The sequence below is a fragment of the Reyranella sp. genome (assembly GCF_965229815.1).
Lineage (GTDB): Bacteria > Pseudomonadota > Alphaproteobacteria > Reyranellales > Reyranellaceae > Reyranella.
The window spans coordinates 610,061-666,078 of record NZ_CBDDJN010000002.1; the positions used below are offsets into that span (position 1 = coordinate 610,061).

Below are 56,018 nucleotides of genomic sequence, written 5' to 3' on the forward strand. Positions count from 1 at the left end.
ATCATGCTGATCGTGCTGTTCTCGGTGAAGCTCGGCTGGCTGCCGGTCGGCGGCATGGCGACGATCGGGGGCGCGGGCGGCGGCGTGGCCAGCGTGCTCGACATCCTGCACCACCTGATCCTGCCGACCCTGGCGCTCGGCCTGTTCTATGCCGCGATCTACACCCGCGTCATGCGCTCCTCGATGCTCGAGGTCGCCCAGCTCGACTTCGTGCGCACGGCCCGCGCCAAGGGCCTGTCGCGCAACCGGGTCACGGTGAGCCACGTGCTGCGCAACGCGCTGCTGCCGGTGGTCACCATCCTCGGCGTCCAGATGGGCACGGTGCTGGCCGGCAGCGTGGTGATCGAGAGCGTGTTCAGCTGGCCGGGCATCGGCTCGCTGCTGTTCGACAGCGTGAGCTCGCGCAACTACCCCGTCGTGCTGGGCATCATGGTGCTGGGCTCGCTGGTCGTGATCCTGGCCAATATCGCCGTCGACCTCATCTACATGTGGCTCGATCCGCGCATCGAGATCCGCTGATGGCCGGCCGCACCCTGCCCCGCTTCGAGTTCTTCGGCCGCTTCGCCCGCAACCGCGGCGCCCTGGTCGGCGCCGGGCTGATCCTGATCGTGGCCCTGGCCGCGCTGCTGGCGCCGGTCCTGTTCCCGACCGATCCGCTGCGCATCGTCGGCGCGCCCGAAATGTGGCCGGGCGAGGATCCCGACTTCCTGCTGGGCACCGATTCGCTCGGCCGCGACATCCTGGCCATGATCGTGCACGGCGCCCGCGCCACCCTGCTGATCGGCCTGTTCGCCTCGGCCGTCGCCACCCTGATCGGCGTCACCGTCGGCGCCATCGCCGGCTATTTCGGCGGCTGGATGGACGAGGCCATCATGCGGGCCGTCGAGCTGTTCCAGACCATTCCCAACCTGATCTTCGTGCTCACCATCGTGGTCATCCTGGGCTCGACGCTCGAGAACATCGTGATCGCCATCGGCGTCGTGAGCTGGACGCCGATCGCGCGCATGACGCGCGCCGAGTTCCTGGCCCTGCGCGACCGCGAATTCGTCCAGGCCTGCCGCTCGATGGGCATGGGCAACGGGCGCATCATCGCGACGGAGATCCTGCCCAACGCCCTGCCGCCGGTCATCGTGCTCTCCTCGCTGGTCGTGGCCGGCGCCATCCTGTTCGAATCGGCGGTGTCCTTTCTCGGCCTCGGCGATCCCAACCTCGCGAGCTGGGGTCGGCTGGTCGGTGACGGCCGGCTGCTGATCCGCACCTCCTGGTACATCTGCGCCATTCCGGGCGTCGCCATCATGGTGACCGTCCTCTGCCTCAACCTGATCGGCGACGGGCTGAACGACGCCCTCAACCCCAAGCTCCGGGACCGCTGAGCGATGGCGCACCCGCTCGAAGTCACGGGGCTGAGCACGACCCTGTTCACCCGCCGCGGCGAGATGAAGGCGGTCGACGGCCTGTCGCTCGCCATCGGCGCCGGCGAGACGGTGGCGCTGGTCGGCGAATCGGGCTGCGGCAAGTCGCTGTCGGCGCTCAGCATCATGCGCCTGCTGCCCGACCCGCCGGCGCGCATCGTCGGCGGCTCGATCGCGCTCAACGGCCGCGACATCGTTTCGGTCTCCGAGGAAGCGATGCTCGACATAAGGGGCAAGGAGATCGGCATGATCTTCCAGGACCCGATGAGCGCGCTCAACCCGGTGGCGACGATCGAGAAGCAGATCGCCGAGGTGCTGGTCACCCACACCGAGCTCGGCCGCGGCCAGGCGCGCGCCCGCGCCCACGAGCTCCTGGAGCTGGTCGGCATGCCCGATGCCGGCCGCCGCCTCGACGCCTATCCGCACCAGCTCTCCGGCGGCATGTGCCAGCGCGTGGTCATCGCCATGGCCATCGCCTGCAGCCCCTCGGTGCTGATCGCCGACGAACCGACCACCGCGCTCGACGTCACGGTGCAGGCGCAGGTGCTCTCGCTGCTCAAGCGCCTGCAGTCGAGCGCCGGCATGGCCATGCTGTTCATCACCCACGATCTCGGCGTGGTCGCCGAGACCGCCGACCGGGTGGTCGTGATGTATGCCGGCCGCAAGGTCGAGGAGGCGCCGGTCGACGAGCTGTTCGAGGCGCCGCTGCATCCCTACACGGTGGGCCTGATCGGCGCGACGCCGGTGCCGGGAGCGGAACGGGCCGAGCGCCTGGCCGACATTCCCGGCATGGTGCCGCCGCTCAATGCGCTGCCGCAGGGCTGCGCCTTCGCGCCGCGCTGCAAGCGGGTGATGGACCGCTGCCTGCAGGAGCGCCCGGCACTCACCGAACCAGCGCCGGGCCGGCTGGTCGCCTGCTTCGCCGCCGAGGCCGGCTGACCATGTCGCTGCTGGCCCTGCGCGACGTCCACGTCCACTTCAACACCGCCGCCGGCCTCGTGCGGGCGGTGAACGGCGTCAGCCTCGACCTCGCCGTCGGCGAGACGCTGGGTCTGGTGGGCGAATCGGGCTGCGGCAAGTCCACGCTCGGCAAGGCGATCATGCGCCTGGTGCCGACGGTCTCCGGCCAGATCCTGGTCGAGGATGTCGACATCGCGCCGCTCGAGCGCGGCGAGCTCAACGCCATGCGCCGCAAGGTGCAGATGATCTTCCAGGACCCGTACGGCTCGCTCAACCCGCGATCCACGGTCGGGCGCTCGGTCGCCCAGCCGATGGTGATCGCCGGCTGGAAGGCGGACGCCATCGCCGCGCGCGTCGACGAGCTCCTGTCCTGGGTCGGGCTGCCCGCCGAGGCCAAGCAGCGCTACCCCCACGAATTCTCCGGCGGCCAGCGCCAGCGCATCGGCATCGCCCGCGCGCTGGCGCTGAGCCCCCGGCTGATCATCTGCGACGAGCCGGTGTCGGCGCTCGACGTCTCGGTGCGCGCCCAGGTGATCAACCTGCTGGAGGACCTGAAGAGCCGGTTCGGCGTGTCCTACCTGTTCATCAGCCACGACCTGTCGGTGGTCGAGCACATCGCCGACCGGGTCGCCGTCATGTACCTCGGCATGCTGGTCGAGCTGGGCGGCCGCGACCAGATCTGGCGCAATCCCCAGCATCCCTACACCAAGGCGCTGCTCGCAGCGGCGCCGATCGCCAACCCGAGGGTTGCCCGCACCCGGCAGCGCACCGTGCTCCAGGGAGAGCTGCCGAGCCCGCTCGATCCGCCGGCCGGCTGCCCCTTCCATTCGCGCTGCCCGATCGCCCAGGAGCGCTGCCGGACCGACAAGCCGGCGCTGCGGCCCGTCGCCGGCGGCGCGCTGGCGGCCTGCCATTTCGTCTGACCCGCCACCGGCGGACTGGGCTATGATTGCGGCATGAGCCCGCGTCTCGCGGCGGTCCTGACCGCCGCCCTGCTTCCGATCGCCGCCCTGCCCAGTGCCCCGGCGGTCGCCCAGACCATGGACTTCGCCTGCCCGGAACCGGGCACCACCTTCACCTACGACAGCGGCACCAAGGTCACGGCAAAAGGCCGCGACGGCATGGACTGCCTGATGCAGATCGTCGGCGGCCAGCCCTACCGGCTGCGGGCGCTCCTGTTCGACAACCCGTCGCCCGACGGCAGCGACATGACGGCCTTCATCTCGGCGCTCAAGCCCGAGCGCCTGTGGCCGCTCGAGGTCGGCAAGAAGATCGAGGCCCGCTACAGCGCCGGCGGCCGCACCTGGCACTACACCCTGACCGTCGCGAAGTTCGAGAACCGCCGCGGTCCGGCCGACGCCATGATCGACACGTTCCTGATCGAGATGCAGGAGCAGGGCGACCGCGGCCAGCGCGCCGTGTCGCGCTGGTGGATCTCGCCGGCCGACAAGTTCGCCATCCGCTACGATTTCAGCGACGCCTCCGGCAAGGCCAACCGCGCCGTCGTGACCGAAGTCGCACGCTGAGGATCAGGCGACCGACCCGGGATCGGTGTTGGCGCCGCAGATCAGGGTCGCGACGCGCTCGCCCGGCGCCGGCCGGTAGGCGCCGGCCATAAGGGCCGCGAGCCCGGTCGCGCCGGCCGGCTCGGCGACCAGCCGCAGCTCCTCCCACAGCGCCCGCTGGGCGGCACGCACCGCCTCGTCGCTGACGAGGACGGACTCCTTCACAAGTTGCCGGGCGATCTCGAAGTTGGGCGTGCCGATCCGGCTCGCCCCCAGCGCGTCGGCGGCGATGCCGGAGACCGCGACGTCGACCGGCCGGCCCGCCGCGAGCGCGGCGTGCAGCGTCGGCGTGCCCTCGGTCTCGACGGCGACGATCCTGCGCGTGGCGCCGATCGCTGCCGCGCAGCCGGCGATCAGGCCGCCGCCGCCCACCGCGATCAGCAAGGTGTCGAAGGACGCCTGCTCGGCGAACTCAAGGGCGACGCTGCCGGCGCCGGCGAACACGCCGGGATCGTCGTAGGCCGCGACCATCAGTGCGCCGGTCTCGACGGCCCGCGCCTCGGAGGCCGCCCGCGCGTCGGCATAGACGGCACCGACCTGGTGGACGACGGCGCCGTAGCTCCGGAGGCGCGCCACCTTGGCGGGCGCGGCAATCGTCGGCACGAAGATCTCGGCCTTGTGGCCGAGCGCCCGGGCCGCATAGGCCGCGGCCGCGCCATGGTTGCCGCCCGAGGCGGCGATGATGCCGGCCGCCGGCACCGTCGAGGCGAGCAGCTTGTGGAAGGCGCCGCGGCCCTTGAACGTACCGCTGACCTGCAGCGATTCGATCTTGAGCGCCAGCGGCACGGCGAGGCCCAGCGTCCCCGCGGCCAGCTCGACGACCGGCGTGCGGCGGACATGCGGCTGGATGAGGCGCCACGCGGCCTCGATCTCCCGGGGTCCGATCATGGGTTCAGGCGCGGCGGCAGGCCGCGACGTGGCGGAGATAATGGTCGAAGTCCGGCGTCGTCGCGCGCGGATCCTTGGCGGCCTCGTCGTAGCGGCGCAGCCGCACCGCCTCGGCATGGTGGGGATTGGCGCGGAAGGAAGCGACCTCGTCGGCCGACATCAGGCCGCCCTGCAGTTCGAGGCTGCGCACCGAATCCGGCGACAGCTTGCCGAAATAGTCGGATTCGGTCGTGCAGAGATACCGCTTGGCCGCCACGTGCAGGCGGACGGGCTCGCTCACCTCGGGACCGAAGCGTTCGGCCAGCCACCTTGCGCCCAGCTCCTCGTGCACGTCGTCGACGCCGCGCGCCGCCGGATCCTCGCCGAGGTCGTGGATCATGTGGCCGACATCGTGCAGCAGGCAGGCCAGCACGGTCGGCGGCGGCGCCGCATCGGCCTCGGCCAGGGCCGCCGCCTGCAGTGCATGCTGGAGCTGGTTGATGGCGCTCAGGCCATAGCGGCGCGTGGCGCGGCCGGCAAAGATCTCCAGGAGTTCCTGGCGCAGGGGATCGCTCATGGCCCCTTGATATCACGTCCCCCCGCCTAGGCGGGAATCATCGAAAGCGCATGCCTGAGGGGATCGGTTCGCCAGGCCCGTGTAACAAAATCGCCATGCATGTCGCGGTTGCCGCAGGCCGCGAAGGCCACGGTACCGGAGTCGAGCGACGGCGGCAGGCTGTGCCTGACCGACACGCGGCGCTTGGCCAGCAGCGTCTGGAGAGTGCCGTTCTCCTCGCGCGTCGACTCGGTGTAGGCGCTCAGCAGGAAGGTCTGTCGGCGCCGGCGCGCCACCCAGGCGGCGAACTTGTCTTCGTCGCCATAGAGCGCGTCGAGCAGGATCACGCCCTTGACGCGATGCGTGGCGCCGCCCCGGTCGAGCGCATAGGCAGCCGGCAGGTAGCCGCCGCTATAGGCCACGATCACGACCGGCGCGAGGTTGAAGGTGCGGCCGACGGCGCGGTCGCCGTAGAGCCGCATCAGGCGCTCGGCCGCCTCGTCGACGAAGGCGGCGAAGTGACCGGGCTTCCAGAAGTTGCCGGCACTGGAATCGGCGGCATCGTAGGCGAGCTGCGGCGCCACCAGCACGGCGTTGCGGCCCGACTCGGCGACCTGCCTCGGCACCGCCTGGCGCATCACGACGTCGCGCTCCAGCGTGGCCCCCTGCCCGTGGAAATAGACCACGATCATGGCGGGGCGCCGCGGATCGAAGCCGGGCGGCAGGAAGAGCAGCGAGCGACGGTCGCTGTAGGTCTGGTCCTCCCAGTACACGGTGCCCCGCAGGCTCGTATGCCCGCGCCGCCGCCCACTGCGCGCGTCGAGGAACGGCTTGCGCGTGTCGGGCAGGTAGCCGCGATAGGGGAACGCCGAGGTGTTGAAGGCGACGAACTCGGTCCTGGCGGCCGCGACGGGCGCCGGGCCGGCGGGCTTCGCGGCCGGCTTGGGAGTAGGCTTGGCGGATCTCGCCGGCGCCGGCTTGGCGGCGGCGGACCGCGCCGACGGCTTCGACGGCTTGGACGACTGGCGGGAGCCGCGGGCGGGTCGCTTGCTCTGGGCGTGCGCGGAAAACGGCATGAACAACGCCCCCAGCAGCAGCGCCCGGCGGATCACGCGACCGACGGCCGCGCCGCCGAGAGCGGCATCAGCACCGAGAAGAAGGCCGGCAGCGCCACGAGATAGGCGAGCGCGCCGACCAGCACCACGGCCGGCAGGCCGAAGCTGGTCGCCACGATCGGCACCAGGGCGGCGCCGATCACCGAGAAGCAGCCGTTGATGCCCCAGGCCCACAGGAACATGTGGTCCTTGCCCAGCCGGCCGAGCGTCGTCATGGCGGTCGGCATGGGGAAGCCCATCAGGAAGGCCGGCGGCAGCAGCAGCAGCAGGCACAGCACGATGCGCAGCGCGTAGGGCAGCGTGCCGATCCAGTCGAGCGCATAGTCGATGGTGAAGGCATAGAGCGCCAGGATCACGAAGATCGCCAGGAACACCTTCGGCATGACGCTGCGCGCCCGGTCGAGGTAGCGCTCGCTGAAGAAGCTGCCGATGCCGGAGAAGACCAGCATGCCGGTGATCATCACCGACGCCGAGACCGTGGCGTTGCTGAGCGCCAGGATGAAGTGGGAGATCATGCCCACCTCGACGATGATGTAGCCCAGCCCCAGACACAGGAAGTAGATCATGGTGCCGAACTTGCCGGGATAGCGGCTGAAGATCGTGCGCCAGCCGAACACCACCGGGAACAGGACCAGGGTCAGGGCGAAGATCGAGGCGATGCCCAGCGTCGCCCACAGCAGCAGGTAGCCCCACTCGTCCTGGACCAGCTCCAGCCGGTCGGTGAACTTCAGCAGGTCCTTCACCTTGATGTAGGCGGCGAAGTAGGGCTGGTGGTTGGTGAGGACGCGGGTGTCGAAGACGTACTCGTCCGCCACCTTCTGCCAGCCGCCGTCGATCAGGTAGTGCCAGGCGAGCCGGCCGAGCACCGTCGCCGGCACGCGCGGGACGGGCGGCCCGGCGTCCTTGGCCTCCTCGGTCGTGCTGCCGGCGGTCGCCACCCCCGGCGGGGGCTTGTCGTGCGGCTCGCTCTCCTTCGGCGCGGTCGGATCGGCCGGCGCGCCGCTGAAGAAGAACTGGTCGTGATAGTCCTGCAGGATCTGCGGCAGCTCGCCTTCGTCGACCTTGAGGCCGGGATAGTAGATCACGTCGAAGGACATTGCCTTCGAATGGGCGTTGAGCGCCTCGATCTCCTCGGCCGTGAAGCCGCCGCGCTTGTACAGGACGGTCGCGGTCGAGAGGTAGGACGACACCGTGTAGAAATCGCGGGCGACGTCCGGCCCGCTGACGTCGCGCGCCGCCGCAACCATGGTCGCATAGAGCTTCAGCACCGACTTGGGCGGCTCTTCCTTGTTCCACAGCGTGACCGCGAGCACGCCGCCCGGCTTCAGCGCCCGCATGTAGGAGCTCATCGCCTCGCGAGTGTAGGCGTACTTCTCCACGATCGAGAAGCCACCGGGGCTGGACAGGCCCGCGGAATCGGCCAGCGACAGGTCGATGATGTCGTAGCGGTTCAGCGTGTGCGCCAGGTAGAGGCGTCCGTCATAGTCGATGACGCTGACCTTCGGGTTGTTGAGGATGTCGCCGGTGAAGTCGCGCAGCCCCTTGTCGGCGCGGAACGCCGTCAGGAGCGCGGGATTGCCCTCGGCGACCGTGACGTGGCTCGAGCCCGACTTCAGCGCCACCGCCGTCGACAGGCCGCCGCCGAACTGCACGACGAAGGTGTTCGGGTCCTTCTTCAGCAGGTAGGGGTAGTACATCGGCAGGTACTTGAAGTACGCCGTCTCGTCGGCCGGCAGGTCCTTGATGACGCCCGCCGGGCCTTCCGAATCGATGTAGAGGCCGAGATAGGCGTTGCTCGGCATCTTGGGCAGGTTGAAGGCGGCGTTGTCCGACAGGCCCGGCGCGAAATGCAGGTAGGAACTCGAATAGACCTCGAGATAGCCGAACGGGGTCGTGCGCTCGTAGGTGCGCTTGTTGTCGGGGAACTTGCGGGCGTAGGCCACGCCCTTGTAGTCCGACACGGCGAGCTTCGGGATGCCGAGCGCGCCCGGCGCCACGTAGTGCACCGCGGCCGACAGGACGGCGACCGCGACGATCGCCAGCATGCCGCCACGGTCGCCCAGCGCCACGAACCATAGAAGGCCGCCGGCCAGCCACAGCAGCAGCGGCGCCATGATCAGGTCGTCGGGGCGGTAGAAGTACATCGCCAGCAGCACCGACAGGCCGCACAGGCCCGAGCCCACAAGGTCGGCGAAGTAGACGCGGTTGAAGGTCTTCTGCGCCTTCAGGAAGACCGTGCCGAGATAGAGCGCACCGGCGAGGAAGGGCAGGAAGTAGAGCACGAAGTTGGCGAGCAGCCGCCATTTCTGCATCGGGTCCGAGATCAGGAAGATGGCGTTGAACGGCACCTGCTGGGCCAGCAGGTTGCAGACCACCATCAAGGGGCCGAACGCGAAAAGGGAGCCCTTGATGGCCCCCTGCCAGTGCCTTTCGAACCAGCCCTTCCCGACGCACATCACGGCGCTGGTCAGGCCGAAGCCGAACATCGCCAGGCTCACCACCAGCGAGCCGAAATGCGCCCAGCTCCCGACGGAGAAGATGCGCATGATGCCGATCTGCAGCGCGATGATGCTGCCGGCGACCAGGCCGACGGACAGGTAGAAGGAAACGGGCGGGCGATGGTCGAGATCGACCGTAACGGTCAAGGGGGGACTCCGTTGTTGGGCCGTCGTTGCGGCCGGGAAGCGCTGCGCTTGGCGCGCAGCGCTTCAGGCACAACCGGTCAGCGGTTGTGCGTGCCGACGACCTTTTCGCCTTCGAGCTTGGTGAACGGCACGAACGGCACGATCTTGCCGCCGTAGATGTCTTCGCGGGTCGTGGTGATCGAGCCGTCGGCGCCCTGGAGCTTGGCGACCTTCAGCACGCGCTGAGCGCCCGGCGGTCCGACCGGGATCACCATGAGACCGCCCGCCTTGAGCTGCTGCAGCAGCGGCGGCGGCACGTGGTCGATGCCGCAGGTCACGATGATCTTGTCGAACGGGCCGTTCTCTTCCCAGCCGTAGTAGCCGTCGGCCTGCTTGGTCTTGATGTGCTTGTACTCGGTGTAGCCCTTGTCGATCAGCTTGTCGTACAGGCCGCGGGTACGGGCGGCGAGCGGCGCGATGATCTCGATCGTGTAGGCGTTCTCGGTCAGGTTGGCGATGTAGGCCGACTGCACGCCCGAGCCGGTGCCGATCTCGAGCACCTTCTCGCCGCGCTTGACGTCGATGACATTGGTCATGCGCGCCTGCAGGTGCGGGCCCGACATGGTCACGCCGTAGCCGATGTCGAGGAAGGCGTGCTCGTAGGCCCGCTTGTGGATCGCCGGGTTGATCGAGGCGAACTCCTCGCGGGGCGTCAGCAGGAAGGCGCGGATCGTGGCGGCTCCCCAGATGTCCTTGTTGCGCACCAGGGCCTGGAAGCGGTCCCAGCGCTGGCCGAGGAACACGGGGTCCTCGCCGCGCGACTTGCCCCAGGCGATGAAATTGTCGCGCGTGTCGGTCGGCGGATTGAGATCCCAGCTGTAGGGCTTGATGCTCGCGGCCGAGGCCGCCGTCGAGGCAAGACCGGCGGCAGCCAGCGCCGCGCTGCCGGAGACGAAAGTGCGTCTCTTCAAGATAATCCTCCTTGGCACGGGCCCCATTTGGATGAGGGGATCGAGGGCGACCGCACGAGGACTTGATACGGGAATTGTGGCGGATTTGCCAGCGCGCGCCCCGCCGTCGCCGTTATCGATTGCGTGATCCGCGCGGCGCGGCGACAGGGCAATGCCTCTGCCGCGTGGGGCGGTCGGCCAGACCATGACGCCGGCACCGCCGGCGGGAGTTTTTTCGCACCGTATGGATGGCCGAAGCCAGGCTCTTGCCGGCCCGGCGGTCCACCAGTCGTCCTTCAGGCGACGGTCGGTGATGTCTATATATGGTGGTGTATAAATGGTTCTTATCTATATATAGTATCAAAAATCGGCCCCGAGCGTCAGGTAGAAGGTCCGTGGCGAGCCGCGATAGAGGACGCCGCCGGTGTAGGCCGAGGCCCAGGAACTCTCGTTGAACAGGTTCTCGATGTTGGCGCGGATCGACAGGGCCTTGCGGTCGACCTCGAAACGATAGCGCGCGCCGACACCGACAAGCGTGTAGGCCGGAATGCTCTGGGTGTTCGCCTCGTTGACGTACTGGCTGCTGAAGTAGTTCACGCGCGCCGCCAGCGTCAGCCCTTTCGCGAAGGGCGTATCCCATTCGCCGCCGAGCTTCAGCGTGAAGTTGGGCGTGCCCGGCGCCATCCTCCCATCGAAGGTGCCGTTGGCCGTCCTGGCGAGCCGCGGATCGAGCAGCATCATGCCGCCCAGAATCCTGAAGCCGTCGAGCGGCTGGCCGAACACGTTGAGCTCGAGTCCCTGGTTCACCTGCTGGCCGTCCACGGAGAAGGTGTTCGTGGCGGTATTGGTGATGCCGGCGGGCTGGGTGATCTGGAACAGGCCGAGCGTCGCCGACCACTGGCCGAGGTCGACCTTGGCGCCGGCCTCGATCTGCCAGGACCGGGTCGGCGCGAAGATCTGCCCGGCATTCACCGCCGTCGACGGCGCCACCGGCCCCTGCTGCAGGGCCTCGATGTAGTTGCCGTACAGCGAGACGTTCTTCAGCGGCTTGGCGACCAGCCCGACGGAGGGCGTCACGGCACTGGCGAAGTAGCTGCTCGTCTGGGCGCCGGTCGCCGCGTAGTTGCTGTTCTGGATCGACTGCTGGCGGGCGCCGAGCAGCAGCTGGACCCGGTCGTCGAAGGCCGACAGCGTGTCGGACAGGGCGAAGGAGAGCAGGGTCGTGGCCGCCGACTTGGGCGGATTGGGATTGGCCGCCGCGAAGGACGGCGCGTTCAGGAAGACCGGATTGTAGAGATTGTTCGCCAGGGTGAAGGGCAAGGCGCCGAAGCCGCTGCCCACGAGCTCCCAGTAGCCCGTGGCGACCATCGCCAGGGAGTGCTGGATCGGGCCGGTGACCATCTTTCCGCGCACGCCGGCCTCGCCGGTCTGCTTGGCGTAGGTTCGCGAATATTCCTGGCCCGACGACGTGAAGCCGCCGAACTGGTTGAGGCCGGTGCCCAGGGTCCGCTGCCAGATCTCGCTGAAGAACGACTGGCCGTAGGCGGCGTAGGCCGTCCAGTCGGTCGCGAGGTCGACCTCGCCGCGACCCATGCCGTAGTAGAACTGGGTGTTCATCGTCTCCCACGGCTGCTGGACGGCGGAGAACGCGTTGGGCGCCGCCGGCACGGGCACGTTCGGCGTCATGATGAAGAGCTGGTTGCCGGCCAGGCTGTCCTGCTTGGTGTAGCCGAAATGCGCGGCCAGCCGGACGTTCTCGCCGGCATAGTCCAGCGAGAGCGCGGCGTTGCCGGTCCGCTCCTTGTTGTTGGCGAGCGGCGTGTAGCCGTCGCGGTACAGGCCGCTGAAGCGGGCGCCGACCTGCCGGTCGCTGCCGAACCGGCGGCCGACATCGGCCCGGGCGCCGAACTGCGCATTGGTCCCGTAGAGGGCGGCCAGCGACGTGACGTCGGTGCCGGTGGCGCGCTTGGGCACCATGTTGATCGTCCCGCCGACGGCGCCGACGAAGCCGTTGAGGAAGGCGCTCGGACCGCGGAACACCTCGACCCGCTCGAAGGCCTCCACGGGCACGCGATCCTCGGGCACCAGCCCGTAGAGACCGTCGAAGGAGATCGCGCCGCCGCCCAGGATGAAGCCGCGCATGCGGAACGTGTCGTACATCGAGAGGCCGTACTTGGTGGCCGACGGGTCGTTGGCCACAACGTCGGCGATGGTGCGGGCCTGCTGGTTCTCCATCAGCGTCGAGGTGTAGGCGCTGCCGCTGTACGGCGTGTCCATGTAGTCGCGGTTGCCGAGGAAACCCTCGCGGCCGCCGATCGCGACCTGGCCGCCCGGCGCGGCCGGCGGCAGGGTGCCGATGGTGGCGGTCGGCGGCGGCACCCGCCCCTGGACATGCAGGGGATCGAGCTGCAGGGCGCCGCCCTCGTTGCCCTGCAGGCGCTGGAGCAGCGCCGTGTTGCCGCCGGTCATCCGGTAGGTGATCCCTGTGCCCGCCAGCAGGCGGCCGAGCGCCTGCTCGGGCGTCATCGTGCCGCTGACACCCGGCGAGGAGACGCCCCGGGCCAGCCCGCCGTCGATCGAAACCTGCATGCCGGACTGCCGGCCGAACGACGCCAGAGCGTCGCCGAGCGGCTGCGCCGGGATGTCGAAGGTCACCTGCTGCTGGGCAAGCTCAGGTGCGCCCTGCTGGGCGACCGCGGTCCCTCCCTGCCCCACCGCCATCGCGGCCAGCACACTCCACAACACGCCGCGCACGCTTGCCGCGCCCATCGCCCACTCCCCCAACAGTCAACGCAGGGACCGGATGCGACGTCATGCAAATGCGTCTCGGCATCGAGCCTCGAGCAGGGAACGACGGCGGCAGAGCTTTTTTCGCCTGCCTCGGCGATTATTCCCGACCGCCGAACGCCACGAGCAGCCACGGCGAGAGGCGGTGCACCGTCCCGCCGTGCGCGCCGACGATGGCGCGCAGCGCCATCTCGGGATCGGCGAGATTGTAGACGCCGGTGACGCGGCGCCCGCGGAACGCGTCGCCGGCGATGACGATGGTGCCGGCATAGGAGCGTCGCAACTCGTCCACGACGTCGCCCAGCGGCCGATCGCGGGCGACGAGCTGGCCGTGCAGCCAGGGCGCCACCTCGTCCGGCGGGATCGTTCCGCGGCGGGCGCCGGCGCCGACCGCGAGCTGGCCCCAGTCGCCCGCCTGAAGCTGCAGCGCGACCGGCGGCGTGCCGGCGGTCGTCTCGACCCGCACGACGCCGGAGCGAACGGCCACCTCGGTACCGTCCCCGGCCAGCCGGACATTGAACGAGGTGCCGAGCACGGTCGTCTTCACGCCGTTGGCCAGCACCGTGAAGGGACGCCGGGGATCCGGCGTCACCTCGAAGAAGGCCTCGCCCTTCAGCAGCCGGACGCTCCGGGAGCCATCGCCGTGGCCGAGCGCGATGGCGCTGTCGGGGGCCAGCAGGACAGTGCTGCCGTCGTCGAGGCCCACCGGTCGCACCTCGGCGGTGCCGGTGACCTGGTCGGCCTGGAAGCGCAGGACGATCCCCGGCGCGGCCAGGAGGAAGAGGAAGAGGCAGGCCGCGAGCGCAGCCGTCACGGCAAGCACCGCCCGGCGTCCCGCCGGCCAGTGCGTCCGGGTGGCGGGCGTGCGCCCTCGCCCGTCGGAGCGCGGCGCGGTCTCGGCCATGAGGCCCCAGACATGGGCAGTATCGGCCCAGGCCGCCTCGTTGGCCGGGTCCGCCGCCCGCCACGCCGCGATGCGATCGCGCAACGCCCCGTCGCCGGGATCGTCCTCGATCGCGACCAGCCAGCGGGCGGCCTCCATCGACGCGCGATCGTCGTTGCCGGGCGGCCTGTCCATCCTGAGCATGTCCCTCCTGCCCATTCGACGGCCGAGGGCGGGCAAATTTCGTCCGTACACCAGATCGTTACTCATGGGGCGGCCGGACCCGCCGGCGGCAGTGGGCCAGCCCGGCTGCCACCAGCTCATGGGCCACCGTCACCGAGACGCCGAGCCGGGCCGCAATCTCCCGCAACTTGAAGCCGCCGAACCGGTGCATCTCGAGGGCGATCCGCGTGCGCTCGGGCAGCTCTGCCATCGCGGCCTGCAGCAGGCGCAGCTCCTCGCGCCCTTCGGCCTCGCTCTCCGGCGTCGGATGCCCCGCGACCGCGAGACCGCCGTCCGCGGCGATGCCGGGATCGACCACCCGCGCCTCCCGCGTCAGGCGCCGCCTGCCATCGATCGCGAGATTGCGGACCACGCGGTAGAGGTAGCCGAGCGGCTCCTCCGGAGCGCGCCGCTCGGCCGCCGCGCCGAACCGCAGCCAGGCCTCCTGGACGACGTCCTCGGCCCGCGCGCGGTCGCCCACGATGCCGCTGGCATAGTTCACCAGCTCGCCGCGATGGGCGATATAGAGTGCCAATAGGCTCTGCTCGTAAGACACGCTCCGCCCGTCGTCCCAAGTTACAAATGCGACTCGTTCGCAATTTATAGATGGGAGCGTGCCGCTGACAAGGTCGCGACGCGGACACGCATCGCAGAATCGGATTATTCGCCTCGGCGGAGCTTCATTTGGACGGAGCGGCCTCGGCCAGCGCTGCCTTGCATTCCACTGTCAGGTCGGACTGATGACTGCGGATGCATTGCAGCAAACGCCCGCCACCCGGCCTGGTGCCGGCGCACAGCCGCTGCACGTCGGAACCGCACGCCTCACGGAGCTTCTCCACGTTCGGCGATGGCGCCCGCTGCTGGGACTGCACGGTGCTCCAGGGCGAACCGGCCATAACGACCACGATCGCCAGCGTCAACATCGGGACGTGCTGCTTCATCGATGCTTCCTTCGAGAGAGTTGGATAGCCGAACCCACCGCCCGGTGCCCGACAGGCTCGCACCGCCATGTCGCTGGGATTTGTACGGTCCGTCTGGGTTTGTAGAAATTTGTAGCGGCCCGTTGCGCACGCCGGCCAACCATCTCGTCAGCCATGCGGCCACGGCCAGCCGACGGCAGCGTAGTAGCCCTTGAGCTGATCGACGATCGCTGTCGCAGTCGGGCCGATCGTTCCGCCGAAATCATTCGCCGGCGCGGCGGCCGAACGGATCGCGCGCACCGTCGCCCCGAGGGCCAGCGGCACGATGCTGGCCGCGGCGACCGCGCCGCCGCCAGCCATGACGAGGCCGGGCATGCGGCCGCTGTCGCTGGCGGTGCTGAAGCTCATGATTGGCCGGGTCTCGGCATCTTCCACGCGCTCGAGGCTCGCCTTGGCCTGCAACGTCGCGCGGCCGAATCCGAAGCCAAGGAGAAACCGCCCGGTGCTGCTGCCCTCCTTCGCCTCCACGATAGAGATGCGCAGCAGGATGACATCGGCCGGAACGGCGCCCGGAAGAGCGTATGCCTCGGCGACAATTCCCGCCGCAGCGAGCTGTTCAACCAGTTCCGATCGAAGTGCGGACGCCGCCTCGTCGGCAGTCCGCTCGTCATCGGCCGCTCCTGACGTCGTCGGCGACGCACTGGCCTCGACGAGGACCCTGGACGGCGCGGGTGACGTGACCTTCGTCTGCGCGACATTCATCACTTCAGCCGCCGCGCAGGCAGCGAGCGCCACCAGAAGAAAGCCCAGACCGGCGACGCGAAGCAGGGCGGCGATCCATCCTCGCTTGTCCTCCCCTTCGACGACAGATGTGGCGGCGCGTGTGTTCATAATAGCCCTCCTGCAGTCGACAGCCGCAACGGAGGCCGGACCGCACAGGCGTTCTGCAGGAGCAATGTCAGCGCCGTTCGATTGGCCCGCATCATCCATTCGCAATTGTTGGCTGCCGCGTAACAGTTTGTTCCGCTAGCCCGGACGCCGCCTGCACCGGACAACAGTGACGATCAGGACGCGTTGAAGACCGGCAGGCGCACGACGAGACGGGCGCCACCGGCAGGCGCATCGCCTATCACGACGGTGCCGCCATGGGCCTCGACAAGACTGCGCGTGATGGCGAGGCCGAGGCCTGCGCCGCCCGTGCGCCGGTTGCGCGAACCTTCCAGCCGCACGAAAGGTTCGAGCAGGATGTCACGCATATGGGACGGAATGCCCGGGCCCCGGTCGTCGACCGCCAGGACGAGCCTTCCCGCTTCGACGGCCAGCGAAAGATGCGCGGCGCAGCCGTACTTCAGGGCATTGTCCACCAGGTTCCCGACGACCCGCCGGAGTGCCAGGCGATCGCCGAGCACAACGGCACCCGACGCTTCCGGCGCCAGCCGAAGATCGATTGGTGCCCCGGTCGCACGCTTGTCCTCGACCTCGGCGCGGACGATCTCGTCGAACTCGACAAGCTCCTCGGCCAGTTCGCCGACGCCGGCGCGGCTGGCGAGAATCCCGTCGTCGAGGAGACGAATCATGTCGGAAATATCCCCGATCGCGCGGTCTCGCTCGGTCCTGTCGGGGATCTGATCGACCCGCAACCGCAACCGGGTCGCAAACGTCCGGACGTCGTGGGAAATGCCGCCGAGCATGGCCATCCGGGCGCGCAGGAGATGCGACAGGCGCGCCTGCAATCGGTTGAAGGCCGCGATGAGAACCTGAATCTCGGGGGCGCTTCCCGGCGCCTTCGGCACGGGTACTGGTTCACCGGCGGGGTCCATGCGATCGACTGCCGCTGCAAGCCGGGCAAGCGGCCTGGTTTCACGGAACATGACGACCAGGGCGGCAAATGCGATGAGCGTTCCGAGCAGACCGGCACCTAGCCCCAGTGGCAGGCCGATCTCGGTGACGGCGATCGGGCTCCGGGCATCGACGACGAGCGTCTCGCCCGTCCTCAATCGAACACGAATCTCAAACGCGTTCGCGCTACCGGCGAAAGGTCGGGGAGCTGGCGACAAAGCAGCGGCTAGCACCGAAGCGACGGCGAAGTGGCGGTCGCCCAAGCTGGCTGCGTAGGCCTGCCATGCCTCGCTTTTCGGCAGATCGGTCCGGTCTCCGGGGCCGACTTGCAGGTCTTCCTTCTCAAGGCGGGCGTGGAGGCTGCGCGTCGTCACCGCATCGAGCACGCCTTGCCGATCCGCCGATGGAGTCCGCTCCAAGACCTCCACGAGCGCCGCAATCTGAGACGGCGGCGGACGGACGGCCTGCTGTTCCAAGCCCTGCGACCAGTAGTACAGCACGATGGCACCGATCCACGCCACCATCACACCGACCGCGACGATTGTCGCGATTCTGGCGGCGAAGTTCAGGCGGATCATGGCTCCGGCTTCACGACTGCCGTGAAGAGATAGCCTCCATTGCGCACCGTACTGATCAGATTGGGAGTGGAATCCATCGCATGGAGCTTCTTGCGCAGTCGGGAAACGAGCATGTCGACGGTTCGATCGAAGGGATCGGCTGACCGACCACGTGTCCAATCGAGTATCTGGTCGCGCGTCAGCACGCGACGTGGCCTTTCGACGAAGCACGCAAGAAGATCGAACTCTGCGCTCGTCAGGATCACAGCGCAGCCAGCGTCATCCGCCAGTTGCCGGGCGTCGAGGTCGATGACGAACCTATCGAACGCAAAACGGCGCGTGCGCGGCCCAACCGGCAGCATGCTCCCTCGCCGAAGCAGGGCGCGCACACGGGCCACCAGCTCCCGCGTCCCGAAAGGCTTCACAAGATAGTCGTCCGCACCGACTTCGAGCCCCACCACCCGGTCGATCTCGTCGCTCCGGGCGGTCAGCATCAGAATCGGCAGAGTTTCCTTCGCCCTGATCCGTCGGCAGATCGAAAGACCATCCTCCCCTGGAAGCATGAGATCGAGCACCATCAGGTCGGGCCGCATCCGGGTCATGATCGCGTCCATGGCAACCGCATCTCGCGCTTCCTCGACGCTGAAGCCTTCGCGTCGCATCAGCCCGGCGACGAGCCGCCGTATGTCTGGATCGTCCTCGACGATCAGGATCGCGGGCATGCTTGCGCCCTCTCATGTCTCATCACTCCTTACATAGCAGCGTCGGAAGTCGCTGCGGTCACTTTTACAAACTGTTACCTGCCATTGACCAATTGCCGAGAAGCGATGCGGATCGGTCAAACCCATCCAACCTCTCTCGGATACTGATTCGGGCATGCCCACCAGCAAGGAACCGAGAACTGGGCCCCCCCCTGACGAGGCGCCCAAGCTTCCGATCCCGCACCGGGAGGGCGGGCCGGCGGACCTGTCGGTGGCCGACATGCTGGCCGGCGGTCGGCCACCGTCGCGGCGACGCCGCACAAAGTCCCGCGTGACCCTGTCCCTCGCCCTGGTCGCTGCCGCCGTGGGCATCGCCGCCGGAGACCGCTACGGCAGGCCGCGCACCGTCGCGCAGTTCCCTGTCACGAGCGGCCCCCTCGATATCGAGACGAGAGGGCCGGGGACGCTTGACGCCCTCGGGAAGGCGACCATCAGCGCGCGGACCCAGGGGCGACTGTCCGACGTTCTGGTCGATCGCGGTGATTACGTAGCACCGGGCACATTGATCGCGACAATTGCCGCCGACGATCTAGCCAGCCAATTGGACGCTGCCACCGCTTCGCACCAAGCCGCTGCGCACGTCGTTACGCAGGCGATCGCCGAGAGGGAACGGAGCGATGCCGCTCTGTCCAATGCGCGCAGCACCCACGCTCGGAAATCGGCCCTGCTGCGCCAAGGATGGGCCAATCGGGCCGACTACGATGCAGCACTCGCGGCCCAGCGCCAGGCCGAAGCCGAGTTCGCGCGCGCCGGCGCCGCCGTTGATGCGGCGATCGCCCAGGAAAAGGCGGCGGCGGCGACCGTCAGGGTCGCCGAGGCTCAGATCGAGGAAACGATCGTGCGAGCCCCGTTCTTCGGCATCGTCGTCTCGCGCGACCGCAACCCAGGCGACCTGATGACACCGGGCGCACCCATCGTCCAGATAGTCGACCCGTCGACGCTGGTGCTGACGGCGCGCTTCGACGAAAGCGTCATGGCTACCGTCCGGCCCGGCCAGGCATCACACGTCAGGTTCAGCGCACAGCCCGACCGGCCCATAGCCGGCCGCATCCTGCGACTCGGCCGGCAAGTCGATGTGGAAACGCGGGAATTCACCGTCGACATCACCCTCGAGGAACGTCCCTTGAACTGGGCCATCGGCCAGCGCGGCACCGCGACCGTCGTCACCGGCGTCCACCGACAAGCGCTGTCCGTGCCCGAACAGGCCATCGTCAGGCGTGACGGCAAGCCGGGTCTCTGGGTTGCGCGCGGCGGCCGTGCCCGCTGGCGACCCGTTGAGCTCGGCGAAAGCGGCGGAAGGCATGTCGAAATCCGTGCCGGAATCTCGAACGGCGACACCGTCCTCGCGCCGGATGGCGCATTCGAGGGAATGCGGGTCCGAGGCACGGAGACGACCAGATGAACCTCGCGCTGAAGGACATCCGGTTCAACCTGACCCGCTTCGTACTCACGGCGACTGGCGTAGGCTTCCTGATCATGGCCTCGGTCGGCATGGTCGGCCTCTACCGCGGCATCGTCGACGATGCTCTCCTCATCATCGAAACGGTCGGTGCGGATCTGTGGGTTGTCCAGGGCGGCCGCTCCGGCCCGTTCGCCGAAGGCTCGGCGATCGCATCCTCGACCGACCGGAGAGTCGAGGGCCTGGCGGGCGTCGCCGAGGTACGGCGTTTCGTTCAGTCAAGCCAGCAGTTCCCCTTCGAGGGCCGCGACAGACGCGCGACGCTCACCGGCCTCGACTACCCGAAGGACCGTGGCCGGTGGGTGAATCTTGTTCATGGCCGTCTCCTGAACACCGGCCATCACGAGGCGATCGCCGATGCCAGCATCGGGCTTGCGATCGGTGACAAGGTCAGGCTTGGGCTGGACGACTACACGGTCGTCGGCGTCACCCATGGCATGGTGGATTCCCTCGGCGACGGATTGCTGTTCGTCTCGGTCAACGACGCGATCGCCATCGCACAGCGGCGCAGCAGCGAGGAAGTCCTGCTCGCGCGGGCTGCCGGCGCAGTCTCAGGCGACAGAGCGGGAACGAGTTCGGTCGCCCAGGATTCCAAGATCGCCGCTGTCCTGGTCAGGCTCGATCCCGCCGCCGATCCAGACCGCATCGCATCGGCCATCCAGCAATGGGGGGACGTCAACGTCATCGGCCGAGACGAGCAGCGGAACCTCCTGCTCGACAAGCGGCTCTGGCGGCTGCGCGTCCAGATCCTCGCCTTCACCGGCGTGCTGCTCGCCGTCATGACGATCGTCATCTCGCTGATCATCTACACCATGACCGTCGAGAAGCTGCACCAGATCGCGATGCTCAAGCTGATCGGCGCCAGGAACGCGACCATCGCATCGATGGTCGTCCAGCAGGCGGCGCTTATCGGATTCGGCGGATTCACCATGGGCGTGACGACGGCCGCCCTCGTATTTCCCTACTTTCCACGCCGCGTGGTGATCGCGACCGGAGACATCGTCGTCATGCTGGCCGCCGTCGCCGCCATCTGCGGGATCGGCAGCATGGTCGGCGTCTCGCGCGCCATGCGGGTTCGGGCCCAGGAGGTTCTATCCTGAGCGGCAAGCCGATCCTCAGCGTCCGTGCCGCAAGTAAGCACTATCCGAGCGGCGACAGCACGGTTCGTGCGTTGGATGGCGTTTCGCTCGATTTTCTTCCCGGCGAGCTGATCGGCCTCTTCGGGCCGAGCGGCTCCGGCAAGACCACGCTGCTTCTGATCGCGGGCCTGCTCGAACCTCCCTCTCTGGGAGAGCTCTTCTTCCGCGGCGAGCGGGTTTCCCATCCCGACGTCGACCTGGAGCATTTGCGCGACTTCCGCCGGCGGCGCATCGGCTTCGTCTTTCAGAAAGCCAACCTCATTCCATTCCTGACGGCCGCCGAGAACGTCGCGCTCGCCCTGGAAATCGACGATGTGCCGCCCAAGCCGGCGCACGGCCACGCCGTCAACCTGCTACGCGTCCTCGGCCTGGGACATCGCATCGACCATCGGCCCGCCAAGCTGTCCGGCGGCGAGCAGCAACGCGTGGCGATCGCCCGGGCACTCGCCAATGATCCCCCGCTTATACTTGCCGATGAACCGACAGCGGCCCTCGATAGCGTTCGCGGCCGGCAGGTAATGGACCTGTTGCGCCGCATCGCCACCGCGAGGCAGGCGGCCGTGGTCGTGGTCACCCACGACCATCGGTCCATCGATCTCTTCGATCGAATCATCGAGATGAGCGACGGCCGCCTCGTGGCCGGACGGGTCGCAGGCGATTGACGCGGGCAACGTCGCTTGCCCCAAAAACCATTATATCAGACTTCGAATATTCTCCGGGAACCGCCGTGTCTCACGTCCGCACCGACGATGCCGGGATCGACCACCTGCGCCTCCCGCGTCAGGCGCCGCCGTCCATCGATCAAGACATTGCGGACCACGCGCTAGACGAAGCCGGGCGGTTCCTCCAGGGCGCGCCTATTCTATCGGCCAGGGCGTACTGGGCCTTCAAGCCTTCGCTCGGGATCGGACGGTCGTCGGCCCTTCTCAGGTGTACTTGCGCACGTCGTCGATCACCTTGCCGTCGTTCGGCAGGCTTCCCGGCGCCGCGAAGGCGACCTTGCCGCCGACCTTGCAGACGGTGCGGATCGTCCCCTCCATCGCGCGGCCGAGATCGGCCGAAGGCTGCGCCGTCTCGACCTTGAGCGTCATGATGTCGGCCTGGTCGACCCAGTCGATGACCAGGCGCAGGCGGCCGAGGCCCGGATGCTTGCGCGCGATCTCGGCGACCTGCTCGGGGTCGACGAACATGCCGCGCACCTTGGTGCGCTGATCGGCGCGGCCCATCCACCCCTTGATGCGCATGTTCGTGCGCCCGCAGGGGCTCGGGCCCGCCAGCACCGCCGACAGGTCTCCGGTGCCGAAGCGGATCAGCGGATAGGCGCGGTTGAAGGTCGTGACCACGACCTCGCCCACGTCGCCCTCGGGCACCGGCTCGCCGGTGCCCGGCCGCACGATCTCGACGATCACGCCTTCGTCCACGGTCATGCCCTCGAGCGACGGCGTCTCGTAGGCGATCGTGCCGACATCGGCGGTGCCGTAGCTCTGCAGGCAGCTCATGCCCCTGTCGATGAACATCTGGCGAAGGCTGGGCGGCAGCGCCTCGGCGCCGACGAAGGCGTGCTTCAGCGAGGAGATGTCCTTGCCCAGCTCAGCCGCCTTCTCGATCAGGATCTTGAGGAACGACGGCGTGCCGACGTAGCAGTCGGGCCGGATGCCGGCGATCGCGTCGAGCTGCAGCTCGGTGTTGCCGACGCCCCCCGGCACCACGGCGCAGCCGAGCGCCCGCAGCGCCGATTCCATCATCAGCCCGGCCGGCGTCAGGTGATAGGAGAAGGTGTTGTAGACGACGTGGCCCGGCCGGAAGCCCGCAGCGTACATGGCCCGCGCGCCGCGAAAGTAGTCGGGCTCGTCCGTGTCGATCTCGAAGATCGGCCCGGGCGACATGAAGACGTGGCGCACCCGGCTCATCGGCACGGCGATCAGGCCGCCCATCGGCGGATCCTTCTTCTGCACCTCGCCCAGCATCGACTTGCGCAGCACCGGCAGGCGCGCGAGTGCCGCGCGCGAGGTCACGGCGGACGAGTCGACGTCCTTCAGCCAGCCGGCGAAGAACGGCGCGTTGGCCCTGGCATGTTCCACCTGCTGCGGCAGCGCCTGCATCAGCGCCTTCTCGCGCTCGGCCGGCGACCGGGTCTCCAGCGTGTCGTAGTGCGTCGACATGGCGTTTCCTCCCGATTTTCCCCACGGTAGACGCCGCAGCCGGGACTTGCCAAGGCGCCACTTGCCCGGCCCGGTCGACGCGCTATATCAGAGCTCTGATACGATGGAGATCGGCATGAGCCACGTCCGCGTCGCCTACGAAACCTTCCAGAAGACGGCCCCCGGCGCCCAGGCGGCGCTGCTGGCCATGGGCAAGAGCACGGAGGAGTCGGGCCTCGACAAGTCGATCGTCGAGCTGGCCAAGCTCCGGGTGTCGCAGATCAACAACTGCGCCTTCTGCCTGCAGATCCATCTCAACGTTGCGCGGCGGCTGGGCCTCGCGCAGGAGAAGCTCGATCTCGTCGCCACCTGGCACGAGGCCGGCATCTTCTCCGATCGCGAGGGCGCGGCGCTGGCCTGGGCGGAGACGCTGACGCGGCTGGCCGACCGCAGCGTGCCCGACGAGGCCTATGCCGCGGTGCGCGACCATTTCAGCGAGGACGAGGTGATCGCGCTCAGCGTCGCCGTCGCCAACATCAACGCCTGGAACCGGCTGGGCGCGGCGTTCCGCTTCGCGCCGCCGATCGCGAAGAAGGTCGCCGCGGCGGCCGCCTGAGGCGGCCGCCCGCGCCCTCACTTCGCGGCGATCACTGTCGCGGCGGGCTGCAGGCTGAGCGTGAAGGCGGCGCCGCCGGTCGGCCGGTTCTCGACCGCGACCCGGCCGCCATGGGTCTCGGCGACGCGGGCCACGATGGCGAGCCCGAGCCCGCGGCTCTCGGACCGGCTGCGATCGCGCCGCCAGAACCGTCGGAAGATGGTCTGGCGCTCCGCTTCCGGCACACCCGGCCCGTCGTCGAGCACGCGGACCGTGGCCGGTGGCGCGACCTCGACCTCGACCGAGCCGCCGGTCGGCGCGTGCCTCAGGGCGTTCTCGACGAGGTTGCGGACCGCCCGGAACAGCGCCTCGGAATGGCCACGCACCCACACCGGCTGCTCGGGCCCGGTGAGTGCGATCGCCTTGGACTGGGCGACCGCGACCGGCGCCATGAATGTCACGGCTTCGGCACAGACGGCCTGCAGATCGGCCCGCGCCTCGCGGCCCACCACGAAGCTCTCGAGCTCGGCGATGTCGAGCACCTGGTTGACGACCCGGGTCATGTTCTCGAGGTCCTGGCGCAGCGAATCGCGCAGTGGACCCGCCTCGAGGGTATCGACGCGGGCCCGCACGATGGTGAGCGGCGTGCGCAGCTCGTGCGCCATGTCCGCCGTGAAGTCGCGCTGGGCGCGGAAGCCTGCCTCGAGACGGTCGAACGCCTCGTTGACGGCATGAACGAGCGGAGCGATCTCGGTCGGCATCGCGCGCTCCGGCAGGCGGACGTCGGTCCGGGCCGGGCCGATCGCGGCGGCCGTCGTCGACGCCTCGCGTACCGGCTCGAGCGCCCGCCGGAAGATCAGGATGTCGATCAGCAGCAGCGCCAGCATCAGCGGGAAGGTGATCCAGGCGACGCGGGGCAGGAACGACGCGACGATGTCGTCGAAGATCACGTCGCGATGCGACAGGTCCTGGCCGACCTGCAGCACGTAGCGCCGGCCGTCGACCACCTTCGGCACCGTGACCCCGAACAGCATGGCCTCGGCGTTGCGCCGGCGGATCGACCAGTCCTCGCGGTGATCCTGGGGCGAGACCAGCGCGGCGCCGTCGCGGCGCGAGGAGAACAGCACCCGCCCCGACGGGTCGAGGACGGCATAGGCATAGAGACCGTAGTCGCCGAGCAGCGGCTGGATCTCCGGAGGGATGTCGAGGGTCAGCTTCCCGTCCGTCCCGTGCCTGAGAAAGTTGCCGATGGTCGCCGCCTGCGCCCGCAGCTTGTCGCGATGCAGGCTGTTCGCCGCCCCGTTGAGCATCCAGTAGAGGGCCAGCGGCATGACGATGGCCACCACGGCGATGGCGAGCACATGCAGCGCCACGATGCGGGAGATGATCGACCCGAAGCGGGTCACCCCGGCTTTTCCTCGGCCATCAGGTAGCCGACCCCGCGCACCGTATGGATCTTCACGGTCGCGCCGGCGTCGGCCAGCATCTTGCGCAGCCGGTGGACGTAGACCTCCACGGCATTCGAGCCGACATCGCCGGAGAGGCCGAACAGATGGTCCTCGAAGAGGCGCTTGGGGGCGACGTTGCCGCTGCGTCGCAGGAGGATCTCGAGCACCGCGGTCTCGCGCGCCGGGATGGCACGGACCGCGCCGGCCACGGTGACGTGCCGGCCCTCGGTGTCGAGCGAGACGTTGCCGAAGCTCAGCTGCTTGCCCAGGAGGTTGCCCGGACGGCGCAGCAGGGCCTGCAGCCGCGCGACCAGCTCCTCGATGGCGAAGGGCTTGGCCATGTAGTCGTCGGCGCCCTCGCGCAGGCCGGTGACGCGGTCGCTGACGCCGTCGCGGGCGGTCAGCACCAGCACCGGCGTGGCGTCGCCGCGGCGGCGCATGTCGCGCAGGACCCGCAGCCCGTCGTCGTCCGGCAGGCCGCGATCGAGCACGACCGCCGAGTACTGCAGAGCGGTCACGGCATGATCGGCATCGTTGGCGGTGCCGACGGAGTCGGCGGCGAAGCCGCCCTGGGCCAGTCCCCTCTTCAGGAGGGCGACGAGCTCGATATTGTCTTCGACGAGAAGGACCCTCATTCGGCCGCTGCTTTCCCCGGACGCCGTCGCGATCCTAGCATGACGGTTGTCGCGCTTCGGTGCGACAAGCAAGCGTCCGCCGTGTCAGCTCTTCGTAATCCATCGCGGCCGCCGGGCGCCGGGGATCGCCGGGTGACCCGGCCGGAGGTTCCGCGGGTCGTTGCCGTCGTGCGGCCGCAAGAGCCCTCGAACCGCTCCAGGCTGAGCGACCGGCCCGACGATTCGCCGGCTTCATGTCGGCCGGCGCGTCGTGTAAGGCGAAGCCCATGGCGCCGTTCGACGAGACCATCGCCCTGGAGGACCGCGCGCTGCGGGTGCGCCGCCTCGCGCCGGCCGCCGACGACGGGCTGGAGCGGACCACGCTGGTGTTCCTGCACGAGGGGCTGGGCTGCATCGAGATGTGGCGCGACTTCCCGCAGCGCCTGTGCGACGCCACGCGCTGCCGCGGCATCGTCTACGACCGCACGGGCTACGGCCGGTCGAGCCCGTGGCCCGACGATCCCGGCGTGCGCTACATGGAGATCGAGGCCGACGAGGTCCTGCCGCGCCTGCTCGCCGCGCTCGGCGTCGAGGACTGCGTTCTGGTCGGCCACAGCGACGGCGGCACGATCGCGCTCAACTACGCGGCCCGCGACCCCGAGCCGCTGCGCGCTGTGGTGACGCTGGCCGCCCACGCCATCAACGAGCCGGTCTGCACCGTCGCCATTGCCCGGGCGCAGGAGGCCTTCGCGGCCGGCGAACTGCGTCAGCGCCTGTTCAAGTATCACGGCGACAATGTCGACGGCGCCTTTCGCCTGTGGTCGCAGGCCTGGCTGTCGCCGGGCTTCGAGCCGATGGACGCCGACGGCCGATTGCCGGGTGTCGTGGTGCCGGTGCAGGCGATCCAGGGCGAGGACGACGAATACGGCAGCGAGCTGCAGCTCGGCATCATCGCCGGCAAGGTCGGCGGCTATTGCGAGACCCGCCTGGTCCCCGACTGCGGCCACAGTCCGCACCTGCAGCAGCCGGCCTACGTGCTGGCCGAGGCGGCCCGCTTCATTGCCCCGCTGGCGCTGGCCGGCTGACGGTCAGAGCCGCTTCAGCTCGCTGGTCGCGGCCCAGTTGAACTCCGAGATGGTGGGACAGCGCGCCTGGGCGAGGCGGAACTGCTCGCTGGCGCGCTGGCGCTCGCCGCGGCGCAGGGCCTCGATGCCGACGAAGAACGCCGCCGGGCACTTGCCGTCGGCACGCTTGGCCGCGTCGTCGGTCTCGGCCACGACGGCCAGCTCGCCGACCGGCAGCCGGCCCAGCAGGAAGGCTGCGATGGGGCCGGGCCAGTCGGCCAGCGACTCAGCCCCGACATCCCGGGCCAGCCGCGCCCGGGCGTCGAGCCGGCCGCGTGCCTGGGCGGCGTAGCGCCACAGGAGCGGTCCCAGTCGCGAGCGGAAGGAGGCGCGGTCGGTCAGCGACGCGTCGAAGTCCTCCGCCGCGCGGGCATACTGGCCCAGGTTGAAGTTCGCCTGGCCACGGAAATAGAGCGCGGCGCGGCGGTCGGCCGGCGTCGTCGGCCCCGCGAGCGCGCCATCGAGCAGGCCGAGCGCCCGCACGAAGTCGGCGATCTGCATGTAGACCTGTGCCTGGGCGATCGTCAGCCAGGCATCCCCCGGCTTCTGCTCCAGGGCGCTGTCGAGCGTCCGCAGGGCCGCCGCCCGGTCGCCGCCGCCGGCCAGTTCCGGCACGGTCCCCGACAGGATCAGCGGCCAGGCGGCCGGCAGGACCTTGCCCATTTCGGCGATGTCCTTGCGGCTGTCGGCCTGGCGGCCCAGCCGGCTGAGCTGATAGGCGCGGATGCTGAGGTAGATCGAACGGTCGAAGGCCGACAGCCTGGGGCTGGACAGGATCCGGTTCAGGGCCTCGAGGTCGGGACCGCGCTGGTCTCCGGACAGCATCGGCGCCGCCGGGGAACGGTCGAGCCGGCGCGCCAGCGGGTCCCAGGAGTCGATACCGCTGCGCTGCGCGAGGACCGGCGCCGCGGTCATCACCAGCGCTGCAAACCCCGCGAAATAACCGGCGATTTTCGCGCGCATTCGCGCAATCTCGCACATCGCTGCCGGTGCCGCATCCGCCGATTGCCTGTGCCCGTTCATGCCCCTATTTTGCCCCCGCCCGCACGCACGCACCGACCCCAGGAGACACGAATATGGCCGCCGCCCATCCCAACAGCTTCAAGGCTCGAAAGTCGCTGACGGTCGGCAGCAAGAGCTACACCTACTTCAGCCTCAAGGCGGTCGAGAAGCAGGTCGGCGACCTGTCGCGGCTGCCCTTCTCGCTGCGGGTGCTGATGGAAAACCTCGTCCGTCACGAAGACGGAACGACCGTCAAGAAGGAAGACATCGCCGCCTTCGCCGGCTGGATCAAGAACGGCGGCAAGTCGACCAAGGAGATCAACTTCCGGCCGGCCCGCGTGCTGATGCAGGACTTCACCGGCGTGCCGGCGGTGGTCGACCTGGCCGCGATGCGCGACGCCATGGGCGCGCTGGGCGGCGATCCCAAGAAGATCAACCCGCTGGTGCCGGTCGACCTGGTGATCGACCATTCGGTGATCGTCGACAATTTCGGCAACCAGAGCGCCTTCAAGGCCAACGTGGCGCTGGAGTACGAGCGCAACCTCGAGCGCTACCAGTTCCTGCGCTGGGGCCAGATGGCGTTCGACAATTTCCGCGTCGTGCCGCCGGGCACCGGCATCTGCCACCAGGTGAACCTCGAGTACCTCGCGCAGGTCGTGTGGACCCGCAAGGAAGGCCGCGAGACGATCGCCTATCCCGACACGCTGGTCGGCACCGACAGCCACACGACCATGGTCAACGGCCTCAGCGTGCTGGGCTGGGGTGTCGGCGGCATCGAGGCCGAGGCGGCCATGCTGGGCCAGGCCCAGCCGATGGTCATTCCCGACGTCGTCGGCTTCAAGCTGACCGGCAAGCTGCGCGAGGGCGCGACGGCCACCGACCTGGTGCTGACCGTGACGCAGATGCTGCGCAAGAAGGGCGTGGTCAACAAGTTCGTCGAGTTCTACGGCGAGGGCCTGGCCGAGATGCCGCTCGCCAACCGCGCCACGATCGCCAACATGGCCCCCGAGTACGGCGCGACCTGCGGCTTCTTCCCGGTCGACGAGATCACCATCGGCTACCTCAAGACGACCAACCGTGGCCAGGCCGCCAAGCTGGTCGAGGCCTATGCCAAGAAGCAGGGCCTGTGGCGCTCCAAGAAGTCGCCGGAGCCGGTCTTCACCGACACGCTGCATCTCGACCTGGGCGAGGTCGAGCCGAGCCTTGCCGGGCCGAAGCGCCCGCAGGACCGCGTGCCGCTCAGCCAGGCGGCGGCGCAGTTCGTCGCCAACATGGACAAGGAGTTCGACCGCACCGACGACGGCAAGCGCGTCAAGTGCGAGGGCGCCGACTACGATCTCGGCCACGGCGACATCGTGATCGCCGCCATCACCTCCTGCACAAACACGTCCAACCCCTACGTGATGCTGGGCGCCGGCCTGATCGCCCGCAACGCGGTGAAGCTCGGCCTCAAGGTCAAGCCGTGGGTGAAGACGTCGCTGGCGCCGGGCTCGCAGGTCGTCACCGAGTACCTGCAGGCCGCCGGCCTGCAGAAGGATCTCGACAAGATCGGCTTCAACCTGGTCGGCTACGGCTGCACGAGCTGCATCGGCAATTCCGGCCCGCTGCCCGACCCGGTGACCAAGGCGATCACCGACGGCGACCTCGTCGTCGGCTCGGTCTTGTCGGGCAACCGCAACTTCGAGGGCCGCGTCAATCCGCTGACCCGCGCCAACTACCTCGCCTCGCCGATGCTGGTCGTGGTCTATGCGCTCGCCGGCTCGATGAAGATCGACATCACCAAGGATCCGGTCGCGACCGGCAAGGGCGGCAAGCCGGTCTACCTCAAGGACCTCTGGCCCTCGAACGCCGAGGTCCAGAAGTTCGTCGACAAGTTCGTCACGACCAAGGCCTTCAAGAAGCGCTACGCCGACGTCTTCAAGGGCGACAAGTTCTGGCGCGGCATCAAGACCAAGCCCAGCCTGACCTATGCCTGGGACGACAAGTCGACCTATGTGCGCAACCCGCCCTACTTCGACGGCATGGGCAAGGCGCCGACCGCGCTCAACAACATCAAGGGCGCGCGGCCGCTCGGCCAGTTCGGCGATTCGATCACGACCGACCACATCTCGCCGGCCGGCTCGATCAAGAAGGACAGCCCGGCCGGATCGTACCTGCTGGACCACGGCGTGGAGCCGAAGGACTTCAACCAGTACGGCACGCGGCGCGGCAACCACGAGGTGATGATGCGCGGCACCTTCGCCAACATCCGCCTCAAGAACGAGATGGTGCCGGGCGTCGAGGGCGGCTTCACGCATCACTACCAGACCGACCAGCCCGAGCCGATCTACGACGTGGCGATGCGCTACAAGAAGGAGCACACGCCGCAGATCCTGATCGCCGGCAAGGAATACGGCACCGGCAGCTCGCGCGACTGGGCGGCCAAGGGCGTCAACCTGCTGGGCGTGAAGGCGGTGGTCTGCGAGACCTTCGAGCGCATCCATCGCTCGAACCTGGTCGGCATGGGCGTGCTGCCGCTGCAGTTCAAGGACGGCATGACGCGCAAGACGCTGAACCTCACCGGCCACGAGAGCTTCGACGTCGGCGGCATCGAGGGCGGCCTGCGTCCGGGCATGGACGTGCCGCTGACGATCCATCGACGCGACGGCGCCAGCGAGACGGTGACCCTGACCTGCCGCATCGATACCGCCGAGGAGGTCGAGTACTTCAAGAACGGCGGCGTGCTGCACTACGTGCTGCGCAACCTCGCGCACGCGGCGTGAGCCAGTGAACGCCTCCCTCGGATTCCTCTCCCCCGGCAGGGGGAGAGGCAAGGTGAGGGGGCTTCGAAAGCCCGGGCAACCCCCTCACCCAACCTCTCCCCCTGCCGGGGGAGAGGAGGCGTTCGTTCGCCTGGGATGACGTCGCTCGCCCAGCACTTCGTCGCCATGGCCGGCAACAATGCCTGGGCCAACCACCGTCTGCTGACGGCCTGCAAGGCGCTCTCGCCGGCGGAATTCGCCGCCCCGCGCACCGGCTTCTTCCCGTCGCTGCGCGCGACGCTCAATCACATCCTCTGGGTCGATCGCTACTACATCGACGCCCTGCACCGCGATCCCACCGTGCTGCAGCGCTACGACGAGCCGCCGCCGGACTTCCCCGATGCCGGCCAGCTCTACGACGCCCAGCGCGCGAGCGACCGCCGCCTGGTCGACTTCTGCGAGCGCCAGAGCGAGGCCAGCCTGGCCGAGGGGCTGGTGCTGCCGCGGCCCAACCGCACGCCGCCGCCGACAAGCGTCGCCTCGGTCCTCGAGCACCTCTTCCAGCACCAGATCCATCATCGCGGCCAGGCGCATGCCATGCTGAGCGCCACCGGGGTGAAGCCGCCGCAGCTCGACGAGTTCTTCCTGGCCGGCGAGGAGCACCTGCGGCGCGACGAGCAGCGGCTGCTCGGCCTGCCGGCGCGGTGACGGGGCACTGATGCGGCCACGCCCGTCCTTCGCCGGCGCCGCGGTCGAGGTGAGCGACCTCGGCCGCTCCGTCGCCTTCCACCGCCTGTGGCTGCCCATGCTGGGCTTCCGCCGCGTCTGGGCCGGGCCCGACCGGGTCATGTGGGCGCGCGGCTACGACCATTTCGTCATGCGCCAGGCACGCGACGGCGTGTCCTACGGGCCGGGCGCCCTGTGGCTCGCCGTGTCGGCCGAGAGTCGCGCCCAGGTCGACCAGGTCTTCGCCGAGATGCGCGACGCCGGTGCGGAGATCCTGCAGCCGCCCAAGGAGCTCGACTACTTCGCCCCCGGCTACTACTCGGTCGCCTTCCGCGACCCCGACGGCGTGCCCATCGAGGTGGCGCATCGCTGGGACGAGCTGCCCGAAGTGTCCGACGCCGAGCAGGTGCGCGTGCCCGGCCACGGCGTCACCCTGGGCGGCTACCTCTTCCGCCCGCAGGCCGGCGCGCCGCCGCATCCGGCGCTGATCCTCCTGCACGGCTTCGCCGGCCACGCCCACAACCTGGTCGGCCTCGCCCGCCGCGCCACCGCCAACGGATACGTGGCGCTCGCTCTGTCGCTGCGCGGCTGGCTGGGGTCGGAGGGCGAAAGCGACCAGGGGCTGCGCCAGCCGCTCGACGTGCTGGCCGCGATCGACTGGCTGGCCCATCGCCCGCTGGTCGATCCGCGGCGCATCGGCCTGGTCGGCGCCTCGATGGGCGGGCAGGTCGCGCTGCTCACCGCCGCGCACAAGCCGCCGATCGGCGCCGTCGCCGCCTATTTCTCGCCGACCGATCTCGCCGCCTGGCGCGAGGCCAATCCCTTCATCCGCGACTATCTCGACGATCTGTGCGGCCCGGAGGGCCTGCCCGTGCGCTCGCCGCTGCTGCGCGTCGCCCAGATCGACACCCCCGTGCTGCTGATCCACGGCGACCGCGACGAGAACGTGCCGGTCGAGCAGTCGCTTTCCATGGCCGAGGCCCTCCGGACCCACGGCAAGGACGTCGAGACGCTGATCGTCTCCGGCGCCTCGCATTACTTCACGGAACAGGAGTATGGCGTTGCCCTGCGCAAGCTGTTCGAATTCCTGCGCCGCCATCTCAACCGGAGCTGATCCTTCATGCGCGTGTCCGAAGCCGTCAATTCCCGCCGTTCCATGCGCGTCTTCAAGCCGGAGCCCGTGCCGCGCGCCGACATCGAATGGATCATCGCCAACGCCAGCCGCTCGGCGTCCAACGGCAACCTGCAGCCGTGGAAGCTCCACGTCACCACCGGCGAGGCGCGCCGGCGCCTCTCGACCGCCATCCTGAAGGCGATGGACGACGGCGACACCGGCCCGGGCGCCGAGTACGACGTCTATCCGAAGGAATTCACGCCGGTCTACGACGCGCGCCGCAAGCTGGTCGGCAAGCAGCTCTACACGCTGCTCGGCGTGCCGCGCGGCGATGCCGCCGGCATGCTGAAGCAGTTCCGCAAGAACTACGAGTTCTTCGACGCGCCGGTCGGCATGATCCTCTGCGTCGAGCGGCGCATGGGCAACGGCCAGTGGATCGACTGCGGCATCTTCCTCGACCAGTTGATGCTGCTGGCGCGCGAGAAGGGCCTGCATACCTGCCCGCAGGCCGCCTTCAGCCGCTTCCAGCACGTCGTGCGCCGCGAGCTCGCGATCCCCGACGACCAGGTCGTCATCTGCGGCCTGGCGCTGGGCTACGCCGATCCCGATGCCGTGCCGAACAACCTCATCACCGAGCGCGCGCCGCTGCAGGACTTCACCGTCTGGCACGAGGGATGACGCGGCCGAAAGTCGAATTGCCGAGCCCGCCGCGAGCGGGCTAAAACGCTGGCAATTCGCGAAGAATCCGGCGGGAGGAAGCCATGACCGACGAAGTGATCGACGTCAGCCCCGAATGGGCTCAGCGCGCCTACGTCGACAACGCCAAGTACAAGGCGATGTACGACGCCTCGGTCAAGGACCCGGCTGCGTTCTGGGGCGAGCACGGCAAGCGCGTCGACTGGATCAAGCCCTACAGCCCGGGCGCCGTGCGCGACGTCGACTATACCGGCGACGTCCGCATCCGCTGGTACCACGATGGCGTGCTGAACGTGTCGGCCAACTGCGTCGACCGCCATCTCGCCAAGCGCGCCGACCAGACGGCGATCATCTGGGAAGGCGACGACCCGGCGAAGTCCAGGAACATCACCTATCGCGAGCTGCACGCCGAAGTGTGCCGCATGGCCAACGCGCTCAAGGAGCTCGGCGTCAGGAAGGGCGATCGCGTCACGATCTACCTGCCGATGATCCCCGAGGCGGCCTACGCCATGCTGGCCTGCACGCGCATCGGCGCCATCCATTCGGTGGTGTTCGGCGGCTTCTCGCCCGACAGCCTGGCCAACCGCATCGTCGACTGCGACAGCAATGTCGTCATCACCGCCGACGAGGGGCTGCGCGGCGGCAAGCCGATCCCGCTCAAGGTCAACACCGACGAGGCGCTGGAGAAGTGCCCCGGCGTCAATAAGGTGCTGGTGGTCCGCCACACCGGCGGCAAGGTGGGCTGGGACGCCGGACGCGACGTGTGGTGGCACGAGATCGCGGCCAAGGTGCCGGCCGAGTGCGCACCCGAGCCCATGGGGGCCGAGGATCCGCTCTTCATCCTCTACACGTCCGGCTCGACCGGGAAGCCCAAGGGCGTGCTGCACACGACCGGCGGCTACCTCGTGTTCGCCTCGATGACGCACCAGTACGTCTTCGACTATCACGACGGCGACATCTACTGGTGCACCGCCGACGTCGGCTGGGTCACCGGCCACAGCTACATCGTCTACGGCCCGCTGGCGAACGGCGCCACGACGCTGATGTTCGAGGGCGTGCCGAACTACCCCGACGCCAGCCGCTTCTGGCACGTCATCGACAAGCACAAGGTCAACATCTTCTACACCGCTCCCACCGCCATCCGCGCCCTGATGCGCGAGGGCGAGGCCCCGGTGAAGAAGGCGTCGCGCAAGAGCCTGCGCCTGCTCGGCTCGGTCGGCGAGCCGATCAATCCCGAAGCGTGGCTCTGGTACTATCGCGTCGTCGGCGATTCGCGCTGCCCGATCGTCGACACCTGGTGGCAGACCGAGACCGGCGGCATCCTGATCACGCCGCTGCCCGGCGCCATCAAGCTCAAGCCCGGCTCGGCCACCCGGCCCTTCTTCGGCGTGCAGCCGGTCATGGTCGACGCCGCCGGCGACGTCCTGCAGGGTCCGGCGACCGGCAATCTGTGCCTGGTCAACTCGTGGCCCGGCCAGATGCGGACGGTCTACGGCGACCACCAGCGCTTCATCGACACCTACTTCAAGACCTATCCCGGCAAGTACTTCACCGGCGACGGCGCGCGGCGGGACGAGGACGGCTACTACTGGATCACCGGCCGCGTCGACGACGTGATCAACGTCTCGGGCCATCGCATCGGCACCGCCGAGGTGGAGAGCGCCCTGGTCGCCAACCAGAAGGTGGCCGAGGCCGCCGTGGTCGGCTTCCCGCACGACATCAAGGGCCAGGGCATCTACGCCTACGTGACGCTGAAGGCCGGCCAGCCCTCGTCCGACGCGCTGCGCAAGGAGCTGGTCGCCTGGGTGCGCAAGGAGATCGGCCCGATCGCCACGCCCGACGTCATCCAGTGGGCGCCCGGCCTGCCCAAGACGCGCTCGGGCAAGATCATGCGCCGCATCCTGCGCAAGATCGCCGAGAACGACTTCGGCAATCTCGGCGACACCTCGACCCTGGCCGATCCCGGCGTGGTCGACGACCTGGTTAAGAACCGCGCGCCGTAGGGCGCCAAGGAGTCCGATGGCCAACCCGACGATACAGCTTCTCGCCGCAGACCTGGCCGCCGGCCGCACCACATCCCGCGCCCTCACCGAGCAGGCACTGGCCCGCATCGAGGACCCGGCCGGCGAGGGCAAGCGGGTCTTCGTCAGGACCTACCGCGCGGCGGCGCTGGCCGCCGCCGACGCCAGCGACGCGCTGCGCAAGGCGGGCATCGTGCCCTCGCCGCTCGCCGGCCTCCCGGTCTCGATCAAGAACCTGTGCGACGTCGCCGGCGAGACCACGCTGGCGGGCTCGCGGGCGCTCGACGATGCGGCGCCGGCTACGGCGGACGCGCCGGTGGTGGCGCGCCTGCGGGCGGCCGGCGCGGTGATCGTCGGCTCGACCAACATGAGCGAGTTCGCCTTCTCGGGCGTCGGCTTCAATCCGCACTACGGCACGCCGGGCAACCCGGCCGACCGCAGCCGCGTGCCCGGCGGCTCCTCGTCGGGTGCCGCCGTCTCGGTGGCCGACGGCATGGCGGTGGCGGCGCTCGGCACCGACACCGGCGGCTCGGTCCGCATCCCGGCCGCGGTCTGCGGCCTGACCGGCTTCAAGCCGACCGCCCGGCGCGTGCCGATCGACGGCGTCGTGCCGCTCTCGACCTCGCTCGATTCGATCGGTCCGCTGGCCAACTCGATCGAGTGCTGCGCCATCGTCGACGCGGTGTTCGCCGGCGAGCCCATCGCGGTGCCGGCGGCGGCGCCGCTCAGCGGCCTGCGCCTGGCCGTGCCCATGCACTTCGTGATGAGCGATCTCGATCCCGTCGTCGCGGCCGCCTTCGAGCGGGCGCTGAAGGCGCTGGCGGGAGTCGGCGTCAAGGTCGACAGGATCGACCTGCCCGAGCTCGACGAGCTGCCGGCGATCAACGCCAAGGGCGGCTTCGCCGCATCCGAGGCCTATGCCTGGCACCGCACGCTGATCGCACGCCGCGGCAAGGATTACGATCCGTTCGTCCATCCGCGCATCATGCGGGGCAAGGAGATGGACGCGGCCGACTACATCGAGCTGCTGCAGGCGCGCGCCGACCTGTGCCGGCGCGTGTCGGCGGTGACGGCGAACTACGATGCCGTGGCGATGCCGACCTGCGCCATCGTCGCGCCGACGCTCGACGAGGTCTCGACGCCCGAGGGCTTCACCCGGAAGAACCTGCTGCTGCTGCGCAACACCACGGTCGGCAACTTCCTCGACCGCTGCGCCATCAGCCTGCCCTGCCACGCCGCCGGCGAGCTGCCGGTGGGCTTCATGCTGATGGGCGAGACGATGGCCGACAAGCGCCTGCTCGCCATCGCGCGCTCGGTGGCGCCGGTGGTGCGGGGCTAAATCGTCATCCCGAGCGGGGCGCCGAAGGCGCGCCGTCGAGGGACCTCTTTTCCATTGGCAACAGCGGCAAGAAAGGTCCCTCCACTCCGCTTCGCTTCGGTCGGGATGACGGCTTCTTCTACTTGGGATCGTCCGGCCGGCGCATGCGCCAGACATTGTCGGTCGTGGCGTACTCGCTGTAGCCCAGCCGCGCCACGGGCCGGAAGGCCAGCACGTCGACGCGGCCGTCCTTGATGATGCTGTCGTCGATATGGACGCCGACCACCTGGCCGAACACGACCGAGCCGCGCTTGGTCTCGTGGCCCTTCTCGACCGGCAGCTCGATGGTGCGCCAGTACTTGCACTCCAGGGCGACGGGCGATTCCTTGACCCGCGGCGGCTTCACGATGTTGCAGGGCGCGGGCGTCAGGCCGGCCAGCTTCAGCTCGTCGACACCGAAGGCCACCATGGTGGTGGTGACGTTCATCTGCTCCTTCAGGCTTTCGCTCACCATGTTGACCACGAACTCGCCGCTCGATTCGGCGTTCATGCGGCTGTGCTTGGTCGGCGTGTCGCCGTAGGTGCCGGTGATGGCGAAGTAGACCATGGGCGGGAACTCGCCGACGGCGTTGTAGAAGCTGTAGGGCGCCAGGTTCACGCGGCCCTGGCGGTCGACGGTCGAGATCCAGCCGATCGGCCGCGGCACGATCAGCGATTTCAGCGGATCCTGGGCCAGGCCGTGGTCGCGCTTGGCGGCGTCGTAGAACATCGCTTCCTCCCGGGCCGGTCGCCGGCCCGGTCAGGGGCCGTAGTGGCGGCTGGCTTCCGCATGCGCCGCGTCGAAGGCGGCCTCGAGGCTCGGATTGAGCCCGCGGCACGAGCGTACGACATCGTGCGCCCACACGACATAGTCGGCGAGCCGCGCGGCCGACCAGCCGCTCGGCGGGCTCGTCACCAGGCCGCGCAGGTTCGAGGTCTTGTCGGCGAGCTTCAGGAGCTTGGCGCGGCGCGACTTGCCCGGCGTCTTCTCGATCTGCAGGCGCTTGCGCTCCTCCTTGGGCAACGACTTGTCGTCGGTCACCTCGGCGACCAGCGCAGCGACCTCGGGTCCGAAGCGCTGCTCGAGATCCTCGTAGGTGGCGTCGGTGTCCTCGAGCGTGTCGTGAAGCAGCCCGCCCATCAGCAGGACGACGTCGTCGCCGCCCGTCGCCTCGGCCAGCATCGCCGCCACCTCGGTGAGATGGTTGATGTAGGGCTCGGCCCGCTCGCCCTTGCGCCGCTGCGCGACATGCTGGCGGGCGGCATAGTCGGCGGCGCGGGTCAGGCGGACGAGATCGCTGCTCATGGCCGTCCTTGTGCGACCAGCGGTCCGGCTTGTCGAGCCGTCCCGGCCGGCCCATCTTCGACCCATGTCTCGGACCATGAAGGCGCTGCTGGGCGTCTGGATCGTCGCCCTCGCCGCCGCCGCCGCGTGGATCGGCTGGGATGCCTGGCAGGGCGGCGGCAAGCCGACCATCGGCGGCCCGTTCGCCCTCACCGACCAGAATGGCCGGACCGTCACCAGCGACAGCCTGAAGGGCAAGCCGACGCTGATCTATTTCGGCTTCACCTACTGCCCCGACGTCTGCCCGACCTCGCTGCTGCTGATGGAGAACGCGGTCGAGCAGCTCGGCCCCGATGCCGCCAAAAAGGTCAACATCGTCTTCATCACCATCGATCCCGAGCGCGACACGCCCGAGCTCCTGAAGGGCTATGTCCCCAATTTCGGCCCGACCATCATCGGCCTCACCGGCACGCCGCAGCAGATCGCCGACGTCGCCCGCGCCTATCGCGTCTACTACCAGAAGGTGCCGGGCAAGGACGGCGCGCCCTACCTGATGGACCACTCGTCGATCGTCTACCTGCTCGACCGCAACGGCCGCTTCGTCACCCACTTCACCCACGAGGCAAAGGCCGAATCGATCGCCGCGGCCGTGAAACGCCTGCTGTGACCTGGCGGCAAGCCATTGATTTCAAATAATTTGTGCAATGCACTATTGAAGTGACACGGGGCGCGGCCTACGTAAAATCGGCCGCCCATGCTGTATTCCGCGTACGAGCTCCAACGCCAGTTCGCCCAGCCCATCAGGCTATGGGCCAATGCGCTGGAGAAGGTCTATTCCAGCCCCTACAACCCGCTGACGGACACCTGGTTCGGCAAGTCGGTGGCGGCCGGCGCGGAGATCGTCGCGCGGCTGACGCAGAACTACGGCAAGCCGGCCTTCGGCCTCGCGACGACGCGGATCGGCAACGAGACGGTCGCGGTCAACGAGGAGATCCTGGTCCGCAAGCCGTTCTGCCAGCTGCTGCGCTTCCGGCGCGAGACCGAACGGCGCGATCCCAAGGTCCTGGTCGTGGCGCCCATGAGCGGCCACTACGCGACCCTGCTGCGCGGCACGGTCGAGGCGCTGCTGCCCGAGCACGACGTCCACATCACCGACTGGACCGATGCCCGCGAGGTGCCGCTGTCGGAGGGCAATTTCGACCTCGACGACTATGTCGACTACGTCATGGAATTCTGCCGCTACCTCGGCCCCGACGTGCACGTGATCGCCGTCTGCCAGCCATCGGTACCGGTGCTGGCCGCCGCATCGCTGATGGCCGAGCAGAAGGACCCGCACCAGCCGCGCTCGATCACGCTGATGGGCGGTCCGATCGACACGCGGGTGAGCCCGACGACGCCCAACGACCTGGCGATGCGCAACTCGATGATGTGGTTCCGCCAGAACGTCATCGCGACGGTGCCCTTCAACTATCCGGGCGCCCTGCGCCGCGTCTATCCGGGCTTCCTGCAGCTCACCTCGTTCATCAGCATGAACCTCGACCGCCACATCAACGCGCACATGCGCCAGTTCGAGCATCTCGTCAAAGGCGACGACGATTCGGCCGATTCGCACCGCGCCTTCTACGACGAGTACCTGGCGGTGATGGATCTCTCCGCCGAGTTCTACCTGCAGACCATCGAGGTCGTGTTCAAGGAGCACCTGCTGCCGCGCGGCCTTTGGGTCAGCCGTGGCCGCAAGATCGACCCGTCCTTCATCGAGACGGCGCTGATGACGGTCGAGGGCGAGCTCGACGACATCTCGGGCGTCGGCCAGACCAAGGCGGCCCACGCGCTGACGCCCAACATCCCGGGCGCCCGCCACGTCCACTGGGAGCAGCCGCGGGTCGGCCATTACGGCATCTTCAACGGCCGCAAGTGGCGCGAGCAGATCATGCCGCGCGTCCGCGACTTCATCCGGGCCAACGAGGCGGCCTGACAGTGGCTGTGAGGCCGGCGCGGTGGAGGCCGTTGCCGGTCGGCGCTAGCATTCCGGCATGGACGTGTCCCTGAAACGGCCCGTCGAGATCGGCACCTGGAAGCCCGCACCCTTCGCCCTGCGCGGCGAGACCGTGTTCGCGATCGGCGACGTCCATGGCTGCGCCGCCGAGCTGGCGGCGATGCTCGACGCCATCGCCAACCTGGCGGCCGAGACAGCCGGCCGGCGGCGCCTCGTCTATCTCGGCGACATGATCAACCGCGGGCCCGATTCGATCGGCGTTCTGCGGCAATGGGCCGGCAGCGAGGCCGACCACGGCGTCGACCATGTCGACCGCCTGATGGGCAACCACGAGATCATGATGATGCTGGCCGCGCTCGGCGGCCCGCACGCCGACCGGGCGGAATCGATGTGGCTCAGCAAGCGCATGGGCGGCCAGACGCTGCTCGACCAGATGCGCGAGCGGCTCGACGAGCCGGCGGCCCGCGCCGACCTCGGCCTGCTGCAGCGCGCCCTGGGGAACGAGATCGTCCACCGCCTCTACGGCATGCGCGGCCACGTGCGGCTGGGCAACACGCTGTTCGTCCATGGCGGGCTCGATCCCCATGCCGATCCCGACGAGTTCCTGGCCCGGCCCTGGACCATCTTCACCGAGGCCCGCTGGGCCTGGATCAACCACGGCTTCCTCGACTGGCGACGGGGATTCGGCGGCACGCTGGTGGTCCACGGCCACACGCCGCCCGACAAGCACCGCGCCATCAGCGGCATGGAGGATCCCCACCTGTTCGAGGGCGACCGGCTCGGCCTCGACGGCGGCAGCGCGCGCACCGGCATCGTCACCGCGGCGGAGATCCGCGAGGGCCGCTACCGCATCCTCAAGGCCGGCTCGCCCTTCGCGACCCCGCAATCGTCCGACGACGCGTGATTTCTTTCCGGCGGGCTGTCGGATGCGCGGCCGCCGCTTCGTCCTTCGGTCATAGAGGAGCCCGTCCCATGCTCTACGCCATCCTTTGCTACAATTCCGAGGAAGCGGTCGGCTCGTGGTCCAAGGAGTACCACGACGAGACCATGACCAAGCTGATGACGGTCCAGGGCCGGCTGGCGCGCCAGGGCCGGCTGGGGCCGGTCGCCCGCCTGCTGCCGACCACGGCGGCGACCACCCTGCGCAAGGGCAGGGAGGAGCTGGTGATCGACGGGCCCTTCGCCGAGACGAAGGAGCAGCTGCTCGGCTTCTACATCATCGACTGCGCCTCGCTCGACGCCGCGCTCGAGATCGCCAAGGAGCTGGCCAAGGCCAATCCCGGCACCGGCAGCTACGAGATCCGGCCGGTCGCCGAGCTCCACGACAACCGGCTGGCCGAGGCGCGGAAGCCGGCCGCATGAACGACGTCGGCTGGATCGACGCGGTGCTGGTCGCGGCGCGCCCCCGGGCGATGGGGGCCCTTCTGCGCTACTTCCGCGATCTCGATACGGCCGAGGAAGCCTTCCAGGAAGCCTGCCTGCGCGCGCTGAAGGCGTGGCCGCAGAACGGGCCGCCGCGCGACGCCGCCGCCTGGCTGATCTTCGTCGGCCGCAACGCGGCCATGGACGGGGTCCGCCGCCGCAACCGCGAGGTGGCGCTGCCCGACGAGGCGGCGCTGTCGGACCTCGACGATGCCGAGAGCCCGCTCGCCGAGCGGCTCGACGGCCAGCACTACCGCGACGACATACTCCGGCTGCTCTTCGTGTGCTGCCATCCCGACCTGCCGGCGACGCAGCAGATCGCGCTGGCGCTGCGCATCGTCTGCGGCCTGTCGGTCCGGCAGATCGCGCGCGCCTTCCTGGTGAGCGAAGCCGCCATGGAGCAGCGCATCACGCGCGCCAAGGCCCGCATCGCGGCGGCCGGCGTGCCCTTCGAGACGCCCGGCCCGGCCGAGCGCGCCGAGCGGCTGGGCGTCGTCGCCGCCATGGTCTACCTGGTGTTCAACGAGGGCTATTCGGCGCCGAGCGAGGAGGCGCGCGGCCGCGCCACGCTGGCCGAGGAAGGCATCTGGCTCGGCCGCCTGCTGCTGCGCGTGTTTCCCAACGAGCCCGAGGTGATGGGCCTGGCCGCCCTCATGCTGCTGCAGCAGGCGCGGGCGCCGGCGCGGTTCGACGCGGCCGGCGCGCTTGTGCTGCTCGAGGACCAGGACCGCCACCTGTGGAACGGCCCGCGCATCGCCGAAGGCCTCGCCCTGATCGACAAGGCGATGCGCCATCGCCGGCCCGGTCCCTACCAGGTCCAGGCCGCGATCGCCGCGCTGCACGCGCGCGCGACCCGCGCCGAGGAGACGGACTGGACGCAGATCGACCTGCTCTATGCCAATCTCGAGCGCCTGCAGCCCTCGCCGGTGGTGACGCTGAACCGCGCCGTCGCGGTCGGCAAGGTGCGCGGGCCGGCCGCGGCGCTGGCGATGATCGAGCCGCTGGCCGGGCGGCTCTCGGGCTACTTCTATTTCCACGGCGTGCGCGGCGCGCTGCTGCGCCAGCTCGACCGCCTCGGCGAGGCGCGCACCGCCTTCGACCGCGCCATCGCCCTCGCCGGCACCGCCGCCGAAGCCGCGCACATCCGCCAGCACCTCGATCATCTCGACCGCGAGACGGCCTGAAAAAAACCGGCCGGCCTGTCGGCACCGGCCTCCGCCGTTCGTCCTCGGGGCAGGCCAAGAGCCCGAACCCGTGGAGACCGACATGACCCAAGCCCTTCCCCCCGTCCTCGGCGGCGTCTGCCCCTATCTCGGCGTCAGCGACGCCGGCCGCGCCGCCGACTTCTACGTCAAGGCGCTCGGCGCCACCGAGGTGATGCGCATGCCGCCCGACGAGAAGGGCCGCTACATGCACATCCATCTCGTGGTCAACGGCGGCTCGCTGATGCTGGCCGATGCCTTCCCCGATCATGGCCATCCGCTGGAGACGCCTGGCGCCTTCACGCTGCATCTCCAGGTGGACGATGCCGATGCCTGGTGGAAGCGCGCGGTCGAAGCCGGCGCCGAGGCGCTGATGCCGGTCACCGACATGTTCTGGGGCGACCGCTACGGCCAGTTCCGCGACCCGTTCGGCATCCGCTGGTCGGTCGGCACGCCGATCCAGAAAGGCTGATCCGGCTCGTTGACCCGCTACCGGGCGTGCGCCTGGACGATCTCCAGGAACGCCGCCCCGTAGCGTTCGAGCTTGGCGTCGCCGACCCCGTGGATCTCGCGCATGGCGCGCGCGCTGCCCGGCCGGTGGGTGGCGAGTTCCGCCAGCGTGCGGTCGGAGAACACGACATAGGCCGGCACCTTCTGGGCCTGCGCGAGCTTGCTGCGCAGCGCCTTGAGCGCCGTCAGCAGCTCGACATCGGCCTCGTCGGCGACGACCGGCGGGGGCCGCCGCGCGTCGCGGCCGCCGCGTGCCGCCGAAGCCGCGAGGTCCTTGCGCAGCTCGATCGTCGCCTTGCCCTTGAGCACGCGCCATCCCTCGTCGGTGACCGACCAGCGGCCATGCTCGACGAGGTCCTGGGCGATCAGGCCGGTAGCCGAGAGCTGGCGGAAGATCGAGCGCCATTCCGCGGGCTTGCGGCCGGCGCCGACGCCGAAGGTCGGGAGGTTGTCGTGCTGGAAGCGCAGCACGTTCTCTGTGCGCTCGCCGGTCAGGATGGCGACGAGATGCTCCATGCCGAAGCGCTCGCCGGTTCGAACGATGGCCGACATCGCCTTCTGCGCGTCGATCGTGCCGTCGAACAGCTCGACGCCTTCCTGGCAGAGATCGCAGTTGCCGCAGGGTTCCGAGGCCTCGCCGAAATAGGCGAGCAGCGTCTGGCGGCGACAGCGCGGCGCCTCGGCGAGCGTCAGCAGGGCGCCCAGTCTCTGGCGCTCGATGCGCTTGCGCTCGTCCGACGAATCGCTCTGCTCGATCTGCAGGCGGCGCAGCTGCATGTCACCCAGCCCGTAGAGCGTCAGCGTATCGGCCGGCAGGCCGTCGCGGCCGGCGCGGCCGATCTCCTGGTAGTAGGCCTCGACGTTGGCCGGCAGGTCGGCATGGCAGACGAAGCGCACGTCGGGCTTGTCGATGCCCATGCCGAAGGCGACCGTCGCCGTCATCACCACGCCGTCGCGCTGCTGGAACGCATCCTGGTTGGCGTCGCGCACCGCCTTGTCGAGGCCGGCATGGTAGGGCAGCGCGTCGATGTCGGCCGCGCGCAGCGCCGCGGCCAGCTCCTCGACCTTGCGGCGCGAGGCGCAGTAGACGATGCCGCTCTCCCCGGCATGGGCGCGCGCGAAGGCGAGGGCCTGGCGGGTCGAGCGCTCCTTGGGCTTGAAGGCGAGCCGCAGGTTCGGCCGGTCGAAGCTGCGCACGAAGACGCGCGGCGCCATGGGGAACAGCTTGTCGACGATGTCGCTGCGGGTCGGGGCGTCGGCGGTCGCGGTGAGCGCCAGCGTCTGCAGGCGGCCGCCGATCTGGCGCGCGAGCGTGCCCAGCGTCAGGTACTCGGGCCGGAAGTCGTGGCCCCACTGCGACACGCAATGCGCCTCGTCGATCGCCATCATCGTCACGCGGCTCTCGGCCAGCATCTCGACCGTGTCGGGACGCGCCAGCCGCTCGGGCGCGAGGTAGAGCAGGCGCAGCTCGCCGCGGCGCATCAGGTCGAGGACGCGGGCATTCTCGGCCGGCTCGTTGCTCGAGTTCAGGCTGCCGGCCGCGACGCCGGCGGCCGTCAGCGCCCGCACCTGGTCGCGCATCAACGCGATCAGCGGCGACACGACGACGGTGAGGCCCGGCCGCGCGATGGCGGGAAGCTGGTAGCACAGCGACTTGCCGCTGCCCGTCGGCATGACGGCCAGCACGTTCTCGCCGGCCAGCACGGCACGCACGATTTCTTCCTGCCCCGGGCGGAAAGCGCCGAAGCCGAAGACCGAATGCAGCAGGGACGATGCGAGAGCGAGGGGGTCGGACATGTCTTCTTGGACGATTGCCTGCACTGTACAGGAGCGCGCGACGCGATTCCGCCCCATTCGATTCACCATCGGTTCGATTTACAGCCGTCGCTGCGAGATCGAGGGACGATCGTCGGCGCCGCTCCGTACTGACGACGGGGGAGCTCAACAAGGGCGTGGAGCCTCGTCATGAAAAAGTGGACTTCGTTCGGACTGGTCATCGCGGCAACGGCGATGGCGGCGACCCCTCTCGCCGCACAGCAACCCAGCCCGGCCTGGAACGGCTTCTATGCCGGTCTCAACGCCGGCGGCCTGTTCGGCAGCACCTCCTCGACCTTCGCCACGCCGTTCGGACCCGGCGGCTTCTCGGGCAGCGGCGCCGGCTTCGCGGGCGGCGCACAGGGCGGCTACAACTATCTCTTCGGTCCCGTCCTGCTCGGTGCGGAAGTCGACTTCCAGGGCTCGACCTACGCCTCGCAGCTGGGCGGCGGCAGCGGCGCCGGTCCGCTGGCCGCCACGACCTACACGCCGTGGTTCAGCACCATGCGCCTGCGCGCCGGCTATACGGTCGGCTCGGTGATGCCCTACGTGACCGGCGGCGCGGTGTGGGGCCAGCGCACCGTGAGCGGCGGCGGCGCCGGCATGCCCGCCTATTCGGCCAGCAACACCTACTGGACCTGGACGGTGGGCGGCGGCGTCGAAGGCATGATCGCCGACCGCTGGTCGATGAAGCTCGAATATCTCTACATGGGAACGCCGAGCACGGCGCTGCCGGTGGCGGCCACGGTGCCGGTGAGCGAGAGTACGAGCGGCAACCTGATCCGGCTCGGCGTCAACTATCACTTCTAGGCACGGCGCACGTTCCTCCCCATCGCGCCGCGATGGGGAGGTCTACGGCCGCTCTAATGCCGCGCGGCCTGGCCGCCGTCGAGCGTCATGACCACGCCGCTGATGTAGCTGGCGCGGTCGGAGGCGAGGAAGACCGCGAGGTCGGCGACCTCGTCGGGCTCGGCCGGCCGGCCGAACGGCATGTGCTTCGTCAGCTCGGGCCAGCGCTCGGGATCGCCGAACTGCTGCTCGGCCTGGCCGCGCAGCAGGGTCAGCATGCGGTCCGTGCGCGTGGCCGGCGGATTGATGGCGACCACGCGCACGCCATGATCGACGCTGCGCGAGCCGACGGCACGCGTGAAAGCCATCAGGCTGGCATTGCCCATCGTGCCGGTGACGTAATCGTAGTTGAAGCTCTCGCCCGCGAGGCCGATCACGTTCACCACCACGCCCTTCCTGCGCGCGTACATGCGCTCCAGCATGGCGCGGGTGGCGTTGATGTAGCCGAACACCTTGAGCTCCCAGGCCTCGCGCCACTTGGGCTCGGTCATGGCGAAGATGTCGCCGCGCGGGATGGCGCCGGCATTGTTCACCAGGATGTCGGCATGGCCGACCGCATCGACCACCGAACGCACCGTGTCGCCGCGGGAGAAGTCGGCGGCATGGATCTCCACCGGGACGTTGTGCCGGCTGCGGATCCTGTCTCGTGCCGCCTCGAGCGATTCCTTCGAGCGCGAGGCGATGTGCACCGCGCAGCCTTCGGCGGCGAAGGCCATGGCGCAGGCGAAGCCGATGCCGCGGCTGCCGCCGGTGATGAGAACGGTCTTGCCGGTGAGCTTCATGTCCATGGGCGTTCTCCCTCGCTTTTCAGGGAAAGGTCCCTCGCTGCGCTCGGGATGACACCGAGCCTGTCATCCCGAGCGCAGCGAGGGACCCTTCGTCATTCTTTCTAGAGCCGGTACGTGCTGTCGATCCGCGCCTTGCCGTCCTCGGTCTTCACCCGGCCGTCCTTCACCATCTGGACGAGATGCGCCAGCATCGAGCGGCCGGCGGCGGCGTGGAGGTGGACCGGCGTGTCGGCGTAGTTCTTCGCCACCATCTGCGGGATGGTCTGCGGGCCTTCCTTCAGGCGCGCCATGATCTGCGCCTCGCGGCCCAGCCGGTGCTCGATATAGGCCTGCACGAAGGGATTGGGATTGCGGATCTCCGCGCCGTGCGTCGGGATGTAGAGCGTCTCCTCGCGCGGCAGGAGCTTGCGCAGGGAGGCGAAATAGTCGGCCATGTTGCCGTCGGGCGGCGAGATCACGGCCGTCGACCAGCCCATGACATGGTCCCCCGACAGGAGCGCATTGTCCTCCTTCACCGCGAAGCAGAGATGGTTGGAGATGTGGCCGGGCGTGTGGACGGCCTCGACGTTCCAGCCGTCGCCCTGGATGACGTCGCCGTCGTTCAGCTTGATGTCGGGTGCGAAGGCGAGGTCGCCGAACTGCTCCGGCTTGTCGTCGCTCTCGGGCCGCGGATGGGGACCGAACGAATAGACCTTGGCGCCGGTCGCCCGGGCGAGCGCCGGCGTCGCCGGGACATGGTCGACATGGGTGTGCGTCACCAGGATATGCGTCACCGTCTCGCCGCGCACGGCGCGCAGCACGGCGTCGACGTGATCCTGCATGTCGGGCCCCGGATCGACCACCGCCACCTTGCCGTGGCCGATGATGTAGGTGCCGGTGCCCTTGAAGGTGAAGGGGTTGGGATTATGCGCCACGACCCGCCGGATCGTCGGCGTCACCTCCATCGCGGTGCCGTAGTCGAACTTGAAGTCCCTGATGAAGGGGATGCCGGGCATGCGCGGTCCTTCAGTTGGCGGGCGGCGTCAGCTTGTAGAGCGCGTTGCGCTTGTCCGAGCTGACATAGACGATGCCGCCGGCGCCGACGGCGACGCCGGTCGGCATCAGGGCCGGCGGGCCGCCGGGATAGGCATCGATGCCGATATCGAGGTTGGAGGCGATCACGGTCTTGGCGCCGGTCGCCGGATCGATGGCGACGACGCGCTTCTGGCCGACCTCGGCCACGAACAGCCGCCCCTCGGGCCCGATGGCGATTCCCTCCGGGCCGGCCAGGCCGTCGGCCACGACGCGGCGCGCGCCGGTCGCGACGTTGATCTCGGTGACGGCGCCGGCCGCGATCTCGGTGACGTACAGCAGGTCGTCCTTGCCGCGGGCCAGCCCGACCGGCGCCCGCAGCTCCTTGACGACGGTCGTGCGCTCCTTGCCGTCGGCGCTGACCTTGACCAGGTTCGAACTGCCGAGCTCGGCGACGTAGAGGGTTCCGTCCGCCATCTCGACGGCATCGACGGGCGCAGCGAACTCGCCGAAGGTCGCGACCAGCTTGCCGGACTTGCGGTCGACCTTCTCGACCGTGTTGGAGAACCAGCTCGACAGCACCACGTTGCGCGCGCCGATCGAGATGCCCGTGGGATAGGCGTGGGTCTCGCCGTGGACGCGCAGCACGTCGCGCACCGTGCCGGTGCGGCCGTCGACGGTCCGGTAGCTGAAGACGTCGGCGACATGCACCGTATCGACGCCATTGTCGCTGGTGACCGCGAGGTCGGCCGGCACCGCGAGCCTGCCCTCGACGATGGTCCGGTGCGCGCCGGTCTGCTTGTCGACGAGGTAGATGCCGTTGTCGGTCATCGACGTCACGAACAGCCGGCCGCGCGAATCGAAGGCGAGATTGTCGAGGCCGGGCTTCATCGACGCGACCAGCTTCTTGGTCTTGCTGGTCAGGCTGACGCTCCACACGCCGCCGGTGCCGGCATCGACGACGTAGACGTTGTCCTTGACCTGCGGGTCGATGTTGACGGCGGCGGGGATCTTGAAGCCCTCGGCGATCACCTCGCTGGCGCCGGTCTCGAGGTTGATCTTGACGACCTGACCCTTGAACCACAGCGGCCCGTAGAGGAAGCCGTCGTCCTTGTGGATCTCGAAGCCGTTGAGCCCGCCCATCTTCTCGGCGATGCGCCGCATCTCCGGGCGCTGCACCGGCTTGAAGTCGGGCTTGTCGGCGTTCTTGATGTCGATCTCGTAGAGCGCGTCGCCGAGGAAGACCTCCGACACGAACAGCCGTCCGTCCTTGCCGAAGGCGAGCGAGTTCGGCCCGCTCAGCCCGTTGGCGACCTCGATGACCTTGCCGTTGGGCCGGCGGATGTAGACCTTCCCGGTCAGGAAGCCGGTCCACGCCATCGTGCCGTCGTCGGCGAAGGCGATGTCGTCGGCCATGCCGGCCGGCGGTCCGACGAACGTGTCGACCTCGCCCGAATCGACCTGCACGCGGTACAGCGTCTGGCCGACCACCGAGCCTGCGAAAAGCTGGTCGTCCTTGTTGAAGGCCAGCCCGTGCACGCCGTGGAACCAGGAGCCGGGGACGAGGAACTGCTGGTCGTATTCCTTGGGAGCGGCCGGCTGCGCCACGGCGGCGCCCGCGACGGCAACCGCCATCACCAGCGACATGAAGAACCGCCCGCACCCCATCCCGTTGCCTCCCAGCCTTCTGCGGCGCGGACTTTAGACCGCGAGCATCGAGACTGTCATCCCGAGGCCGCAGGTCGAGGGACTTTCAAGCCGCAAAAAGGTCCCTCGCTTTCGCTCGGGATGACAGCGATGGGGTTTCGGCTAACATCGACGGTCGAAGAATCTAAGTGCATTCCGCAGGAGGAAAACATGGCAGGTCCACTTTCCGGGCTGACGATCGTCGAGCTGGCCGGCATCGGCCCCGGACCCATGTGCTCGATGATGCTGGGCGACATGGGCGCCGACGTGATCCGCGTCGACCGGACCAAGGCGCACGTGATGGACCGCCTGGCCGATCCGAAGTTCGCCGTGCACAACCGCAGCCGCCGCTCGGTATCCGTCGACCTGCAGAAGAAGGAGGGCGTCGAGGTCGTGCTGCGGCTGATCGAGAAGGCCGACGGCATCACCGAGCCGTTCCGTCCCGGCGTCGCGGAACGGCTCGGGCTCGGACCCGACGTCTGCCTGGCGCGCAATCCGAAGCTGGTCTACGGGCGCATGACCGGCTGGGGCCAGGACGGGCCGCTGGCCAAGGCCGCCGGCCACGACATCAACTACATCGCGCTGACCGGCGCCCTGCACGCGATCGGCGTCAAGGACAAGCCCGTGCCGCCGCTCAACCTCGTCGGCGATTTCGGCGGCGGCGGCATGCTGCTGGCCTTCGGCATGGTCTGCGGCCTCCTCGAGGCGCAGCGCTCGGGCAAGGGCCAGGTGGTCGACGCCGCCATGGTCGACGGCGCCGCGCTGCTGCTGGGCGGCATCTACGGCATGGCCGGTGCCGGCCTGTGGAACACCGAGGACCGCGAGACGAACATGCTCGACGGCGGCGCGCACTTCTACGGCACCTACGAGACCAAGGACGGCAAGCACGTCTGCATCGGCTCGATCGAGCCGCAGTTCTACGAGCTGCTGCTCGAGAAGACCGGGCTGAAGGGCGAGAGCCTGCCGGCGCAGATGGACCGCAAGGCGTGGGCGCAGCTCAAGAGCCGGCTGGCCGGCATCTTCCGCACCAAGACCCGCGACGAGTGGTGCGCCATCATGGAAGGCACCGACATCTGTTTCGCGCCGGTGCTCAGCATGAAGGAAGCGCCCGACCACCCGCACGCCAAGGCGCGCGGCGCCTATGTCGACGTCTCGGGCTTCCCGCAGCCCGCCCCGGCGCCACGCTTCTCGCGCACCCGGGAAGGCATCCAGGGGCCGGCCGCCAAGCGCGGCCAGCACACCGACGACGTTCTCGCCGAAGGCGGCTTCTCGCCCAAGGAGATCGGCGAGCTGAAGTCGGCCGGGATCGTGGGGCCGCAATGACCCCTGTCATCCCGAGCGACGCGGGGGACTTCTGCCCTTGCCGGAAAGCGCCCCCGCCGTCCGGGCCCGGGATGACACCATGATCCGCGCCTTCGAGCTGGCCGTCCGCCAGCTGGGCGATCCCCGGCTGCGCGGCGTCATCTGGTGGTCGCTGCTGCTCAGCCTCGTGATGCAGGTCGGCATCGGCGCGCTGGCCTGGTGGGGCCTGAAGTCGTTCGCCACCTTCGAATGGGCCTGGCTGAACCAGACCATCGTCTGGCTGAGCGGCGCCGGCGTGGTCGTGCTGGCGCTGATGCTCTTCCCGGCCAGCTTCGGCATCGTGATCTCGATCTTCATGGAACAGATCGCGGACATCGTCGAGGCCGAGCACTATCCGCAACTCGGGCCGGCCGACGGCATTCCGATCTGGACCGGCATCTGGACGGGCGTCGTCTTCCTGGTGGCGGTGATCGTGCTCAACCTCCTGATGCTGCCCTTCTACATCCTCGCCCTGTTCGTGGCGGGGCTGGGCGCCGTCCTGTTCTATGCCGTCAACGGCTGGCTGACGGGGCGGGTCTACTACGAGCAGGTGGCCCTGCGCCGCCTGCCGCCGGCCGAGGTCAAGGCGTGGCGGCGCGCCAATGCCGGCGTCCTGTGGCTGACCGGCGCCGTCATCGTCTTCCTGGGCACCATCCCGGTGCTGAACCTGATCGTGCCGGTACTGGGCGTGGCGGCCATGGTGCACGTCGCCCAGACGCTGCGGCCGCCCGCGACCGGGCGTCCCGTTAACCCGCCGCCGGCACCGCGCTAGACTGATGCGATGAAAGCTGGACTTGCCCTCGCCGCCTCGCTCCTCGTGCTGGGCGGATGCACCACCGGCAACGACCAGCAATATTCCCTGACCGGCGGGGAGAAGGGCGTCTTCTCCTCGCGCAATGCCGGATCGCCGATCCCGCTCGACCGCATCAAGGGCCTTGACGAGCACCAGCTGCTGGCGCTGTTCGGCCCCGGCGTGCTGGATCGCAAGGACGATCCGGCGCGCGCGCTGCGCTACCAGTCGGATGCCTGCGCGCTGTTCGTCTATCTCTACCGGCGCAGCGGCACGGCCTGGAAGGCCGAGTTCGCCGACGCCTACGACCTCCACCTGCGGCCCCTGCCGGTCGACCAGTGTGCGGGATCGGTCGCGGCGCAGAAGAAGCGGGTGGCCTGACCGTCCCTCCGGCGACGTCACGAGCCAGACCGGCGGACCGGCGCCCGGCTGACCTTGCCGTGTCACGACCGCGTGAAAGGACTCATCCGGTACGCCTCCCCGCCTCGTCTACTCATCGTCGAACAGGACGAGGAGACGCCATGACGTTCAAGACCAGGCTGGGAATTCTCGGCGGCACATCGATCGTGGCCTTCGCGGTCGCGGCCGCGACCGCCCAGGCCGCGACCCTGATCGGCCTCACCGCCGACAACCGGCTGGTGATGATCGACACCGCGACGCTGGCAGCCGCCGCGCCGATGGCGATCAGCGGAGCCGACAAGGTCGTCGGCATCGACCAGAGGCCGGCCGATGGCAAGCTCTACGGCCTGACCGAGGCGGGACAGCTCGTCACGATCGACCACAAGAGCGGCAAGGCCGCCGGCGGCAGCATGCTGTCGGAGAAGAAGGCGCTCGGGCCCCGTCCGGTGGTCGACTTCAACCCCGCCGCCGACCGTCTGCGCGTGATCGGCGCCGACGGCACGAACCTGCGCGTCAATGTCGACACCGGCGCCACCATCGTCGACAAGACGCTGAACTACGACGCCGCCGATTCCGCCAATGGCAAGACACCGACGGTGGCGGCCGGCGCCTACACCAACTCGGTCAAGGGCACCAAGAGCACCGAGCTGTATCACGTCGACGGCGGCACCGGATCGCTGGTGCTGCAGCATCCGCCGAACGACGGCGTGCTCAAGACCAGGGGCGCCGTCGCCGCTACCGGCCTCGCCGACGCCGCGATCGACGTCGACACGGAGACCGAAGGAAAGAACACCGCCTATCTCCTGGCCGGCGGGACGCTCTACACGGTCGATCTCGCCAACGGCAAGGCGACGGAGCTCGGCAAGATCAAGGGCATGAACGGCAAGGTCGTCGACATCGCCGTCTGGAAGTAGCTACTTCCCGCCGCGATCCTCGCGCCACAGGTCGAGCCGCTCCTGCACGGGGCGATCGGAGAAGGAGAAGAGCACCGCGTCGGTTCCGGCGCGGTGCTCGACTGTCGCCCAGCTCGGCACGACGAAATGGTCGCGCTTCTTCCAGCGGAAGGTCCGACCGCCGATCGTGCTCTCGCCCTCCCCCTCGACCACCGAGAAGACGGTGCCGTCGGTGCTGCGGTAGGGCGCGGTCTCGAAGCCCGCGGGCAGGAGCTGCATGAAGGTGCCCATGGTGGCGATCGGCGCGCCGCCGCTCGCCGGGTTGACGTAGCGCAGCTTGTGGCCGTGGCAGGGATCGGGCGGACCGGCCTTGGCGAGCCCGGCCAGCGCCTCGCGCGTGCGGGCGTAGGGATAGTTGAAGATCGGCGAGGTCTGGCGGCCGGGCTTCCAGTCGACCGGCAGCAGGCCCTGGGCGAAGCGGGCGTCCGACGTGCCCTCGGGCGTCGTGATCGGCTGCTCGTCGCTGTCGCCGTTCTCGGCGAAGCCGGCGTTGAACATCGCCACCAGCGGAATGTCGAGCCCGTCGAGCCAGACCATGGGCTCGCTCGATTCGTTGCCGTGGTCGTGCCAGGTCCAGGTCGGCGTGATGACGAAGTCGCCCTCGCGCATCACCGTGCGCTCGCCGTCGACGGCGGTGTAGGCGCCGTTGCCCTCGACGATGAAGCGCAGCGCCGACTGGGTGTGGCGATGGCTGGGCGCAACCTCGCCCGGCAGGATGAGCTGCAGGCCGGCATAGAGCGTTGGCGTGATGCAGGCGCTGCCGGACATCGCCGGATTCTCCAGGATGAGCACGCGGCGCACCGCTTCCTTGGCGGTGATCAGCGATCCCGATTCCATGAGGAACGGACGCACCGCGTCGTAGTCCCAGTGGGCCGGCTCGTAGCGCGGCGCCGGCCGCGGCGGCACGAGCTGATGCAGCGATTCCCACAGCGGCGCCATCGAGAGCCCGCCGATCCGCTCGTAGAAGTCGCGGCGCGCGTTGTTGCCGGAAGTTGGCCCGGCCATCCCCTACTCCGCGGCGGCGCGCAGGCCTGGCGCGAGCCGCGCGGCGGCGCGGGCCCGGCAGGCGGCGGCGAACGCGTCGAACAGCTTCCTCGACACCGGATTCTCCAGCGCCCGGTGCTCGGGATGCCACTGCAGGGCGAGCGCGAAGGCCGGCGCGTCGGGAACGCTGAAGGCCTCGACCTGGCCGTCCTCGGCGACCGCCTCGAGCCGGGCGCGCGCGGCCAGACGGTCGACGCCCTGGGCGTGCAGCGAGTTCACGGTGACGCGGCGCTCGCCCAGCAGCCGATGCAGCAGGCCGCCCTCGGCGATGTCGATGGCATGGGCCGGACCGTAGTTGACGTCGACGTCGGGCGTCCGCAGCGAGCGATGGTCGCGGCGGCCTTCGACCTCGTGCACGAGCTGATGGAGCGTGCCGCCCAGCGCCACGTTCATCTCCTGCGCGCCGCGGCAGATCGCGAACAGCGGCACGCCGCGCTCGATGGCATGACGGATCATCGGCAGAGTGGTGGCGTCGCGCGCCGGATCGTGCGCGGTGCCGTTGCGGCTCGCCGGCCCGCCATAGTGATGCGGCTCGACGTTCGACGGGCTGCCGGTCAGCAGCACGCCGTCCATGGCCTCGAGCAGCCGGTCGAGCGCTTCCGTCGTCGCGGCGACATCGCCGCCCAGTTCCGGGCCGATCGCCGGGACCAGGACCGGCAGGCCGCCGACGGCCTGGATGGCCGCCCGGACGTACTTCTCGCCGACCGTATGGTGCCAGCCGCCGCGGCCATTTTCCTTGAGACAGGCGGTGATGCCCACCAGCGGGCGCAGGGTTGCGGGCGACATGTCCTCAGCCGGGCCGTGCATGAAATAATCTTCTATAATCGTCACTGATCCGCTGCTTTGCAATCGGCCCGCCAATGCGTCTGCCCGCGCCTTGTGCAGTACAGCCCTGCGTGGTACCGCCCGCGCAGAAACAGCGAAAGAACGCCATGACCAACGTCCCCCCGCCGCAGACCCCGCCGCCCCAGCAGGCCCCCAACGCGCCGCTGATCATGCACGGCCAGTACATCAAGGATCTCAGCTTCGAGAACCCGCGGGCGCCGCAGAGCCTGATCGAGCAGACGCAGCCGCAGCTCACGCTGAACGTCCAGGTGACCAACCGCCAGTTCGACGCCAAGACCTTCGAGGTCGCGCTGTCGATCGAGGCGACCGCCAAGACGCCGAAGGACGAGCCGCTGTTCATGCTCGAGCTGGTCTATGCCGGCACGGTGACCCTGGGCGAGGTGCCGCAGGATGCGTTCGGCCCGCTGCTGTTCATCGAGACGCCGCGGCTGCTCTTCCCCTTCGCCCGCGCCGTCGTCGCCAACGCCACCCGCGAGGCGGGTTTTCCGCCGCTCAACATCGCGCCCGTCGATTTCGTGGCGCTCTACCGCCAGCAGCTCGAGGCCAATGGCGGCAAGGTCCCCGGCGTCACCGAAGGACCGGTCGGGCACGCCTGATCAGGCTCTCAGCCAGAGCGGCTCACTGATCTGGCTCAGAAAGGCAGCGTGGGCCGCGAGCTCGGCCGCGCTGGGCGCATGCGGCCGCGGCGGCCGCACCGGCCGGTCGGTTACCACCAGCACGCCGGCGATCGCGCCCCCTGCCTCGGCCGCCAGGCCGAGGTCGCGCTGGCGACCGCCGCTCAGCTCGAGATAGACCTCCGCCAGCAGCTCCGAATCGAGCAGCGCGCCGTGCTTGGTGCGGCGCGAATTGTCGATGCTGAAGCGCTCGCACAGCGCGTCCAGGCTGGCGCGCTGGCCGGGAAACTTGCGCCGCGCGACCGAGACCGTGTCGACATAGGCGTTGACCAGCTTCGGCCGCCCGACGCGCTCCAGCTCGGCGTTGATGAAGCCGATGTCGAACTGCGCATTGTGGATGACGAGCTGGGCGTCGCCGATGAATTCCATCAGCTCGTGCACCTTGTCGGCGAAAAGCGGCTTGTCGGACAGGAACTCGTCGCTTAGCCCGTGGATGTCCTGCGCGCCGGCCGGCATCAGCATCTCGGGATTGAAGTAGGCGTGGAAGGTCCGGCCGGTCGCTACCGTGTTGACGAGCTCGATGCAGCCGATCTCGACCACCCGATGACCGGCGAGAGGGTCGAGGCCGGTCGTTTCGGTGTCGAGGACGATTTCGCGCATCCCCGCCTTGTAGCCTATCCGCGGCGCGCCCGCGCGAGCCGGGCTGTGAATTTCTCCCGCCACGGATCGGGCGGCCAGGCGCGGCCGGGCAGCGCCTTCAGGCAGGAGACAGCGCGGACGAGCGCCGCCCGCGTCGGTGCCAGCCCCAGGCCGGTCGGGATGACGATATCGGCCTTGCGACGCTTCACGGCGTCCGGCACCTGCTGTCGCAGGATTCCCGCCAGCCGCTCCGGCGTCATGCCCGGCCGCGCCAGCACGCGGCGGCGTTGCAGGAAGGCCGGGGCGCTGACCACCAGCGTCGCGTCGACGCGACGCTCGCCCATCCCTTCGAACAGGAGCGGAATGTCGAGTACGACCAGCCTGTCGCCGCGCCGGGCGGCACGCCGCAGGAACGCCCGCTGGCGCTGGCCGACCAGCGGATGGACGATCGCCTCGAGGCGGCGCAGCGCCTCCTTGTTGCCGAACACGCGCGCGCCCAGCGCCTGCCGATCGAGCACGCCGTCCTTCACCACGCCGGGGAAGGCCGCCTCGATCGCCGGCAGGGCCGGCCCGCCGGGCGCCTGCAGCGCGTGCACGGCGGCGTCGGCGTCGTACACGGGCACGCCCATCTGC

At 69.2% G+C, this 56,018-nt stretch carries 54 protein-coding genes (2 of these 54 running past the window's edge); 28 read left to right on the forward strand and 26 right to left on the reverse strand.

The annotated features are described in order from the left end of the window. The 5 genes in view from ACO073_RS03460 to ACO073_RS03480 are tightly spaced (at most 33 nt apart) and all read left to right on the forward strand, a layout consistent with a single transcriptional unit that may run on beyond the window. Positions 1–519, forward strand: partial view of an ABC transporter permease gene (locus ACO073_RS03460; protein ID WP_421995292.1) — the 3' portion only. It extends 486 nt beyond the left edge of the window; only the last 519 of its 1,005 coding nucleotides appear in the window; the start codon falls outside the window, past its left edge; it ends in the stop codon at positions 517–519. Beyond that, entirely contained in the window at positions 519–1,373 is an 855-nt protein-coding gene (locus ACO073_RS03465) for an ABC transporter permease (RefSeq protein WP_421995294.1), read from the forward strand. The genes ACO073_RS03460 and ACO073_RS03465 overlap by 1 nt, the downstream gene beginning before the upstream one ends. Positions 1,374–1,376: 3 nt before the next feature. Then, positions 1,377–2,351 carry an ABC transporter ATP-binding protein gene (locus ACO073_RS03470; protein ID WP_421995296.1) on the forward strand — a complete coding sequence of 325 codons (975 nt, stop codon included), beginning with the start codon at positions 1,377–1,379 and terminating at the stop codon, positions 2,349–2,351. Next, positions 2,348–3,295: an ABC transporter ATP-binding protein gene (locus ACO073_RS03475; protein ID WP_421997387.1), complete on the forward strand. Its 948-nt coding sequence runs from the start codon at positions 2,348–2,350 to the stop codon at positions 3,293–3,295. Before ACO073_RS03470 ends, ACO073_RS03475 begins: the two co-directional genes overlap by 4 nt. Positions 3,296–3,328: 33 nt before the next feature. After that, positions 3,329–3,898, forward strand: coding sequence for a hypothetical protein (locus tag ACO073_RS03480; RefSeq protein ID WP_421995298.1), 570 nt, complete (start codon positions 3,329–3,331; stop codon positions 3,896–3,898). Positions 3,899–3,901: 3 nt separating this feature from the next. Here the strand turns inward: ACO073_RS03480 and ACO073_RS03485 are convergent, their stop codons facing one another. The 12 genes from ACO073_RS03485 to ACO073_RS03540 form a co-directional block, all read right to left on the reverse strand. Next, complete coding sequence (locus ACO073_RS03485) at positions 3,902–4,825, reverse strand: serine/threonine dehydratase (protein ID WP_421995300.1); 924 nt, start codon at positions 4,823–4,825, stop codon at positions 3,902–3,904. Between the two features lie 4 nt (positions 4,826–4,829). Further along, complete coding sequence (locus tag ACO073_RS03490; protein WP_421995302.1) at positions 4,830–5,381, reverse strand: HD domain-containing protein; 552 nt, start codon at positions 5,379–5,381, stop codon at positions 4,830–4,832. A gap of 26 nt (positions 5,382–5,407) precedes the next feature. Beyond that, complete coding sequence (locus tag ACO073_RS03495) at positions 5,408–6,436, reverse strand: alpha/beta hydrolase (RefSeq protein ID WP_421995304.1); 1,029 nt, start codon at positions 6,434–6,436, stop codon at positions 5,408–5,410. A 32-nt stretch (positions 6,437–6,468) separates the two neighbouring features. Then, complete coding sequence (locus tag ACO073_RS03500; protein WP_421995306.1) at positions 6,469–9,120, reverse strand: hypothetical protein; 2,652 nt, start codon at positions 9,118–9,120, stop codon at positions 6,469–6,471. Positions 9,121–9,197: 77 nt separating this feature from the next. After that, the gene (locus tag ACO073_RS03505) at positions 9,198–10,070 is read right to left on the reverse strand and encodes a protein-L-isoaspartate O-methyltransferase family protein (RefSeq protein ID WP_421995308.1); all 873 of its coding nucleotides are present in this window, start codon (positions 10,068–10,070) and stop codon (positions 9,198–9,200) included. A gap of 339 nt (positions 10,071–10,409) precedes the next feature. Continuing rightward, the gene (locus tag ACO073_RS03510) at positions 10,410–12,818 is read right to left on the reverse strand and encodes a TonB-dependent siderophore receptor (protein ID WP_421995310.1); all 2,409 of its coding nucleotides are present in this window, start codon (positions 12,816–12,818) and stop codon (positions 10,410–10,412) included. Positions 12,819–12,936: 118 nt separating this feature from the next. Further along, entirely contained in the window at positions 12,937–13,914 is a 978-nt protein-coding gene (locus ACO073_RS03515; protein WP_421995312.1) for a FecR family protein, read from the reverse strand. Positions 13,915–13,981: 67 nt separating this feature from the next. Beyond that, positions 13,982–14,476 (reverse strand): sigma-70 family RNA polymerase sigma factor, encoded by a 495-nt coding sequence (locus tag ACO073_RS03520; RefSeq protein ID WP_421995314.1) that lies wholly within the window; start codon positions 14,474–14,476, stop codon positions 13,982–13,984. Positions 14,477–14,621: 145 nt separating this feature from the next. Further along, entirely contained in the window at positions 14,622–14,882 is a 261-nt protein-coding gene (locus ACO073_RS03525) for a cysteine rich repeat-containing protein (RefSeq protein ID WP_421995316.1), read from the reverse strand. 147 nt (positions 14,883–15,029) lie between these two features. Further along, positions 15,030–15,752 carry a DUF4410 domain-containing protein gene (locus ACO073_RS03530; protein WP_421995318.1) on the reverse strand — a complete coding sequence of 241 codons (723 nt, stop codon included), beginning with the start codon at positions 15,750–15,752 and terminating at the stop codon, positions 15,030–15,032. A 173-nt stretch (positions 15,753–15,925) separates the two neighbouring features. Further along, entirely contained in the window at positions 15,926–17,278 is a 1,353-nt protein-coding gene (locus tag ACO073_RS03535) for a HAMP domain-containing sensor histidine kinase (RefSeq protein ID WP_421995320.1), read from the reverse strand. Then, positions 17,275–17,979, reverse strand: coding sequence for a response regulator (locus ACO073_RS03540; RefSeq protein WP_421995322.1), 705 nt, complete (start codon positions 17,977–17,979; stop codon positions 17,275–17,277). The genes ACO073_RS03535 and ACO073_RS03540 overlap by 4 nt, the downstream gene beginning before the upstream one ends. Before the next feature lie 310 nt (positions 17,980–18,289). Between ACO073_RS03540 and ACO073_RS03545 the strand changes: the two genes are divergently transcribed. The 3 genes from ACO073_RS03545 to ACO073_RS03555 all read left to right on the forward strand — a co-directional run bounded on the left by ACO073_RS03545 (position 18,290) and on the right by ACO073_RS03555 (position 21,278). Next, positions 18,290–19,420 carry an efflux RND transporter periplasmic adaptor subunit gene (locus ACO073_RS03545; RefSeq protein ID WP_421995324.1) on the forward strand — a complete coding sequence of 377 codons (1,131 nt, stop codon included), beginning with the start codon at positions 18,290–18,292 and terminating at the stop codon, positions 19,418–19,420. After that, positions 19,417–20,577, forward strand: coding sequence for an ABC transporter permease (locus ACO073_RS03550; RefSeq protein ID WP_421995326.1), 1,161 nt, complete (start codon positions 19,417–19,419; stop codon positions 20,575–20,577). Before ACO073_RS03545 ends, ACO073_RS03550 begins: the two co-directional genes overlap by 4 nt. Positions 20,578–20,648: 71 nt before the next feature. Next, positions 20,649–21,278, forward strand: coding sequence for an ABC transporter ATP-binding protein (locus tag ACO073_RS03555; protein WP_421995328.1), 630 nt, complete (start codon positions 20,649–20,651; stop codon positions 21,276–21,278). 264 nt (positions 21,279–21,542) lie between these two features. Here the strand turns inward: ACO073_RS03555 and ACO073_RS03560 are convergent, their stop codons facing one another. Beyond that, positions 21,543–22,778, reverse strand: coding sequence for a phenylacetate--CoA ligase family protein (locus ACO073_RS03560; protein WP_421995330.1), 1,236 nt, complete (start codon positions 22,776–22,778; stop codon positions 21,543–21,545). 115 nt (positions 22,779–22,893) lie between these two features. On the opposite strand from ACO073_RS03560, the gene ACO073_RS03565 reads away from it, so the two are divergent. Continuing rightward, on the forward strand, positions 22,894–23,373 hold the full coding sequence (locus ACO073_RS03565; RefSeq protein WP_421995332.1) for a carboxymuconolactone decarboxylase family protein: 480 nt from the start codon (positions 22,894–22,896) through the stop codon (positions 23,371–23,373). A 17-nt stretch (positions 23,374–23,390) separates the two neighbouring features. Here ACO073_RS03565 and ACO073_RS03570 read toward each other — a convergent pair whose 3' ends face one another. After that, on the reverse strand, positions 23,391–24,758 hold the full coding sequence (locus tag ACO073_RS03570) for a sensor histidine kinase (protein WP_421995334.1): 1,368 nt from the start codon (positions 24,756–24,758) through the stop codon (positions 23,391–23,393). Further along, a complete protein-coding gene (locus ACO073_RS03575; RefSeq protein ID WP_421995336.1) occupies positions 24,755–25,435 on the reverse strand; it encodes a response regulator in 681 nt (226 codons plus the stop codon). Before ACO073_RS03575 ends, ACO073_RS03570 begins: the two co-directional genes overlap by 4 nt. A 266-nt stretch (positions 25,436–25,701) precedes the next feature. Between ACO073_RS03575 and ACO073_RS03580 the strand changes: the two genes are divergently transcribed. Then, the gene (locus ACO073_RS03580) at positions 25,702–26,499 is read left to right on the forward strand and encodes an alpha/beta fold hydrolase (protein WP_421995338.1); all 798 of its coding nucleotides are present in this window, start codon (positions 25,702–25,704) and stop codon (positions 26,497–26,499) included. A gap of 3 nt (positions 26,500–26,502) precedes the next feature. Here the strand turns inward: ACO073_RS03580 and ACO073_RS03585 are convergent, their stop codons facing one another. After that, positions 26,503–27,501: a hypothetical protein gene (locus ACO073_RS03585; RefSeq protein ID WP_421995340.1), complete on the reverse strand. Its 999-nt coding sequence runs from the start codon at positions 27,499–27,501 to the stop codon at positions 26,503–26,505. A gap of 113 nt (positions 27,502–27,614) precedes the next feature. On the opposite strand from ACO073_RS03585, the gene acnA reads away from it, so the two are divergent. The 6 genes from acnA (at position 27,615) to ACO073_RS03615 (ending at position 36,177) form a co-directional block, all read left to right on the forward strand. Continuing rightward, positions 27,615–30,302 (forward strand): aconitate hydratase AcnA, encoded by a 2,688-nt coding sequence (acnA, locus tag ACO073_RS03590; protein ID WP_421995342.1) that lies wholly within the window; start codon positions 27,615–27,617, stop codon positions 30,300–30,302. Positions 30,303–30,437: 135 nt separating this feature from the next. After that, the gene (locus ACO073_RS03595) at positions 30,438–30,989 is read left to right on the forward strand and encodes a DinB family protein (RefSeq protein ID WP_421995344.1); all 552 of its coding nucleotides are present in this window, start codon (positions 30,438–30,440) and stop codon (positions 30,987–30,989) included. A 10-nt stretch (positions 30,990–30,999) separates the two neighbouring features. After that, positions 31,000–32,121, forward strand: a complete 1,122-nt coding sequence (locus ACO073_RS03600; RefSeq protein ID WP_421995346.1) for an alpha/beta fold hydrolase — start codon at positions 31,000–31,002, stop codon at positions 32,119–32,121. Between the two features lie 6 nt (positions 32,122–32,127). Beyond that, entirely contained in the window at positions 32,128–32,799 is a 672-nt protein-coding gene (locus ACO073_RS03605; protein WP_421995348.1) for a nitroreductase, read from the forward strand. An 83-nt stretch (positions 32,800–32,882) separates the two neighbouring features. Continuing rightward, the gene (acs, locus tag ACO073_RS03610) at positions 32,883–34,820 is read left to right on the forward strand and encodes an acetate--CoA ligase (RefSeq protein WP_421995350.1); all 1,938 of its coding nucleotides are present in this window, start codon (positions 32,883–32,885) and stop codon (positions 34,818–34,820) included. Between the two features lie 16 nt (positions 34,821–34,836). Continuing rightward, positions 34,837–36,177, forward strand: coding sequence for an amidase (locus ACO073_RS03615; protein WP_421995352.1), 1,341 nt, complete (start codon positions 34,837–34,839; stop codon positions 36,175–36,177). Positions 36,178–36,295: 118 nt separating this feature from the next. On the opposite strand, the gene ACO073_RS03620 is transcribed toward ACO073_RS03615, so the two are convergent. Further along, positions 36,296–36,925, reverse strand: a complete 630-nt coding sequence (locus tag ACO073_RS03620; RefSeq protein ID WP_421995354.1) for a flavin reductase family protein — start codon at positions 36,923–36,925, stop codon at positions 36,296–36,298. 30 nt (positions 36,926–36,955) lie between these two features. Next, on the reverse strand, positions 36,956–37,501 hold the full coding sequence (locus tag ACO073_RS03625; RefSeq protein WP_421995356.1) for an HD domain-containing protein: 546 nt from the start codon (positions 37,499–37,501) through the stop codon (positions 36,956–36,958). Between the two features lie 64 nt (positions 37,502–37,565). Here ACO073_RS03625 and ACO073_RS03630 point away from each other — a divergent pair, with 64 nt between their 5' ends. The 6 genes from ACO073_RS03630 to ACO073_RS03655 all read left to right on the forward strand — a co-directional run bounded on the left by ACO073_RS03630 (position 37,566) and on the right by ACO073_RS03655 (position 42,572). Beyond that, positions 37,566–38,147, forward strand: coding sequence for an SCO family protein (locus tag ACO073_RS03630; protein ID WP_421995358.1), 582 nt, complete (start codon positions 37,566–37,568; stop codon positions 38,145–38,147). 87 nt (positions 38,148–38,234) lie between these two features. Then, positions 38,235–39,455: a polyhydroxyalkanoate depolymerase gene (locus ACO073_RS03635; RefSeq protein ID WP_421995360.1), complete on the forward strand. Its 1,221-nt coding sequence runs from the start codon at positions 38,235–38,237 to the stop codon at positions 39,453–39,455. Positions 39,456–39,513: 58 nt separating this feature from the next. Further along, entirely contained in the window at positions 39,514–40,380 is an 867-nt protein-coding gene (locus ACO073_RS03640; RefSeq protein WP_421995362.1) for a metallophosphoesterase, read from the forward strand. Positions 40,381–40,448: 68 nt separating this feature from the next. Continuing rightward, positions 40,449–40,838, forward strand: coding sequence for a YciI family protein (locus ACO073_RS03645; protein WP_421995364.1), 390 nt, complete (start codon positions 40,449–40,451; stop codon positions 40,836–40,838). Beyond that, the gene (locus ACO073_RS03650; RefSeq protein WP_421995366.1) at positions 40,835–42,082 is read left to right on the forward strand and encodes an RNA polymerase sigma factor; all 1,248 of its coding nucleotides are present in this window, start codon (positions 40,835–40,837) and stop codon (positions 42,080–42,082) included. Before ACO073_RS03645 ends, ACO073_RS03650 begins: the two co-directional genes overlap by 4 nt. Before the next feature lie 82 nt (positions 42,083–42,164). Further along, on the forward strand, positions 42,165–42,572 hold the full coding sequence (locus ACO073_RS03655; protein WP_421995368.1) for a VOC family protein: 408 nt from the start codon (positions 42,165–42,167) through the stop codon (positions 42,570–42,572). Between the two features lie 17 nt (positions 42,573–42,589). On the opposite strand, the gene recQ is transcribed toward ACO073_RS03655, so the two are convergent. Further along, on the reverse strand, positions 42,590–44,407 hold the full coding sequence (gene recQ / locus ACO073_RS03660; RefSeq protein ID WP_421995370.1) for a DNA helicase RecQ: 1,818 nt from the start codon (positions 44,405–44,407) through the stop codon (positions 42,590–42,592). Positions 44,408–44,575: 168 nt separating this feature from the next. Here recQ and ACO073_RS03665 point away from each other — a divergent pair, with 168 nt between their 5' ends. Further along, entirely contained in the window at positions 44,576–45,235 is a 660-nt protein-coding gene (locus ACO073_RS03665; protein WP_421995372.1) for an outer membrane protein, read from the forward strand. A gap of 53 nt (positions 45,236–45,288) precedes the next feature. On the opposite strand, the gene ACO073_RS03670 is transcribed toward ACO073_RS03665, so the two are convergent. The 3 genes from ACO073_RS03670 to ACO073_RS03680 form a co-directional block, all read right to left on the reverse strand. Continuing rightward, positions 45,289–46,062, reverse strand: a complete 774-nt coding sequence (locus ACO073_RS03670) for an SDR family oxidoreductase (RefSeq protein WP_421995374.1) — start codon at positions 46,060–46,062, stop codon at positions 45,289–45,291. A gap of 101 nt (positions 46,063–46,163) precedes the next feature. Further along, positions 46,164–47,057 carry an MBL fold metallo-hydrolase gene (locus ACO073_RS03675; RefSeq protein WP_421995376.1) on the reverse strand — a complete coding sequence of 298 codons (894 nt, stop codon included), beginning with the start codon at positions 47,055–47,057 and terminating at the stop codon, positions 46,164–46,166. A 10-nt stretch (positions 47,058–47,067) separates the two neighbouring features. Next, positions 47,068–48,720 (reverse strand): hypothetical protein, encoded by a 1,653-nt coding sequence (locus ACO073_RS03680; protein WP_421995378.1) that lies wholly within the window; start codon positions 48,718–48,720, stop codon positions 47,068–47,070. Between the two features lie 210 nt (positions 48,721–48,930). On the opposite strand from ACO073_RS03680, the gene ACO073_RS03685 reads away from it, so the two are divergent. The 4 genes from ACO073_RS03685 (at position 48,931) to ACO073_RS03700 (ending at position 52,203) form a co-directional block, all read left to right on the forward strand. Then, positions 48,931–50,082, forward strand: coding sequence for a CaiB/BaiF CoA transferase family protein (locus ACO073_RS03685; RefSeq protein WP_421995380.1), 1,152 nt, complete (start codon positions 48,931–48,933; stop codon positions 50,080–50,082). 79 nt (positions 50,083–50,161) lie between these two features. Beyond that, positions 50,162–50,872, forward strand: a complete 711-nt coding sequence (locus tag ACO073_RS03690; protein WP_421995382.1) for an EI24 domain-containing protein — start codon at positions 50,162–50,164, stop codon at positions 50,870–50,872. A 9-nt stretch (positions 50,873–50,881) separates the two neighbouring features. Further along, a complete protein-coding gene (locus ACO073_RS03695; RefSeq protein ID WP_421995384.1) occupies positions 50,882–51,271 on the forward strand; it encodes a hypothetical protein in 390 nt (129 codons plus the stop codon). Between the two features lie 140 nt (positions 51,272–51,411). Continuing rightward, positions 51,412–52,203: a DUF4394 domain-containing protein gene (locus tag ACO073_RS03700; protein ID WP_421995386.1), complete on the forward strand. Its 792-nt coding sequence runs from the start codon at positions 51,412–51,414 to the stop codon at positions 52,201–52,203. Here ACO073_RS03700 and gtdA read toward each other — a convergent pair whose 3' ends face one another. Continuing rightward, the gene (gene gtdA / locus ACO073_RS03705; RefSeq protein ID WP_421995388.1) at positions 52,204–53,247 is read right to left on the reverse strand and encodes a gentisate 1,2-dioxygenase; all 1,044 of its coding nucleotides are present in this window, start codon (positions 53,245–53,247) and stop codon (positions 52,204–52,206) included. It abuts the gene before it with no gap. Positions 53,248–53,250: 3 nt separating this feature from the next. Then, positions 53,251–54,093, reverse strand: a complete 843-nt coding sequence (locus ACO073_RS03710; protein WP_421995390.1) for a gamma-glutamyl-gamma-aminobutyrate hydrolase family protein — start codon at positions 54,091–54,093, stop codon at positions 53,251–53,253. Between the two features lie 125 nt (positions 54,094–54,218). On the opposite strand from ACO073_RS03710, the gene secB reads away from it, so the two are divergent. Further along, positions 54,219–54,728: a protein-export chaperone SecB gene (secB, locus tag ACO073_RS03715; RefSeq protein ID WP_421995392.1), complete on the forward strand. Its 510-nt coding sequence runs from the start codon at positions 54,219–54,221 to the stop codon at positions 54,726–54,728. Here the strand turns inward: secB and dnaQ are convergent, their stop codons facing one another. Together dnaQ and coaE are read right to left on the reverse strand one after the other, a co-directional pair. Next, positions 54,729–55,406 carry a DNA polymerase III subunit epsilon gene (gene dnaQ, locus ACO073_RS03720; protein WP_421995394.1) on the reverse strand — a complete coding sequence of 226 codons (678 nt, stop codon included), beginning with the start codon at positions 55,404–55,406 and terminating at the stop codon, positions 54,729–54,731. It abuts the gene before it with no gap. A 14-nt stretch (positions 55,407–55,420) separates the two neighbouring features. After that, positions 55,421–56,018, reverse strand: the 3' portion of a protein-coding gene (gene coaE / locus ACO073_RS03725; RefSeq protein WP_421995396.1) for a dephospho-CoA kinase. It continues 65 nt past the right edge of the window; the window shows 598 of its 663 coding nt (coding positions 66–663); the start codon falls outside the window, past its right edge; its stop codon occupies positions 55,421–55,423.

Coding starts and splice junctions, on each gene's coding strand:
- ACO073_RS03680 (WP_421995378.1), bottom strand. CDS start 48,720: ATGTCGCTGGTGATGGCGGTTGCCGTCGCGGGCGCCGCCGTGGCGCAG.
- ACO073_RS03550 (WP_421995326.1), top strand. CDS start 19,417: ATGAACCTCGCGCTGAAGGACATCCGGTTCAACCTGACCCGCTTCGTA.
- ACO073_RS03710 (WP_421995390.1), bottom strand. CDS start 54,093: ATGCACGGCCCGGCTGAGGACATGTCGCCCGCAACCCTGCGCCCGCTG.
- ACO073_RS03495 (WP_421995304.1), bottom strand. CDS start 6,436: ATGCCGTTTTCCGCGCACGCCCAGAGCAAGCGACCCGCCCGCGGCTCC.
- ACO073_RS03655 (WP_421995368.1), top strand. CDS start 42,165: ATGACCCAAGCCCTTCCCCCCGTCCTCGGCGGCGTCTGCCCCTATCTC.
- ACO073_RS03510 (WP_421995310.1), bottom strand. CDS start 12,818: ATGGGCGCGGCAAGCGTGCGCGGCGTGTTGTGGAGTGTGCTGGCCGCG.
- ACO073_RS03575 (WP_421995336.1), bottom strand. CDS start 25,435: ATGAGGGTCCTTCTCGTCGAAGACAATATCGAGCTCGTCGCCCTCCTG.
- ACO073_RS03525 (WP_421995316.1), bottom strand. CDS start 14,882: ATGAAGCAGCACGTCCCGATGTTGACGCTGGCGATCGTGGTCGTTATG.
- dnaQ (WP_421995394.1), bottom strand. CDS start 55,406: ATGCGCGAAATCGTCCTCGACACCGAAACGACCGGCCTCGACCCTCTC.
- ACO073_RS03585 (WP_421995340.1), bottom strand. CDS start 27,501: ATGCGCGCGAAAATCGCCGGTTATTTCGCGGGGTTTGCAGCGCTGGTG.
- ACO073_RS03535 (WP_421995320.1), bottom strand. CDS start 17,278: ATGATCCGCCTGAACTTCGCCGCCAGAATCGCGACAATCGTCGCGGTC.
- ACO073_RS03665 (WP_421995372.1), top strand. CDS start 44,576: ATGAAAAAGTGGACTTCGTTCGGACTGGTCATCGCGGCAACGGCGATG.
- gtdA (WP_421995388.1), bottom strand. CDS start 53,247: ATGGCCGGGCCAACTTCCGGCAACAACGCGCGCCGCGACTTCTACGAG.
- ACO073_RS03485 (WP_421995300.1), bottom strand. CDS start 4,825: ATGATCGGACCCCGGGAGATCGAGGCCGCGTGGCGCCTCATCCAGCCG.
- ACO073_RS03700 (WP_421995386.1), top strand. CDS start 51,412: ATGACGTTCAAGACCAGGCTGGGAATTCTCGGCGGCACATCGATCGTG.
- ACO073_RS03640 (WP_421995362.1), top strand. CDS start 39,514: ATGGACGTGTCCCTGAAACGGCCCGTCGAGATCGGCACCTGGAAGCCC.
- ACO073_RS03695 (WP_421995384.1), top strand. CDS start 50,882: ATGAAAGCTGGACTTGCCCTCGCCGCCTCGCTCCTCGTGCTGGGCGGA.
- ACO073_RS03685 (WP_421995380.1), top strand. CDS start 48,931: ATGGCAGGTCCACTTTCCGGGCTGACGATCGTCGAGCTGGCCGGCATC.
- secB (WP_421995392.1), top strand. CDS start 54,219: ATGACCAACGTCCCCCCGCCGCAGACCCCGCCGCCCCAGCAGGCCCCC.
- acs (WP_421995350.1), top strand. CDS start 32,883: ATGACCGACGAAGTGATCGACGTCAGCCCCGAATGGGCTCAGCGCGCC.
- acnA (WP_421995342.1), top strand. CDS start 27,615: ATGGCCGCCGCCCATCCCAACAGCTTCAAGGCTCGAAAGTCGCTGACG.
- ACO073_RS03490 (WP_421995302.1), bottom strand. CDS start 5,381: ATGAGCGATCCCCTGCGCCAGGAACTCCTGGAGATCTTTGCCGGCCGC.
- ACO073_RS03605 (WP_421995348.1), top strand. CDS start 32,128: ATGCGCGTGTCCGAAGCCGTCAATTCCCGCCGTTCCATGCGCGTCTTC.
- ACO073_RS03515 (WP_421995312.1), bottom strand. CDS start 13,914: ATGGACAGGCCGCCCGGCAACGACGATCGCGCGTCGATGGAGGCCGCC.
- ACO073_RS03565 (WP_421995332.1), top strand. CDS start 22,894: ATGAGCCACGTCCGCGTCGCCTACGAAACCTTCCAGAAGACGGCCCCC.
- ACO073_RS03620 (WP_421995354.1), bottom strand. CDS start 36,925: ATGTTCTACGACGCCGCCAAGCGCGACCACGGCCTGGCCCAGGATCCG.
- ACO073_RS03630 (WP_421995358.1), top strand. CDS start 37,566: ATGTCTCGGACCATGAAGGCGCTGCTGGGCGTCTGGATCGTCGCCCTC.
- ACO073_RS03560 (WP_421995330.1), bottom strand. CDS start 22,778: ATGTCGACGCACTACGACACGCTGGAGACCCGGTCGCCGGCCGAGCGC.
- ACO073_RS03645 (WP_421995364.1), top strand. CDS start 40,449: ATGCTCTACGCCATCCTTTGCTACAATTCCGAGGAAGCGGTCGGCTCG.
- ACO073_RS03530 (WP_421995318.1), bottom strand. CDS start 15,752: ATGAACACACGCGCCGCCACATCTGTCGTCGAAGGGGAGGACAAGCGA.
- ACO073_RS03540 (WP_421995322.1), bottom strand. CDS start 17,979: ATGCCCGCGATCCTGATCGTCGAGGACGATCCAGACATACGGCGGCTC.
- recQ (WP_421995370.1), bottom strand. CDS start 44,407: ATGTCCGACCCCCTCGCTCTCGCATCGTCCCTGCTGCATTCGGTCTTC.
- ACO073_RS03625 (WP_421995356.1), bottom strand. CDS start 37,501: ATGAGCAGCGATCTCGTCCGCCTGACCCGCGCCGCCGACTATGCCGCC.
- ACO073_RS03480 (WP_421995298.1), top strand. CDS start 3,329: ATGAGCCCGCGTCTCGCGGCGGTCCTGACCGCCGCCCTGCTTCCGATC.
- ACO073_RS03595 (WP_421995344.1), top strand. CDS start 30,438: ATGACGTCGCTCGCCCAGCACTTCGTCGCCATGGCCGGCAACAATGCC.
- ACO073_RS03580 (WP_421995338.1), top strand. CDS start 25,702: ATGGCGCCGTTCGACGAGACCATCGCCCTGGAGGACCGCGCGCTGCGG.
- ACO073_RS03465 (WP_421995294.1), top strand. CDS start 519: ATGGCCGGCCGCACCCTGCCCCGCTTCGAGTTCTTCGGCCGCTTCGCC.
- ACO073_RS03600 (WP_421995346.1), top strand. CDS start 31,000: ATGCGGCCACGCCCGTCCTTCGCCGGCGCCGCGGTCGAGGTGAGCGAC.
- ACO073_RS03615 (WP_421995352.1), top strand. CDS start 34,837: ATGGCCAACCCGACGATACAGCTTCTCGCCGCAGACCTGGCCGCCGGC.
- ACO073_RS03670 (WP_421995374.1), bottom strand. CDS start 46,062: ATGGACATGAAGCTCACCGGCAAGACCGTTCTCATCACCGGCGGCAGC.
- ACO073_RS03675 (WP_421995376.1), bottom strand. CDS start 47,057: ATGCCCGGCATCCCCTTCATCAGGGACTTCAAGTTCGACTACGGCACC.
- ACO073_RS03635 (WP_421995360.1), top strand. CDS start 38,235: ATGCTGTATTCCGCGTACGAGCTCCAACGCCAGTTCGCCCAGCCCATC.
- ACO073_RS03690 (WP_421995382.1), top strand. CDS start 50,162: ATGATCCGCGCCTTCGAGCTGGCCGTCCGCCAGCTGGGCGATCCCCGG.
- ACO073_RS03650 (WP_421995366.1), top strand. CDS start 40,835: ATGAACGACGTCGGCTGGATCGACGCGGTGCTGGTCGCGGCGCGCCCC.
- ACO073_RS03470 (WP_421995296.1), top strand. CDS start 1,377: ATGGCGCACCCGCTCGAAGTCACGGGGCTGAGCACGACCCTGTTCACC.